55 protein-coding genes (2 of these 55 only partly in view) are annotated in these 55,439 nt (G+C 70.1%); 19 read left to right on the forward strand and 36 right to left on the reverse strand.

Features of this window, described 5'->3' with window-relative positions; translation table 11 throughout:
- Positions 1-94, forward strand: the 3' portion of a protein-coding gene (locus tag AC1RTC_RS05340) for a YbhB/YbcL family Raf kinase inhibitor-like protein (protein WP_493154437.1). Its footprint begins 443 nt before the window's first position; only the last 94 of its 537 coding nucleotides appear in the window; the start codon falls outside the window, past its left edge; it ends in the stop codon at positions 92-94.
- On the opposite strand, the gene AC1RTC_RS05345 is transcribed toward AC1RTC_RS05340, so the two are convergent.
- The 10 genes from AC1RTC_RS05345 to AC1RTC_RS05390 all read right to left on the reverse strand — a co-directional run bounded on the left by AC1RTC_RS05345 (position 91) and on the right by AC1RTC_RS05390 (position 9,828).
- The gene (locus AC1RTC_RS05345) at positions 91-276 is read right to left on the reverse strand and encodes a hypothetical protein (protein WP_493154438.1); all 186 of its coding nucleotides are present in this window, start codon (positions 274-276) and stop codon (positions 91-93) included. The genes AC1RTC_RS05340 and AC1RTC_RS05345 overlap by 4 nt on opposite strands.
- Positions 277-441: 165 nt before the next feature.
- Positions 442-2,736 carry a polyribonucleotide nucleotidyltransferase gene (locus tag AC1RTC_RS05350; protein ID WP_493154439.1) on the reverse strand — a complete coding sequence of 765 codons (2,295 nt, stop codon included), beginning with the start codon at positions 2,734-2,736 and terminating at the stop codon, positions 442-444.
- Positions 2,737-3,029: 293 nt separating this feature from the next.
- Positions 3,030-3,656: a hypothetical protein gene (locus AC1RTC_RS05355; protein WP_493154440.1), complete on the reverse strand. Its 627-nt coding sequence runs from the start codon at positions 3,654-3,656 to the stop codon at positions 3,030-3,032.
- Complete coding sequence (locus AC1RTC_RS05360) at positions 3,653-4,306, reverse strand: hypothetical protein (RefSeq protein ID WP_493154441.1); 654 nt, start codon at positions 4,304-4,306, stop codon at positions 3,653-3,655. Before AC1RTC_RS05360 ends, AC1RTC_RS05355 begins: the two co-directional genes overlap by 4 nt.
- A 39-nt stretch (positions 4,307-4,345) precedes the next feature.
- Positions 4,346-5,200, reverse strand: a complete 855-nt coding sequence (locus AC1RTC_RS05365) for an LLM class flavin-dependent oxidoreductase (RefSeq protein ID WP_493154442.1) — start codon at positions 5,198-5,200, stop codon at positions 4,346-4,348.
- 43 nt (positions 5,201-5,243) lie between these two features.
- The gene (locus AC1RTC_RS05370) at positions 5,244-5,843 is read right to left on the reverse strand and encodes an FMN reductase (protein ID WP_493154443.1); all 600 of its coding nucleotides are present in this window, start codon (positions 5,841-5,843) and stop codon (positions 5,244-5,246) included.
- Entirely contained in the window at positions 5,840-6,952 is a 1,113-nt protein-coding gene (locus AC1RTC_RS05375; RefSeq protein WP_493154444.1) for an LLM class flavin-dependent oxidoreductase, read from the reverse strand. The genes AC1RTC_RS05370 and AC1RTC_RS05375 overlap by 4 nt, the downstream gene beginning before the upstream one ends.
- A 203-nt stretch (positions 6,953-7,155) precedes the next feature.
- On the reverse strand, positions 7,156-8,361 hold the full coding sequence (locus AC1RTC_RS05380) for an alpha/beta fold hydrolase (protein WP_493154445.1): 1,206 nt from the start codon (positions 8,359-8,361) through the stop codon (positions 7,156-7,158).
- Positions 8,358-8,759, reverse strand: a complete 402-nt coding sequence (locus tag AC1RTC_RS05385) for a hypothetical protein (RefSeq protein ID WP_493154446.1) — start codon at positions 8,757-8,759, stop codon at positions 8,358-8,360. Before AC1RTC_RS05385 ends, AC1RTC_RS05380 begins: the two co-directional genes overlap by 4 nt.
- Before the next feature lie 160 nt (positions 8,760-8,919).
- A complete protein-coding gene (locus AC1RTC_RS05390) occupies positions 8,920-9,828 on the reverse strand; it encodes an NADP-dependent oxidoreductase (protein WP_493154447.1) in 909 nt (302 codons plus the stop codon).
- Between the two features lie 26 nt (positions 9,829-9,854).
- Here AC1RTC_RS05390 and AC1RTC_RS05395 point away from each other — a divergent pair, with 26 nt between their 5' ends.
- Complete coding sequence (locus tag AC1RTC_RS05395) at positions 9,855-10,115, forward strand: hypothetical protein (RefSeq protein ID WP_493154448.1); 261 nt, start codon at positions 9,855-9,857, stop codon at positions 10,113-10,115.
- Here AC1RTC_RS05395 and AC1RTC_RS05400 read toward each other — a convergent pair.
- The 4 genes from AC1RTC_RS05400 to AC1RTC_RS05415 form a co-directional block, all read right to left on the reverse strand.
- Positions 10,102-10,497, reverse strand: coding sequence for a PPOX class F420-dependent oxidoreductase (locus AC1RTC_RS05400; protein WP_493154449.1), 396 nt, complete (start codon positions 10,495-10,497; stop codon positions 10,102-10,104). The two genes, AC1RTC_RS05395 and AC1RTC_RS05400, sit on opposite strands and share 14 nt — an antisense overlap.
- Positions 10,498-10,560: 63 nt before the next feature.
- Positions 10,561-13,356 (reverse strand): hypothetical protein, encoded by a 2,796-nt coding sequence (locus tag AC1RTC_RS05405; protein ID WP_493154450.1) that lies wholly within the window; start codon positions 13,354-13,356, stop codon positions 10,561-10,563.
- A gap of 132 nt (positions 13,357-13,488) precedes the next feature.
- Positions 13,489-13,758, reverse strand: coding sequence for a 30S ribosomal protein S15 (gene rpsO / locus AC1RTC_RS05410; protein ID WP_493154451.1), 270 nt, complete (start codon positions 13,756-13,758; stop codon positions 13,489-13,491).
- A gap of 200 nt (positions 13,759-13,958) precedes the next feature.
- The gene (locus AC1RTC_RS05415; protein ID WP_493154452.1) at positions 13,959-14,702 is read right to left on the reverse strand and encodes a nuclease-related domain-containing protein; all 744 of its coding nucleotides are present in this window, start codon (positions 14,700-14,702) and stop codon (positions 13,959-13,961) included.
- A 124-nt stretch (positions 14,703-14,826) separates the two neighbouring features.
- Between AC1RTC_RS05415 and AC1RTC_RS05420 the strand changes: the two genes are divergently transcribed.
- The 5 genes from AC1RTC_RS05420 to AC1RTC_RS05440 all read left to right on the forward strand — a co-directional run bounded on the left by AC1RTC_RS05420 (position 14,827) and on the right by AC1RTC_RS05440 (position 19,668).
- Positions 14,827-15,195: an Rv1352/Rv1906c domain-containing protein gene (locus AC1RTC_RS05420; protein ID WP_493154453.1), complete on the forward strand. Its 369-nt coding sequence runs from the start codon at positions 14,827-14,829 to the stop codon at positions 15,193-15,195.
- A 104-nt stretch (positions 15,196-15,299) separates the two neighbouring features.
- Positions 15,300-15,659 carry a YciI family protein gene (locus AC1RTC_RS05425; RefSeq protein ID WP_493154454.1) on the forward strand — a complete coding sequence of 120 codons (360 nt, stop codon included), beginning with the start codon at positions 15,300-15,302 and terminating at the stop codon, positions 15,657-15,659.
- Between the two features lies 1 nt (position 15,660).
- The gene (locus tag AC1RTC_RS05430; protein ID WP_493154455.1) at positions 15,661-16,872 is read left to right on the forward strand and encodes an RNA polymerase sigma factor; all 1,212 of its coding nucleotides are present in this window, start codon (positions 15,661-15,663) and stop codon (positions 16,870-16,872) included.
- A 113-nt stretch (positions 16,873-16,985) separates the two neighbouring features.
- The gene (locus AC1RTC_RS05435) at positions 16,986-18,368 is read left to right on the forward strand and encodes an HNH endonuclease signature motif containing protein (protein ID WP_493154456.1); all 1,383 of its coding nucleotides are present in this window, start codon (positions 16,986-16,988) and stop codon (positions 18,366-18,368) included.
- Positions 18,369-18,489: 121 nt separating this feature from the next.
- Positions 18,490-19,668 (forward strand): MarP family serine protease, encoded by a 1,179-nt coding sequence (locus AC1RTC_RS05440; RefSeq protein ID WP_493154457.1) that lies wholly within the window; start codon positions 18,490-18,492, stop codon positions 19,666-19,668.
- 6 nt (positions 19,669-19,674) lie between these two features.
- Here the strand turns inward: AC1RTC_RS05440 and AC1RTC_RS05445 are convergent, their stop codons facing one another.
- The 5 genes from AC1RTC_RS05445 to AC1RTC_RS05465 form a co-directional block, all read right to left on the reverse strand.
- Positions 19,675-20,298: a hypothetical protein gene (locus AC1RTC_RS05445; protein WP_493154458.1), complete on the reverse strand. Its 624-nt coding sequence runs from the start codon at positions 20,296-20,298 to the stop codon at positions 19,675-19,677.
- Positions 20,295-20,657, reverse strand: a complete 363-nt coding sequence (locus AC1RTC_RS05450; RefSeq protein ID WP_493154459.1) for a nuclear transport factor 2 family protein — start codon at positions 20,655-20,657, stop codon at positions 20,295-20,297. The genes AC1RTC_RS05445 and AC1RTC_RS05450 overlap by 4 nt, the downstream gene beginning before the upstream one ends.
- On the reverse strand, positions 20,654-20,785 hold the full coding sequence (locus AC1RTC_RS05455; RefSeq protein ID WP_493154460.1) for a hypothetical protein: 132 nt from the start codon (positions 20,783-20,785) through the stop codon (positions 20,654-20,656). Before AC1RTC_RS05455 ends, AC1RTC_RS05450 begins: the two co-directional genes overlap by 4 nt.
- Before the next feature lie 27 nt (positions 20,786-20,812).
- Positions 20,813-21,610: a nuclease-related domain-containing protein gene (locus AC1RTC_RS05460; protein WP_493154461.1), complete on the reverse strand. Its 798-nt coding sequence runs from the start codon at positions 21,608-21,610 to the stop codon at positions 20,813-20,815.
- Positions 21,611-21,794: 184 nt separating this feature from the next.
- Entirely contained in the window at positions 21,795-24,023 is a 2,229-nt protein-coding gene (locus AC1RTC_RS05465) for a HelD family protein (RefSeq protein WP_493154462.1), read from the reverse strand.
- Positions 24,024-24,205: 182 nt separating this feature from the next.
- Between AC1RTC_RS05465 and AC1RTC_RS05470 the strand changes: the two genes are divergently transcribed.
- Both AC1RTC_RS05470 and AC1RTC_RS05475 read left to right on the forward strand, forming a co-directional pair.
- Positions 24,206-25,279: a hypothetical protein gene (locus AC1RTC_RS05470; RefSeq protein WP_493154463.1), complete on the forward strand. Its 1,074-nt coding sequence runs from the start codon at positions 24,206-24,208 to the stop codon at positions 25,277-25,279.
- Position 25,280: 1 nt separating this feature from the next.
- The gene (locus tag AC1RTC_RS05475; protein WP_493154464.1) at positions 25,281-26,597 is read left to right on the forward strand and encodes an MFS transporter; all 1,317 of its coding nucleotides are present in this window, start codon (positions 25,281-25,283) and stop codon (positions 26,595-26,597) included.
- 220 nt (positions 26,598-26,817) lie between these two features.
- On the opposite strand, the gene AC1RTC_RS05480 is transcribed toward AC1RTC_RS05475, so the two are convergent.
- Genes AC1RTC_RS05480 through AC1RTC_RS05490 form a run of 3 tightly spaced genes read right to left on the reverse strand, consistent with a single transcriptional unit; the run spans position 26,818 to position 30,222 of the window.
- Positions 26,818-28,098 (reverse strand): PrsW family intramembrane metalloprotease, encoded by a 1,281-nt coding sequence (locus AC1RTC_RS05480; protein ID WP_493154465.1) that lies wholly within the window; start codon positions 28,096-28,098, stop codon positions 26,818-26,820.
- Between the two features lie 32 nt (positions 28,099-28,130).
- Positions 28,131-28,949, reverse strand: a complete 819-nt coding sequence (locus AC1RTC_RS05485) for a hypothetical protein (RefSeq protein WP_493154466.1) — start codon at positions 28,947-28,949, stop codon at positions 28,131-28,133.
- Positions 28,950-28,953: 4 nt separating this feature from the next.
- A complete protein-coding gene (locus tag AC1RTC_RS05490; protein WP_493154467.1) occupies positions 28,954-30,222 on the reverse strand; it encodes an MFS transporter in 1,269 nt (422 codons plus the stop codon).
- 80 nt (positions 30,223-30,302) lie between these two features.
- Between AC1RTC_RS05490 and AC1RTC_RS05495 the strand changes: the two genes are divergently transcribed.
- A complete protein-coding gene (locus AC1RTC_RS05495; protein ID WP_493154468.1) occupies positions 30,303-31,454 on the forward strand; it encodes a GlxA family transcriptional regulator in 1,152 nt (383 codons plus the stop codon).
- Here the strand turns inward: AC1RTC_RS05495 and AC1RTC_RS05500 are convergent.
- Genes AC1RTC_RS05500 through AC1RTC_RS05520 form a run of 5 tightly spaced genes read right to left on the reverse strand, consistent with a single transcriptional unit; the run spans position 31,451 to position 35,335 of the window.
- Complete coding sequence (locus AC1RTC_RS05500; RefSeq protein ID WP_493154469.1) at positions 31,451-32,281, reverse strand: mycofactocin-coupled SDR family oxidoreductase; 831 nt, start codon at positions 32,279-32,281, stop codon at positions 31,451-31,453. The two genes, AC1RTC_RS05495 and AC1RTC_RS05500, sit on opposite strands and share 4 nt — an antisense overlap.
- Positions 32,265-32,810, reverse strand: a complete 546-nt coding sequence (locus AC1RTC_RS05505) for a carboxymuconolactone decarboxylase family protein (RefSeq protein ID WP_493154470.1) — start codon at positions 32,808-32,810, stop codon at positions 32,265-32,267. The genes AC1RTC_RS05500 and AC1RTC_RS05505 overlap by 17 nt, the downstream gene beginning before the upstream one ends.
- Positions 32,811-32,837: 27 nt before the next feature.
- A complete protein-coding gene (locus AC1RTC_RS05510) occupies positions 32,838-33,449 on the reverse strand; it encodes a hypothetical protein (RefSeq protein ID WP_493154471.1) in 612 nt (203 codons plus the stop codon).
- Between the two features lie 46 nt (positions 33,450-33,495).
- The gene (locus AC1RTC_RS05515; protein WP_493154472.1) at positions 33,496-34,896 is read right to left on the reverse strand and encodes an FAD-binding oxidoreductase; all 1,401 of its coding nucleotides are present in this window, start codon (positions 34,894-34,896) and stop codon (positions 33,496-33,498) included.
- A gap of 40 nt (positions 34,897-34,936) precedes the next feature.
- A complete protein-coding gene (locus AC1RTC_RS05520) occupies positions 34,937-35,335 on the reverse strand; it encodes a TraR/DksA family transcriptional regulator (protein WP_493154473.1) in 399 nt (132 codons plus the stop codon).
- Positions 35,336-35,463: 128 nt separating this feature from the next.
- On the opposite strand from AC1RTC_RS05520, the gene AC1RTC_RS05525 reads away from it, so the two are divergent.
- From AC1RTC_RS05525 to AC1RTC_RS05535, 3 genes are read left to right on the forward strand one after another with little or no spacing between them, the layout of a single operon-like run.
- On the forward strand, positions 35,464-36,942 hold the full coding sequence (locus AC1RTC_RS05525) for an AlkA N-terminal domain-containing protein (protein ID WP_493154474.1): 1,479 nt from the start codon (positions 35,464-35,466) through the stop codon (positions 36,940-36,942).
- Entirely contained in the window at positions 36,939-37,457 is a 519-nt protein-coding gene (locus AC1RTC_RS05530; RefSeq protein ID WP_493154475.1) for a DUF6328 family protein, read from the forward strand. The genes AC1RTC_RS05525 and AC1RTC_RS05530 overlap by 4 nt, the downstream gene beginning before the upstream one ends.
- On the forward strand, positions 37,450-38,442 hold the full coding sequence (locus tag AC1RTC_RS05535; protein WP_493154476.1) for a YihY/virulence factor BrkB family protein: 993 nt from the start codon (positions 37,450-37,452) through the stop codon (positions 38,440-38,442). The genes AC1RTC_RS05530 and AC1RTC_RS05535 overlap by 8 nt, the downstream gene beginning before the upstream one ends.
- A 133-nt stretch (positions 38,443-38,575) precedes the next feature.
- On the opposite strand, the gene ku is transcribed toward AC1RTC_RS05535, so the two are convergent.
- Positions 38,576-39,430: a non-homologous end joining protein Ku gene (ku, locus tag AC1RTC_RS05540; RefSeq protein ID WP_493154477.1), complete on the reverse strand. Its 855-nt coding sequence runs from the start codon at positions 39,428-39,430 to the stop codon at positions 38,576-38,578.
- Positions 39,431-39,524: 94 nt separating this feature from the next.
- On the opposite strand from ku, the gene AC1RTC_RS05545 reads away from it, so the two are divergent.
- Together AC1RTC_RS05545 and AC1RTC_RS05550 are read left to right on the forward strand one after the other, a co-directional pair.
- On the forward strand, positions 39,525-41,993 hold the full coding sequence (locus AC1RTC_RS05545) for an ATP-dependent DNA ligase (RefSeq protein WP_493154478.1): 2,469 nt from the start codon (positions 39,525-39,527) through the stop codon (positions 41,991-41,993).
- Positions 41,994-42,138: 145 nt separating this feature from the next.
- Positions 42,139-42,696: a protoporphyrinogen oxidase gene (locus tag AC1RTC_RS05550; protein ID WP_493154479.1), complete on the forward strand. Its 558-nt coding sequence runs from the start codon at positions 42,139-42,141 to the stop codon at positions 42,694-42,696.
- On the opposite strand, the gene AC1RTC_RS05555 is transcribed toward AC1RTC_RS05550, so the two are convergent.
- From AC1RTC_RS05555 to AC1RTC_RS05565, 3 genes are all read right to left on the reverse strand, one after another.
- A complete protein-coding gene (locus tag AC1RTC_RS05555) occupies positions 42,693-44,093 on the reverse strand; it encodes an aspartate ammonia-lyase (protein WP_493154778.1) in 1,401 nt (466 codons plus the stop codon). The two genes, AC1RTC_RS05550 and AC1RTC_RS05555, sit on opposite strands and share 4 nt — an antisense overlap.
- Positions 44,094-44,294: 201 nt before the next feature.
- Entirely contained in the window at positions 44,295-44,504 is a 210-nt protein-coding gene (locus AC1RTC_RS05560) for a hypothetical protein (protein ID WP_493154480.1), read from the reverse strand.
- Positions 44,501-45,649 (reverse strand): inorganic phosphate transporter, encoded by a 1,149-nt coding sequence (locus AC1RTC_RS05565; RefSeq protein WP_493154481.1) that lies wholly within the window; start codon positions 45,647-45,649, stop codon positions 44,501-44,503. The genes AC1RTC_RS05560 and AC1RTC_RS05565 overlap by 4 nt, the downstream gene beginning before the upstream one ends.
- 68 nt (positions 45,650-45,717) lie before the next feature.
- On the opposite strand from AC1RTC_RS05565, the gene AC1RTC_RS05570 reads away from it, so the two are divergent.
- The gene (locus AC1RTC_RS05570; protein ID WP_493154482.1) at positions 45,718-46,458 is read left to right on the forward strand and encodes a glycosyltransferase family 2 protein; all 741 of its coding nucleotides are present in this window, start codon (positions 45,718-45,720) and stop codon (positions 46,456-46,458) included.
- Positions 46,459-46,461: 3 nt separating this feature from the next.
- On the opposite strand, the gene AC1RTC_RS05575 is transcribed toward AC1RTC_RS05570, so the two are convergent.
- Together AC1RTC_RS05575 and AC1RTC_RS05580 are read right to left on the reverse strand one after the other, a co-directional pair.
- Entirely contained in the window at positions 46,462-47,340 is an 879-nt protein-coding gene (locus AC1RTC_RS05575; RefSeq protein WP_493154483.1) for an alpha/beta fold hydrolase, read from the reverse strand.
- Positions 47,341-47,350: 10 nt separating this feature from the next.
- Positions 47,351-48,295 carry an alpha/beta hydrolase gene (locus AC1RTC_RS05580; protein WP_493154484.1) on the reverse strand — a complete coding sequence of 315 codons (945 nt, stop codon included), beginning with the start codon at positions 48,293-48,295 and terminating at the stop codon, positions 47,351-47,353.
- Positions 48,296-48,422: 127 nt separating this feature from the next.
- Between AC1RTC_RS05580 and AC1RTC_RS05585 the strand changes: the two genes are divergently transcribed.
- Both AC1RTC_RS05585 and AC1RTC_RS05590 read left to right on the forward strand, forming a co-directional pair.
- Positions 48,423-49,778, forward strand: a complete 1,356-nt coding sequence (locus tag AC1RTC_RS05585) for a maltokinase N-terminal cap-like domain-containing protein (protein ID WP_493154485.1) — start codon at positions 48,423-48,425, stop codon at positions 49,776-49,778.
- A gap of 109 nt (positions 49,779-49,887) precedes the next feature.
- Positions 49,888-50,844 (forward strand): phosphodiesterase, encoded by a 957-nt coding sequence (locus AC1RTC_RS05590; RefSeq protein ID WP_493154486.1) that lies wholly within the window; start codon positions 49,888-49,890, stop codon positions 50,842-50,844.
- Here AC1RTC_RS05590 and AC1RTC_RS05595 read toward each other — a convergent pair.
- From AC1RTC_RS05595 to AC1RTC_RS05605, 3 genes are all read right to left on the reverse strand, one after another.
- Positions 50,786-52,381: a stealth family protein gene (locus AC1RTC_RS05595; protein WP_493154487.1), complete on the reverse strand. Its 1,596-nt coding sequence runs from the start codon at positions 52,379-52,381 to the stop codon at positions 50,786-50,788. The genes AC1RTC_RS05590 and AC1RTC_RS05595 overlap by 59 nt on opposite strands.
- Complete coding sequence (locus tag AC1RTC_RS05600) at positions 52,378-54,558, reverse strand: DEAD/DEAH box helicase (protein WP_493154488.1); 2,181 nt, start codon at positions 54,556-54,558, stop codon at positions 52,378-52,380. The genes AC1RTC_RS05595 and AC1RTC_RS05600 overlap by 4 nt, the downstream gene beginning before the upstream one ends.
- Positions 54,559-54,732: 174 nt before the next feature.
- The gene (locus AC1RTC_RS05605) at positions 54,733-55,086 is read right to left on the reverse strand and encodes a DUF6804 family protein (RefSeq protein ID WP_493154489.1); all 354 of its coding nucleotides are present in this window, start codon (positions 55,084-55,086) and stop codon (positions 54,733-54,735) included.
- Positions 55,087-55,181: 95 nt separating this feature from the next.
- Here AC1RTC_RS05605 and AC1RTC_RS05610 point away from each other — a divergent pair, with 95 nt between their 5' ends.
- A protein-coding gene (locus AC1RTC_RS05610) for a hypothetical protein (protein ID WP_493154490.1) crosses the window boundary here: on the forward strand, positions 55,182-55,439 show its beginning. It continues 393 nt past the right edge of the window; the window shows 258 of its 651 coding nt (coding positions 1-258); the start codon lies at positions 55,182-55,184; the stop codon falls past the right edge of the window.

Consider the following 55,439-nt stretch of genomic DNA (forward strand, 5'->3'; position numbering starts at 1 on the left):
GCCCGAGGGCAGCACTCCGGCGCTCCTGGGCTTCATCATGTTCGACCACGTGGTCGCCCGCGCCCAGCTGACGGGGCGCTCGGAGACCCCCTAGGTCTCGTGCCGGCGGTACTGCGGGATGCGGGCCCGAGCGCGGGCGCGGGCCTTGGTCACGGCGACGATGACGATGACCAGTGCGAGCGTGATGGCGAGCGCCACCCAGACGAACCAGGCGCCGTCGATCCAGTCCGAGAGGTCGGCGACAAAGCTGTCGAACGGGGTTGTGATTCGGGCCACCCGCTCACCCTAGAACCGCAAGCGTTTGCCCCAATGCCCCCACTTGGGGGGCAGACAGGTTCGATGCGTGCGCATTGATCTGGGCACGCAAAAGGCCCCTTCCCGAAGGAAGGGGCCTTTCGTCTTACTCAGCGCCTGGCGAGAGGCCTGAGCAGAGGGGTGCTGCTAGCCCTCGGCCGGTGCCTCGGGACCCTCGGACGCGGCAGCGGAGCTGTCGGTGTCCGCGGGGTCCGCGTCATCGGTAACGGGAGCGAGCGACAGCTTTCCGCGGTCGTCGATCTTGGTGATCTCGACCTGGATCTTCTGGCCGACCGAGAGGACGTCCTCGACGTTCTCCACGCGCTTGCCGCCGGCGAGCTTGCGGACCTCGCTCACGTGAAGCAGACCGTCCTTGCCGGGGGTGAGCGAGACGAACGCGCCGAACGTTGCGAGCTTGACGACGGTTCCGAGGAACCGCTCGCCGACCTCGGGGTTGAGCGGGTTCGCGATCGCGTTGACCGCGGCACGGGCAGCCTCGGCCGAGGGGCCGTCGACAGCGCCGATGTACACGGTGCCGTCGTCCTCGATCGAGATGTCGGCGCCGGTGTCATCCTGGATCTGGTTGATCGTCTTGCCCTTCGGGCCGATCAGCTCGCCGATCTTGTCAACGGGGATCTGAACGCTGATGACGCGCGGCGCGGTGGGCGCCATCTCGTCAGGAGCGTCGATCGCGGCGTTGATGACCGCGAGGATCGCCGTGCGAGCCTCCTTGGCCTGCTTGAGCGCGCCGTCGAGGACGGAGGACGGGAGGCCCGCGAGCTTCGTGTCCAGCTGGATGGCCGTGACGAACTCGGAGGTGCCGGCGACCTTGAAGTCCATGTCGCCGAGCGCGTCCTCAGCGCCGAGGATGTCGGTGAGTGCCGCGTAGCGCGTCACACCGTCGACCTCGTCGGAGATGAGGCCCATCGCGATGCCCGCCACCGGGGCGCGCAGCGGCACACCGGCGTTGAGCAGCGACAGGGTCGAGGCGCAGACGGAGCCCATCGACGTCGAGCCGTTGGAGCCGAGAGCCTCGGACACCTGGCGGATCGCGTAGGGGAACTCCTCGCGCGGCGGGAGCACGGGAACGAGGGCGCGCTCGGCGAGGAAGCCGTGCCCGATCTCGCGGCGCTTCGGCGAACCGACGCGACCCGTCTCACCCGTCGAGTAGGGCGGGAAGTTGTAGTGGTGCAGGTAGCGCTTCTTCTTCACCGGAGCGAGAGAGTCGATCTGCTGCTCCATCTTGAGCATGTTCAGGGTGGTGACGCCCAGGATCTGGGTCTCGCCGCGCTGGAAGATCGCGGAGCCGTGAACGCGCGGGATGACCTGCACCTCGGCGTCGAGCGCGCGGATGTCGGTCAGGCCGCGGCCGTCGATGCGGATGCCCTCGGTCAGGACGCGGGTGCGCATGACCTTCTTGGACACGGACTTGTACGCGGCGCTCACCATCGGGGGCACCTCGCCACCGAGCTCGCCGGCGTCCACGCGGCCCTGGATGGCCTCCTTGACGCGCTCCTTGAGCGCGTCGTCCGCGTTCTGGCGCTCGATCTTGTCGGCGATCTGGTAGACGCCCTTGAGGTCGTCGTAGGCGATCTCGGCGACCGCGTTGTAGGCGGCGTCGGAGTACGGCGGGAACAGCGGGAACTCCTGGATCGGCTTCGCAGCCTTCTCCGCGACCTCGAGCTGGGCCTTGATGAGCTGCTTGAGGAACGGCTTGGACGCCTCGAGGCCCTGGGCGACGACGGACTCGTCCGGCTTCGTCGCACCCGCCTTGATGAGCTCCCACGAGCCCTCGGTGGCCTCCGCCTCGACCATCATGATCGCGACATCCTCGTTGCCGTCAGCGTCGGTGACGAGGCGGCCGGCGACGGTGAGGTCGAAGACTGCCTCCTCGAGCTGGCTGAACTTCGGGAACGCGATCCACTGGTCGGGCTGGCCGCCACCGGACATGAGTGCGAGGCGGATGCCCGCGACCGGCCCGTAGAACGGGAGGCCGGAGATCTGCGTGCTGAGCGACGCGGCGTTGATGGCCAGGGCGTCGTAGAACTCGTCCGGAGCGATCGACAGCACCGTGATGACGATCTGGACCTCGTTGCGGAGGCCCTCGACGAACGTCGGGCGCAGCGGCCGGTCGATCAGGCGGCAGACCAGGATGGCCTCCGTCGACGGACGGCCCTCGCGGCGGAAGAACGAGCCGGGGATCTTGCCTGCGGCATAGGAGCGCTCCTCGACGTCCACCGTGAGGGGGAAGAAGTCGAAGCCGTCGCGCGGGTGCTTTCCGGCCGAGGTGGCCGAAAGGATCATGGTTTCTTCATCGAGGTACGCGGCAACGGCACCCTGTGCCTGCTGCGCGAGGCGACCGGTCTCAAAGCGGACCGTGCGCGTGCCGAACTTGCCGTTGTCGAGAACGGCTTCGGCGAATGTGATTTCTGGACCCTCCAAGGGGGGTTTCTCCTTTGTTTATCGTCGCAGCCCCGTGTGGGCGGCGACTCGTCAAGGAGCAGGGAGCGGGCAGGAGGACACGTTGAACGTGCGCTTGCCGAAGTAATGGCACATGCCTGGCCAACAGTAGAAAGTCTCGGCGCTTCTGAATGCTCAGGCTCCGAAATTCACCACCGGTGACCAGCTTCTTGCCAGCCTGCTCCGGTTGTTGCTCCGCGGAATAGCACGGACAACCTCGTACAGGCTACCAGTACGGCGTGTCGGGGGGCTAGGAACGGCTCGCCGGGCCGTTCTCAGCCGGTCGAGGGCCGCAGCAGCGGGCCGATCGGCGACGGCGGGCAGCGCAGGTCGATGCGCTCCCACTCCTCGTTCGATCGCGGGATCGGCGCCATCTCGTAGTACGGGATCCAGTAGCTGCCCTCCGCATAGTCGCCGGTGCGGTTGATGACGGTGAAGCCGAGCAGCTGCAGGCACGGCACGAGCCGGGTCCGGTTGTACCTCCAGATCCAGGCGAGCTCGTCGTCGCTCAGCATCCCGAGCGCGGACGGGTCCGAGAGGTCGTACGGGTACTTCATCGCGCAGACGAATTGGGCGCGACTGACCTCCTCCATGGTGCTGGCACTCCCGTTGACGATGCTCCACGACGTGTCACTGCCGAACACGAGCCCGTCGATATCCGCATCCCTCATGCAGTCGATCGGCTTCGTTCCCGGGTCGTCGACGTCCAGGTACTCGACAGGCTCGATCACGGGCATGGGCTCGTCGGGGAACATGCTGGCCCACCACTGCCGGTTCTGCTCGTCCATGCGCTCCTTCGCCTCGGTGGGGGTGATGGGCGCGGGCAGCTGGGGTGCGGGCGTGCACCCCGCCAGGAGGGCGAGGGATGCCCCGAGCGCGACGGCCACGGCGGCGCGGGTCATCCGGCCACCGGCGGTTGGAACATCGCGAACGGGTCTGCCGGCAATGGCGGGCACTTGCCGTTGATGACCGTCCACTCCGCAGCGGTCGCGTCGAGCCGGGTCGCGCCGCCGTGGGAGTACGGCGTCCAGACCTGGCCCGCCCGCACGGCGCCGACGAAGGCGGGGCGGTCGGGAGCGCCGGAGCTCGGGAAGCCGAGCAGATCGAGGCACGGAGCCACCCGCTCGGTGAGGTAGTCGTAGGCGTAGAGCAACTGCGAGTCGCTCAAGTACCCCTGGGCGCGCGGGTCGACCGGGTACTGGCCGAGGCAGACCATCTGGGCATCCGCGATCTGCCGGTCGGAGACCGTGCCGTCACTGCTCACCATGAAGCCGCCGCTGACCTCGCTGGCGTCGATCCCCGCGGCCACCAGGCAGCTGACCTGGGCCGACGACCAGGTGTCGGGCGTCGTGTACGAGACGCGTTCAAAGGCGGGCATCTCGCGGGCCTCGCCGCGGTTCACGGCGGTCCATGTCTCGGCGAGCTGCTCCGCCACCACCTCGTCGGCCTCGGCGTCGGTCAGGCCCGGCGGGATCGGCGTCGGCGTGGCGCACCCCGCGAGCAGCAGCAGGGATGCCGCCGCCGCTGCCAGGGCACGGAGTCGCGGGGCCATGCCACCATCCTGCGCCCCCGCCGCGCACACCGCCAGCGGTCAGCGCGCCCCGAGTGCCGCCACAACCAGGGCGGTCTGCGCCAGCGGCTCGCCCACCGGGCGGAGCACCACCGAGTCCGCGCCCGCGGCCCAGAGGGCGCGCACCACCTCGGCCGCCTCCCCGGCGCTGCCGGAGGCCATCGTGAACTCCCGGGTCTCGTCGCCGAAGAACTCGCGGGCGACAGTCAGCCTGACGGCGGCAGCCTCCGCCGCGTCGTCGCTGGCAAAGAGGTGGCAGAGCACGGTGACGGAGTAGGCGCTATCACCCGCGAGGGCCCGCGCCTCGGCGATCTGCGCCGGACCGGCGCCCTCCACGAGCACCACGCCATCGGCGATCCGGCCCGCGAGCTCGAGGGAGCGCGGCCCGGTGACGCCCGCGAGCAGGGGCACTGGCGCGCCTGCCGGATGCACGAGCGCGACGCCGTCGGCGCTGCGAGCCCGCCCGTGGTGAACGACCCGCTCCCCGAAGAGGAGCCCGCGGACGATGGTGAAGGTATCCTCCAGGAGCGCGAGCGGCGAGGGCACCGCGGCCCCCACCTGCCGCATCCAGCCCTGCACGCCGTGCCCGATCCCGGCGACCAGGCGGCCCGGATGCAGTCGTGCGAGAGTCGCGAGCTCCATCGCCGCGAGTGCCGGATTGCGCAGCGGCGCGGGCATGATGCCGATGCCCACGCGCACGCGCCGCGTGGTGGCGAGCACCGTCGCGGCGGAGGCGACGCCTCCGCCCCAGCCCAGGTCTTCGACAACCCAGACCTCGTCGACGAGCATCGCCTCGAGCCCCTGCGCGGTCGGCACGAGCTGCTCGGGGGCAGTGTCGCGGTCGATCATCACCCCGAGGCGTCCGGTACCAGTCATGCGGACGAGCTTAGCCACCAGCCTCCGGGGCCCGTCGGCCGCGCTACTGCGCTCCGAAGCCGCCCACTGGGCTGAAGCCCTCGGGCAGTGCGAACGGGTCGCTGACCCGCTGCGAGCGGTCGCTCGCCCGCACCAGGGCCGCGAGCTCGGATGCCGCGCGCTCGATGCGCTCGTGCAGTCCGGCCTCGCTCCCCCAGTCTGACGAGGCCGCGTACACCCCAGTGCTCACCGGGTTGGCGTGCAGGTACGTGAACAGCGGCCGCATCGCGTAGTCGATCGCCAGCGAGTGCCGCTCCGTTCCGCCCGTCGCGCCCAGGAGCACGGGCATCCCGGCCAGCGACTGCGGGTCGAGCACGTCGATGAACGACTTGAAGAGGCCGCTGTAGCTCGTGGTGAAGATCGGCGTCACCGCGATGAGCCCGTCGGCGGTGGTGACGGCCTCGATCGCCGTCTCGAGCTTCGGGCTGGGGAATCCGGTGAGCAGGTTGTTCGTGACATCCTGCGCCACGTCCCTGAGCTCGACCACGGTCACCTCGACATCCTCGCCGACCGCGCGCACGACAGCCTCGGTGAGGCGGTCGGCGAGCAGGCGCGTGGAGGAGGGCTGACTGAGGCCGGCGGAGACCACGGCTAGGCGCTTCATGAGTTGACCCCTTCGAGAGCCTCGGGCACCGCGGCGGCGTCCCTCCGGGCGACGAGCGCCGCGTGGGTGGGGCCGTCGGGCACGTCAGCCGGGCGGTTGACCGCGAACTCCTTGCGGAGCACGGGCACGACCTCCTCGCCGAGGATGTCGAGCTGCTCGAGCACGGTCTTCAGCGGCAGGCCGGCGTGGTCCATGAGGAAGAGCTGGCGCTGGTAGTCGCCGAAGTGGTCGCGCATGCCGGCGTACTTGTCGATGACCTCCTGCGGCGACCCCACGGTGAGCGGGGTCTGCGCGGTGAAGTCCTCCATCGACGGGCCGTGGCCGTAGACCGGGGCGTTGTCGAAGTAGGGGCGGAACTCGTTCACGGCGTCCTGCGACTTGGCGCGCATGAAGGCCTGGCCGCCGAGCCCGACGATCGCCTGCGCGGCGGTGCCGTGGCCGTAGTGCTCGAAGCGCTGGCGGTAGTAGCCGATGAGCTTCATGTAGTGCTCCTTGGGCCAGAAGATGTTGTTCGCGAAGAAGCCGTCGCCGTAGTACGCGGCCTGCTCGGCGATCTCAGGCGACCGGATGCTGCCGTGCCATACGAAGGGCGGCACCCCGTCGAGCGGGCGCGGCGTGGACTGGAACCCCTGCAGCGGCGTGCGGAACTGCCCCTGCCAGTCGACGAAGTCCTCTCGCCACAGGCGGTGCAGCAGCGCGTAGTTCTCAATGGCGAGCGGGATGCCCTCGCGGATGTCCTTGCCGAACCACGGGTAGACCGGCCCGGTGTTGCCGCGGCCCATCATCACGTCGACGCGGCCGTCGGCGAGGTGCTGCAGCATCGCGTAGTCCTCGGCGATCTTCACCGGGTCGTTCGTGGTGATGAGGGTCGTGGAGGTGCTGAGCAGCAGGTTCTCGGTCTGCGCGGCGATGTAGGCGAGCATCGTCGTGGGGCTCGAGGAGACGAACGGCGGGTTGTGGTGCTCGCCGAGCGCGAAGACGTCGAGGCCCACCTCCTCCGCCTTCTTTGCGATGGTCACGAGCGCCTTGATGCGCTCGCCCTCGGTGGGGGTGGTGTCATCCGTCGGATCCGTTGTGACGTCACTGACGGTGAAGATTCCGAACTGCATTGTGTGCTCCACTGTGCTCTCTAACATCCATGCGTTTGCATTGATATCGATCATAACGGACGGGTGGGGGAATCTATTCCCTGACCCCCTAAGAGGTCACAAACCGAATCCCGGCGGCAGCCGAATGTAGTAAGTAGAGGAAACACTCGTGGGGACCGAGAGCCTCCGGCGCCGCCTACCCGCGCCGGAGCTCTCGGACACGGCTACTCCACGCAGTTGGACGGCTTCTGGGCGGCCGCGAAGAACGACAGCACCGACGGGATCGCCGTCAGCGCGACGGTGGCGTGCGTGACACCCGTGAACTCGTCGAACTGCACCCTCTCGCCCGCGGCGCAGAGCGTTTTCACGTAGTCCGCGGTAGCGGTGGGGATCACGAGCCGGTCATCCAGCCCCTGCGCGATGTAGACCGGAACGCCCAGCGGAGACCCGCCGGCGCTGTTCTCCGTCAGGATCGTCTTCCACGGCTCGGTGGTCGCGGGATCGCTCGTGACGAAGCCGCCCACGAGCGGGCCCGTGATGTCGTGGATCGCCTTGGTGTCGGAGAGCAGGCACAGCTGCTGGACCTTCGGTGCCGCCTCCTGGCCCGCCGGGGTGAGGATCGACCACAGGGCCTGCTCGCCGTACGTGCCCTTGTAGGCGGCGACCATCGCCGGGATCGCGAGCGAGGCGATGGTCACGCCCGAGACGTCGATGATGTCGTCGCTCAGCAGCGAGGTGAGAACGGCCGCGGGTGCGGCGACGGCGACGGCCTCGACGTGAAGCTCAGGAGCGTACTCCTCCGCCTGCTGCGCAGCGAAGAGCGCGGCCTGCCCGCCCTGCGAGTGGCCCCACAGGAGGACCCGGTCGCTGAGCGTGACGCCCGGCAGGTTCCGGCCGGCGCGCACGGCGTCGAGCACGTTGTTGCCCTCCGTCACACCGAGCAGGTACGACGACGGGCCGGCGAGCGACATCCCCTCGTAGTCGGTAGCGACGACCGCGTAGCCTGCCGCCAGCAGGTTGGCCATGCCCTCGATCAGCTCGAAGGGGTCGTCCGCGAGCGACGGGCCGCACTTCTGCGCGGAGCCGGTAGTCGGGTGCGCCCAGGAGACGACCGTGCGGCCCTCCTTCGGCGCCGGGAGATCCGGCACGATCACGAGGCCGGAGACGGGGATGTCGGTGCCGGCCAGATCCGTCGAGTGGTAGATCACGCGCCAGGCGCGGGTGCCCGCCGGGGAGCTGTCGATCGTCTTGGCCCGGATCAGGTCGCCCGGCTCACCGGCCGGTAGCGTCTCGGGCAGCGTGTAGAACTGCGCGTCCGTCAGCTCGTCGGAGAACTCGAAGACCGTGCGTCGCTCCGCCTCGAGCACGCAGCCCGAGAGTGCTGTGGCGACGGCGAGCGCAAGAGCGACCCCGGCGAGCGCCCGCCTCACCGCGTGGCACCGATGAGCAGCTCCACTCGGTAGAGACCGCCCTTGCGCACGATCTCCACCGGGATGCGCTGCTTGCGGCCCTGGATGTCCAGCCGGCCGAGCGCCTCGTCCACGACGGACTCCAGCCCGCGGGGAACCCATCCCACCGGCGGGCTCACGCGCGACCCGGTGAAGAGCCGCACCTCGATCTCGGCATCCTGGCCCTCCTGCTGCTGCGAGCGCTTGCCGATCGCAGTCTCCAGGGGGCTGGCCCCGCTCTCCACGATCTCCCGGAGCTCGTTCTGGTAGGGATTGCTGCCCGCCAGGGTGATGCGCACGCGCGCGTTGTTCGGGACGAGGACACCCCGGTACTGGCTGAGCTTGCCCTTCCCGAGGTCGTTGCGGTCGTGAGTTGGCATGAATGGGATGCTACCGGCATGCGCGCCGAGCCCCCCAGCCCCCGCTGGCCCCGCGCCCGGCGCCGCCCGGCCTCGCTGCCGCCCTGAGATCCGGCGATCGTCGCTCAGTTGCACGCCTGAACAGCAGATTGCCGGATGTCACGACGGCGGGGCACCGCGACTAGTCGAGCGCGAGCACGATCTTGCCGGGGCCGTGGGAGCCAAGCAGCCTGGCGTAGGCCTCCCCGACCGCCTCGAGCGCGAACACCGACTCGATCGGGAACTGCACCTCGCCGCTCGCGATCAGCTCGGCGACCTCGTCGAGCCCCGCGCGGTCGAAGTGCCGCCCGCCCACGGCGGTCGTGCCGTACTCCGCGGCGGCCGTGTAGTCCGCGATCGAGTTCACGCGGGCGGCGGGGGCACCGGCGGCGAGCGCAGCGTCGACGGATGCGCGGCCGTGGTTGTCGAGGGCGGCCGTGATGCGGGCATCCCTCAGCGCTTCGACGAGTCCGTCGCCGTAGGACACCGGCACGACGCCGAGCGAGCGCAGGTAGTCGTGGTTGGCGGGGCTCGCGGATCCGATCACGGTGGCACCGGAGCGCAGCGCGAGCTGGGCGGCGAGCGCGCCAACACCTCCCGCGGCGGCGCTGACGAAGACCGTGTCATCCGGGCCCAGCTTCAGGCTCGCGACGCTGTTGTAGGCCGTGCGCCCGGCGATGCTCAGGGAGCCGGCGACCTCGTAGGGCATCTCGGCGGGCTTGCGGGCGAGCTGGTCGGCGGCGATGATGACGAAGTCGGCCTGGGCGCGCGACGGCACCTGCCCGTACACGGCGTCGCCGAGCTGGTAGTCGGTTACGCCGTCCCCGAGCTCGTCGATGTCGCCCGCGAAGTCGTGCCCGTTGCCGCTCGGGAGCGCCGGCTTCGTCCCCGCCGCCGTCGGCAGCCCGCGGAACAGCTTCGTATCGAGCGGGTTGAGCCCCGCCGCGCGCACGCGCACGCGCACCTCCCCCGGCCCCGGGTGCGGTGCATCCGCCTCCACGACCTCGAGAACGTCCGGACCACCGAGGGAGCTGAACTGTACGCGTCGCATGGTTCCAGTATGTCTAGTCTGTTCCCGTGCCCAACCTCATCGCCGCGATAGCCCTCGCTCTGGCCGGCCTCGCGGCGATCGTCGGCGGCGCCGTCACGTGGCGCACGGCGAAGAAGCTGGTGGTGGATGCCCGGCAGACCCTCCTCGCCATGTTCGGCGACTCGTTCCCGGGGCTCTTCGCCGAGGAGCCCGATCCCCGCGGCGCGCGCATCGCGGCGGCGGGGTTCGTCGTCGTGGGAGTGGTGCTGCTCGCGGTCGCCGCGGTGCAGGGGTTCAGCACTCGGTGATCCGCAGCTTGTACCGAGCGGCCTGCCCGTGCTTGGCGAGGCGCTCGATCCACAGGAAGACCCGGTACTCGAGTTTGTACTTCGCGAGGAACGTCTCGCCCATCTGCTCGACGACGCCGGCGTCCTCGACAATCGCCGCGTTGCCGCAAAGGACGGGCGCATCGGGATGCACCTTGCCCATGCGATTCGACGGGCGCAGTTCCACTCGCGGGTCGTTCCGGAGCCGCTTGACCTTCCCCGTGCCCGATGGCGTCGTCACGATGAGAGCGTCACGCTCCCGCGCGATCCACACCGGGGTCGAGACCCGCACGCCGCTCTTGCGGAAGGTGGTCAGCGCGACAAAGCGCTCGTCTCCGAGCTGGAGGAATGCGGGTGAGGTCATGGTTCGACACTAGGTGTCGGCGGATGCTGATCCCTGCCCCTTGACGGGACGGGAGTCGGGCCGTTACTCGTCGTGAAGTACGAACTTTCCGACGAGGGATCTGACCCTCGCAGAACGATCGCGCAGCTCTTCGGCTCCTCGGGCGATCCCAGGCATACCGCGCATGTCGTCTGGACTCGTCTGTAGCTTCGCGACGAGGGACGTGAAACCGTCCGCGAAGCTCGCGTTGTCCAACAACCCTGCAAAGCCCGTAAGGGTCAGCAGTTCGGTGGCGCTAGAACTTGAGGGACGCACGCTCTCGATCAGGCTGTCGAGAAGATCAGTCGTGGAGACTTCAAGGTCATTGAGATCGCGTGCTTTCCTCGCACGCGAAACCAGACCCGCCAGCCGGTCGAGCGACCCGCTGTCCGATACCGGGATGAAAACTAGGTCCTCGGCCTCAGCGCGAGCGTCGAGCTCTCTCGCAAAGCTGCGCAGAGCTCCCGACTCATCAGCCAGACGCCGCACAATCGGGAGGATCGAAGACAGCCCTTCATTCGTGGCGCCGATCGACGCCAGCTCCAACTGGAGAAAGTTCCGAGTCTCAGCATCAGACTGAATGTCGCTGATCGTAGCGGCAAGCAGATCCATCGCCGAAGCTGTCGCGTTCCGCCGCCCGGCGAGTGCGTGAAGCACCAGTTCTCGCTGATCGCCCGGATGGGACGTTGCCACCTCGTCGGCCAGCATGTCGACGGCGAGGGCGGAGGAGGGAAGCGCAATGTGCATCAAAGGACTAAGCGTGTTCATCGAGGAAAGAATGCGCATGATCCGGTCGCGATTCGAATGAGTGAGCGTGAATGCGCTGCCCGCTGCGAGCAACCAGACATTGCGCCAGTACGTCGAGGAGGCAGTTTCCGCAAGCACCGCTCTCCCCAGTTTCGACTTGATGTGTCCGGACGTGAGCGCCTGCGCAGCCATGTACTCCTGCAGACTCTTGACCTCGAACTCCCAGTGGCCTTCTTCCGAGGCCACGAGGAGGACCAGCCTGTCAACCGTGGCTGCCACTAGAGACTTGACCCGCTCCTGAAGGTTCTCCCGAGCGCCCGCGGCGACAAGTGAACCGCGTACCAGACTCTTCAACTCGTCATCCGACAGCAGGACTCGCCCATCCGTCGACTTCTCCCCCCGAATCTGCATGAGGAGCCCGGCGCGCTGGTGTACTTCTTCGATAAGCACGCGCTCTCGCTGGAGGAACTGGCCCACCGCTCCGGGCTTTGACTCCTCTCGACCGTACATGGCGTTGAAGTACGCGTTGAAGAGGCCGAACCTGGAGAGAGGCAAGCGCTCCTTTTTCTCCAGCAAGATGGTGAGGATGGAGACCTGCAATGGCGTTGAGAACAGTTTTCTCGTGCCCTCCGTGACCATGGCGCCCTCAAGCCGCTCTTTCACACGCGCGAGGGTTCTAGGAGCTTCGCCGAACCGAAGCTCCAGCAGTTTCGTCGCATAGGCCCTGGCATCCGGTCCGCTGAGCTTTCCGAGAACCCAGTGGCTGTACCGCGCGGGGTCCAGATCCGTACGATCTCCCTGAGGTCTGGTTGTGACTAGGATCGCTAGATCGGCATTGATCTCGTTCGCGTGATCCTCAAAACGTGCGATCTGGCGAAGTATGGCCGGGCGCAGATCTACCGGTGTTTCGTCCATACCGTCGAGGATCATCAGAATCGGCCAGTGCTGCATCCATCTCGACAAAGCACCGGGAGCGAGCGGCACCTCCGAGTACAGGTTGACCTGCTGCTCAATATAGTTGCTCAGCGAAAGTGGCTCGGTCTCAACCCCCGCCGCGATCGTCTTTGCATACTCCCCAAGTACCACCCTTAGCGGCCAGCGACGAACTCGGGGTTCCGGGAGGTCGTTCGCGGCAATCGCATCGGACGTCTCCTGAAGAACAGGAAGGATCCTCTCGTGGACGAAAACTTCCGAGGAGTTCAGAATGGCCCGCCGGTAGAGCTGCGCGAGAAACCGCGAGGTGGTGGTCTTACCTTGTCCAGGGCCGCCCACGAGAGCTATTCGCGTCGGTGGAAGGCGGCTGGGATCCCGAGGGCGAGTCATTCGGTCCAGCTGGGCGACAAGTGAAGCAACGACTCGGTCGTGACTAGTGACGCCTTGAGTCTTGTAGACGACGTCGACGAAGATGTCGCCAAGTCGAGGCTCCCGGTCCTCGATATCTCCGAGCTCGGAACTCGACATCTGGCGATCTTCGCCCAACTCGCTGGCGAGTGTGGCTCCAAGTATCTGGGCCTCAGTCTGATCCTCGCGTTCAAGCCCCCGCATCACCTGCGCGAGCACGTCTCCCGTCAGGATCGCGGGAAGATAGGTCGTTCGAACACCGTGATGCACGTCGAGAAGGGCGCAGATGCGGGCATAGTGCCAAACATCACCCTCCACGGCGAAGTCGTACTCACTCGCCGCCTCGAGTAGTTCGGCAAACTTGTCTATCCCGCCCTGATCACGGACTGCCGAAAGGGAAGCGTTGGTCGCGAACAGCATGAAGCCTGGCTTCTCCACGGCGCCCGGGGTGCTCGCGCCAGAAATCTCCCGCCAACGACGAAGTTCCGGCTTGAGAGTCGCCTTGAATCGCTTCCACCCCTCCGCAGCTTGCGAGGCTGGCACGTCAACGAACTTGGCCTGGACGATCGCCGTCGTGGTGACTGCTTGCCCTTGTCGACTCACAAAATCGAACCCTTGGATCGTCGCGTCGCGGCCACCGTCGGGGCCGCGCCCGAAGATCTGCACCACTTTTCCCGGATACTCAGCGACAACGAGCGCCTGCACGAGCTGCTCGAACAAGAGCGGTCCCAGGCGGTGAAGGTCGTAGTCCACGGGTCGGGCTCCTCAGGGATCGTTCCAAAAGGCTAGTTGATATTGGCTAGCAGAAACATCGACTCCGGGTACAAAAAACGGGCCGCCACCCGAAGGTGACGGCCCGTCGTCAAGTTCGACGCGATCTCGCGACTAGCGGCGCAGTCCGAGACGCTCGATCAGCGAGCGGTAGCGCTCGATGTCGATGTCCTGGAGGTAGCCCAGGAGGCGGCGGCGCTGTCCAACGAGCAGCAGCAGGCCACGACGTGAGTGGTGGTCGTGCTTGTGCTCCTTGAGGTGCTCCGTCAGATCCTTGATGCGGTGAGTAAGCATCGCAACCTGGACCTCGGGGGATCCCGTGTCACCTGGGTGGGTAGCGTACTCGTCGATGATCGCCTTCTTGACACTGGCTTCAAGAGCCATAAGGTGATCCCCTTTCTCCTCGTTGCGCGGTGCCCATGGGCAGGATGCCTGAGCTCTCTTTATCCGCGGCCGTTAGACGGCAACCTTGGGAGTTTAGCAGAGGACAGCCCGAGGCTCACGCCAGCGTCGACGGGTCGAGGAGTTGGACGATCACCGACAGCGGGGCGTACCGGCCAACTGGCGGGGCGGCGCGAGATCGGTCACGCGACCATTGTGCCGGCAAAGATGAGGGATGCCGCAACCAGCGCTGCACTCACAACCCACACCACCCGCCGCCGCCAGGCCGCATCCACCTCGCTCTTCAACCGCAGGAACCGCGCCTCGTGCCGCAGCGTCTCGTCCACGACATCCGCGCTCCGCATCCCCTCGGCGGAGGCTGAGGCAACGAGATCGGCCACAGCGTTGGGGGCGAGCCGCCCCTTTCGCCGCCCGAGGTACGCCGCGAGCTGCGACGACGCGAGTACCTCGACGCCGTCCGCGCGCTGCTTGATCGTGAGCACGGCGGGGTCGACAACGGCGACAACCGGGGTCACGACGATGCCGAGCAGGTGGGTCAGTCGCCGGGCCTCGTGGCGGGCATCCCGAATGTGGTTCGTCCTGTGCCCGTTGACCAGCAGGCGGTCGTCGCCCACCCAGACGCGCTGGCGGGAGTGGTTCTTGGTCGTGATCGTGAAGGCGCCGGCGGGGCCGATCACGAGGGCGTCGGGCCCGTCGGAGTAGAGCACAGTCCACGCGGGGTCGAGCGAGGTGAGCACCTTGGCGACGTGGATCTCCCCCAGCGCTCCGCGGTACCAGGCGCGCGCGTCCGATCGGATCGGGTTCGCCCCGAACAGCCACGCGGGCCACGACGGGCGACGGGCGCTGGCCTGGATGCGCAGGCACTCCGCCACGACGGCATAGGCGGGCCCGCGCACGCGGCGCGCCCCGGTCAGTACGTCTGTCATGGCTCCCCCGAATCCACGGCCAGTCAAGCGGGTGGGCAGGATGCCGCGGCAGTCCCCAATCCGGGGCAGAAGCAGGCCATAACCCTCCTGTTGCGAGCCGAAGCCGCGCAATAGCATCACGCACATGAAGACCCTCCACAGCGCCACCGCCCTCGCAGCAGCAGCACTGCTCGCCCTCACCCTGGCCGGCTGCTCCACCACGGCCGGTACCGACACCGGCACGACCGAGGGCGATGCCCCCACTGACGAGAGCTCGGCCAGCGGCGAGTTGATCACCCTCTCCGGCTCCGGCGACTACACGGTCGGCGTCACGGCACCGATCGGCGGCTATGAGTTGAAAGACGTCGACAGCCAGCCCGACGGCTGCACCTGGGCGCTCGAGGACGCCGACGGCAACGTCCAGTTCGAGAACCAGGGCCCCACGGTCTTCATCACCGACGTGAACGCCTACTTCCAGACATCCGGATGCCCGGACTGGGTGCAGTTCGAGTAGTTTCTGGGAAACTTGCCAGCGCCCCTGTCGATTCGGCGGGGGCGCTGCGTCATGGTTCCGAGAGGCGGGAGACTCCCGTTCCTCCGACGTAAGGAACAGACCCCATGGAATACATGCTCTTCATCGGTGAGACCGAGACCCGCGAGATCCTCCTGCCCGGCGCGCCCGGCTTCGACGAGTACATGGCGAGCTGGACCGCCTACAACCAGATGCTCATCGACGGCGGCCACTGGATCGGCGGCGGGCGCCTGCAGCCCACCGACACGGCGACGACGATCCGCCGGGTGGCCGGCAAGGACACCGTGGTTGACGGCCCCTTCGCCGAGACGAAGGAGCAGCTGGGCGGCTACTACGTGATCAGCGCTGCCGACCTCGACGAGGCGCTCGCCCTCGCCGCGGAGATGCCCTTCACCGACTCGGTCGTGGAGGTGCGCCCGATCGCGTTCCGCCCAGACGCGCGCTAGCTTGTCACGGTTCGACGAGGAGATCACCCGCCTCGCGCGCGAGGAGGGCGGGCACGTCCTCGCCCTCCTCGCGCACCGCTTCGGCGACCTCGACCTGGCAGACGAGTCGGTTCAGGATGCCCTGCTCGCCGCCGCGTCGTGGGAGGCCGTGCCCGCCAACCCGGCGGGCTGGCTGTACACGGTCGCGCGCAACCGCGCCGTCGATCGCCTGCGCCGCGCAGCTGCTGAGCAGCGCAGGCTCCACGCCGCCTCCTACCTGATCACGCTGCCCGACGGAGAGGAGCCCGACATGATCGTCGAGCACTCTGATGTCGGCGACGAGCACCTTCGGCTCGTGCTCCTGTGCTGCCACCCCGCACTCGACCGCGATGCTCAGGTCGCCCTCACTCTCCGGCTCGTGGGAGGCCTCACCACGCCCGAGATCGCAGCGGCGTACCTGGTGCCGGAGGCGACCCTCGCGCAGCGGATCGTGCGGGCGAAGCGCAAGATCAGGGACGCCGGCATCCCGCTCTCCATACCCGCCTCTCTCGACGAGCGGGTCGGGGCGGTGCTGACGGTGCTCTACCTCATCTACAACGAGGGCTACCTGTCGCGGTCGTCGGCCGGCGCGCGGGTCGACCTCGTGGACGAGTCGATCCGGCTGACGTCGGCGCTGGCATCCCTGCTGCCTTCGAACGCCGAGGTGCTGGGGCTTCTCGCGCTGGAGCTCTACGGCCGTGCGCGCGCGGACTCGCGGTTCGCGGGCGACGAGCTCGTGCTGCTCGAGGACCAGGACCGCACGGCGTGGGATTCCGCGGGCATCCTGCAGGCCAACCGCGTGCTCGCCGCCGCCCTCGACCTCGAGGTGCCGGGCGCGTTCCAGCTGCAGGCCTGGATCGCCTCGCACCACGCGAACGCGCGCACCGCCGCCGACACCGACTGGCCCGCGATCGCCTCCGCCTATGCACAGCTCCTCGAGCTGGCGCCCTCCCCTGTCGTCGCCCTCAATCGCGCGGTGGCCGTGGCGATGGCCGACGGCGCGCCCGCGGGCCTCGCGCTGCTCGACACCGTCGGCGGGCTCGACGACTACCACCTCTACTGGTCGGCCCGCGGCGAGCTGCTGCTGAGAGCAGGTGAGCGGGATGCCGCGGCGCACGCCTTCCGCCGGGCCCGCGCCCTCGCCGCCAACCCCGCGGAGCAGCGGCACCTCGACCGGCGGATCGCGTCGGTCTGAGGTCGGGCGGCGCCCGCTCCCGCCCCTCCTCCACAGGCCGCGCCGTTGCCCGTTCTCCACAGATTTGCCCCTTGACCTGCATTTTGCATACTCATACTGGTATTGTGATCTGTATGACTTCTTCCGCGATCGACTCCCTGCAGCAGGCGCTAGCGCTGCTGGCCGAGGTCGCGGCAATCTCTACTTTCTCCCTTTCCGACGAAGAGCTCTGCGCGCTCACGAGCAGCATCGAGACCGCCGGTCGACTCGTCGATGCGACCCGGCTCGCCAGCGCCGCGGAGATCGACGCGCGCTCCCGCTTCGAGCTCGGCAGCGCGGGCCTCTCCTATCGTTTGGGCCACCGCCGTGGCGTGCATCTCGTGGAGCAGCTGACCCGCACGTCGCAGGTCGAGGCTGCGCGCCGCATCCGCACCGGCTCTGCACTCCGGGCCCGTATGGGGCTCGGGGGCGAGGTGCTCCCCGCCGCGTTCCCCCGGGTCGCAGCCGCGGTCAGCCGGGGCACTGTCGGCGTGGATGCCGCGGCCGTCGTCACCCGGTGTCTCGGGCAGGCCGCCCGCAACGGGGCCGACCCCGTGCACCTGGAAGCGGCAGAGCGCGAGCTGGTCGCCGAGGCCGTCCGCGTCCCGGCCGACCAGGTCGCCGTCATGGCGCGGGTCTGGCGCGAAGCGCTCGACCCCGACGGCGCGCTTCCCCGTGACGAGAAGCTCCGGCAGCAGCGCAAGTTCGTGCTCGGTGCCGAGCGCGACGGCATCGTGCCCTTCCACGGACTGGCGTCTCCGGTCGAGGCGGCCGAACTCAAGGCCTACTTCTCAGAGTCGATGGCGCCTGATGCGACGCCCCGATTCGTGTGCGAGGAAGACCTCGCCCTCGGCACCGAGTCGGCCGTGGACCGCGACGGTGACGTCCGCACTCTCTTCCGCGACCCGCGCACGCGCGAGCAGCGCCAGTTCGATGTCGTCATGGGCCTGCTGCGCGCCGGTGCGCGGTCACACGGGCAGGGCAGCACGGCGAACGTCCTCGCCGTTATCAAGCTCGACGATCTCGAAGGCACCACCGGCGTCGGCTGGCTCGACAACGTGGCCGAGCCGGTGAGCGCGTCCACCGTCCACGAGCTGGTGTGCGACTCGGGCTTCCAGCGCCTCCTCCTCGGGCCGCACGGGGAGGTCCTCGCGCTCGGTCGGAAAGAGCGCTACTTCACCTCTGCGCAACGGCTCGCACTCGCCGGCCGGGACGGCGGGTGCGTCTGGCCCCGCTGCACGGCACCGCCGAGTTGGTGCCATGCGCACCACGTAGAAGAGTGGACGGACGGCGGGCCCACCGATATCGAGAACGGGGTGCTGCTGTGCTCGGCGCACCATCACATGCTGCACGCCTCCGAGTTCCAGATGAAGATGCTCGACGGCCGCCCGCACCTGCTCGCGCCCGCGTGGATCGACCCGACGCAGGAGTGGCAGCTGCTCGGCCGCCCGCGACTGGCCTGGGCGCGCGCCGCCTAGCGCTCCCGCCTAGCGCTCCCGCCCAGAGCACCCGGCCAGAGCTCCCGCCTCGCCCTCCCGCCTAGTCGAAGGTCCCGCTCCCCGCGCGCCCCTCGCAGGCGCTCCATGGGAGGATGGGCACGTGACCGAGTCGCTCATCTTGGACGTCCTGCTGGTCCTCATGCTCGTCGGCTACATCGCCTACGGCTTCCGCAACGGGCTCTCCCGGAGCGTCTTCACGATCGCGGGCATCATCGCCGGAATCATCGCCGCGTTCTTCCTCGCGCCCCTCGTCGCTCCCCTCGTCCCGATCCCGTTCCTGCGGCTCGGTGTCACGGTCGTCGTCGCGATCGGATTCGTCGCCCTCGGGCACGCGCTGGGCAGCCTGATCGGGCGCTGGCTCCGCCGCGGCATCCTGCACAGCCCACTGAGTGGACTGGACCGCGTTCTCGGCGCCCTGGTCACGGGCATCGTTGCCGCCCTCGTCGCCTCGATGGTCTCCTTCAGCGTGGCGCAGCTGGGCGTTCCGGTGCTCTCGCGGGCGATCTCCGGCTCCACATTCCTGCGCATCGTCAACACCCTCACTCCCGATCCGGTCGAGTCGTTCCTGGCCCAGGTGCGCGGCGCGGTCGTGGACAAGGGCATCCCGCTCTTCACCGGCGCACTCGAGGGAAACCCGACGATCCCGCAGATCGACACCGGCAGCGGCGCCCTCAACACCGCCGCGCAGTCGGTCGTGCGCATCACCGGCAATGCCTACGCCTGCGGCGTCTCGCAGTCCGGCTCCGGGTTCGTCGTGTACGACGATCGGGTCGTCACCAACGCCCACGTCGTCGCGGGGGTCACGGAGCCGGTCGTCGAGACCCTCAGCGGCCAGTCCCTCGCGGGCACGATCGTCTACTTCGACCCGGTCGACGACCTGGCCGTGATCGCGGTGCCCGGTCTCGACGCCCCGGCGCTCCCCCTCGGCGCGACGCTGCCCGCCAACACGGATGCCGCCATCGAGGGCTACCCGTACGGCGGCCCCTTCACGTCCGGCGCGGCGAACGTCATCTCGGTCACGAGCCCGGCGGTGCCCGACATCTACGGGGAGACCCGCAACCAGCGCGAGGTCTACACGCTCGCCGCCGACGTGCGGGAGGGCAACTCGGGCGGTCCGCTGCTGACGCTCGACGGCTCGGTCGCGGGTGTGGTCTTCGCCCGCAGTGGCGACCACGACACCGTCGGCTACGCCATGACCATGACCGAGCTGGAGCCGGTCACCAATCAGGCTGCGGGGCTCACCGAGCCCGTGTCATCCGGCGCCTGCATCGCGGAGTAGCGAGCGCTACCGCTCGAACCTCAACTGGTCCGCACCGGGGCAGCGGTCGGGGTCGGCCCCGGCCGCCGTCGCGAACGCAGACCACCGCCAGTCGTTGCCGATGCGCCTGATCGAGTCGCGCGGGAACACCACAGTGAACGTGCCGCCGTCGGCCTGCACGTGGTCGGTGTCGAGGTCGTCGGTGTCAGAGCGGTCGAAGTCCTGCACGAACACCCGGTCGACCTTGCCGTCTTCGAGGGCGACTCCGAGGAGGTAGGCCTTGTTACCGCTGCGCTCGATGTTGAGGCCGAATCCGGCCTCAACATCCGGCACGTCCGCCAAGCGGAACTGCGCGACCAGGTCGCCGTCGTGGAGCTCGAGCTGCACGGAGTCGAGGTCGACGGTCGAATCGCCGAGCGCGTCGACGCACTCGTTCTTCCGCGGGTCGGGCCGCGGCTCCGGCACCTCGGACGGCGCCGGCGCAGGCGGGACCGCACCCGTGGGCGTGGCGGCCGGTGGCGTGCTCGTCGGACCGGCCCCGGGCTGCGCGGCCGGGAGTGAGCGCAGCGCGAGCGCGATGAGCAGGCCCACCGCAACCGCCAGCGCGAGCCCGCCGACGCCGAGAAGGGCGTAGCGGGTGCGGGCCGTCACCTACCGATCCACCAGTCCGTGAACTCCCGCGCGCGGCCGTCGTCGGCGAGCCGGATCACCCACAGGTTGTCGTAGGTGCCGCTCTTGTCGCCGAGCGAGTACGCGGTCACGCACTGGACGACGGCGACATCGCCCTCGAGGGCGACCGGGTGCCACTCGAACGTCCACGTTCCGGGAGCGTCCTGGTTCTCGAGCCAGGCCGCGACGATGGCGGGATGCCCGACCGCGGGCTCCTCGTGCGGGCGGCCGCGGTACTCGGCGTCCTCTGTGAAGGCCGCCCGGATGTCGTCCGCGAGGTTGGACTCCCACGCGGTGAGGTACCGCTGGACCCATGCTGCTACGTCGGTGGCGGTGGTCATGCGAGCTCCTTCTCCAAGAACGACAGCGCCAACGGGCAGGCGTCGGCCGCGGCATCCCGATCGTAGTGTCGTTGAAGAAGCCGTGCTTGGCGGGCGCCGACTCCGTCGATGTCGATCATCTGTCCCATGCGCTTCACGATACGCCGCGGGAATGACTAGGAGCTGACGACCACCGTGACCAGAGCGGCGATCACCGAGCACACCGAGGCGTAGACGACGATTGTCGCCGCCGCGGCCCACAGGATGCGCCGCACGAACGAGTCGTTCACGCTGGTGCGGATCGTCCCGAAGTCGCGGTGCAGCGCCTGGGGGTCGAGCTCGGGGGTGACGGGCGTCGGCCAGGTGCCCTCCAGGTCGGCGAGGTCGGAGATCTCTGCGACCTCCTCGCCGGTGAGCGTTCGGGGTGAGTCTGCGAGCACGCGCTCCAGGTCGCGCGACGCCAGCACTCGCACGCCGGACGCGGGTGCCTTGATGACGAGCCGGAGCGGGTCGACCACCACGAGAAGGGGACGGACGCGGACGGGCTTGCCCGCCGCGGCGGAGAGGAGCCGGGACACCTCGGCGGCACCGGCGGCGGCCCGTGCGAGGTCGTCGCGCCGCTCGCCGCCCACCGTGATGGTGTCGTCGTCGATGGCGACCTCGTTGCGGCCGTAGTTCGCCGCGCGGACGGTGAAGACCCCGGCGCGTCCGATCAGCAGGTGGTCGACGACGACGCCGTCGAGCGGGAGGTCGTGCAGCACGTCCCACGTGGGCCCGAGGTTCTCGAGCACATCGCCGACGAGCAGCTCGCCGAGCGCGCCGCGGTAGTGCGCGCGCGCCTCGAGCGTGAGGGGGCTGACCCCGAAGATCTTGGCAAGACGGCTGAGCTCGGGCGCTGACGCCTGGGCGCGGACGACAGCGGCCATGGCCGACTGCCCCGCAACTCGCTCGCGGAGGATGCGGTTGTTGTGCATCCCTCCCCCTCTTCGCTCTAGGGGACCCTTGCCTGACTGAGACGGAAAGAACGTTGGGCCGGAGGCTCCCCCGCCTCCGGCCCTACTCGTTTCACTTCCGAACATTCCCTCCCCCGAAGGCTTGTTCGTAGTTACAGTGTGCGCGACTGAGACAACCTCGCACAGCCCCCACTACTAGGCATCCCTATGCGGGGGACTCAAGCCCCACTGGAAGGTTTCCGGTCGTGACCAGGTGCAGGCGCTGGGTGGGCCTCGTCATCGCCACGTAGAGGGCGGCGGCGCCGCGCGCGATCTCGTCCACGATGCGCTGCGGCTCGACCACCACTACCGCGTCGAACTCGAGCCCCTTCGACTCCTGCGGGGTGAGCACGGCCACCGCGCGGTTGAGGCCGGCGGCTCCCCGCCCGACATCCTGCCCGAGGGATGCCGACAGCGCCGGCCACACGTCGTCGACGAGCGACTCGCTCACAATCACCGCGACCGTGCCGTCCCCGATGGCGCGATCGGCCGCGACCGTGGCCGCGACGGCGGCGGAGAGGTCGTCGGTCCGCACCACGTCAACCGGCCACTCGCTCTCGCGCACCGCCCGCGACCGGGTGATGTTCACGCCGTGCGCGACGGCCATGGCCTCCGCGACCTCGGAGATCTGCGCGGGAGTGCGGTAGTTGACCGTGAGCTCCTCCAGGCGCCAGTCGGTGACGTGCGGCTCGAGGGCGGCGGCCCAGCTCGAGGCGCCGGCCGCGGCGGAGGCCTGCGCGATGTCGCCGACGATCGTGAACGACTTGAGCGGGTTGCGCCGCATGAGCAGGCGCCACTGCATGGGAGACAGCTCCTGCGCCTCGTCGACGACCACGTGGCCGTAGGCCCAGGTGCGGTCGGCCGCGGCCAGCTCCGCCGTCGTGCCCCGCTCGACGGAAGCCTCGAAACCCTCGGCGAGGGTGCGGGCATCCACCAGGCCTTCGACCTGCATGTTCTCGATGGCGGCCTTGGCGTTCTCGAGGTCGCGCTTGCGCTGCTGCTTGAGCTCGCGCCTGTCTCCCTCGGCCCCCGCGTCGACCTCGCCGAGCAGCTCGGCGGCCTCGTCGAGGAGGGCCACGTCCGACACCGTGAACGGCTCGTCCCGCGCGCGCAGGAGCAGGGCGCGCTGCTCGGGCGTCCAGCGCGGGGTGAGCGAGGCCAGCCACTGCGGGCGCGCGTAGAGGTCCTGCAAGAGCTTCTGCGGGGTGAGCGGCAGCCACGCGGTGTTGAGGGCGACCTTCACGTCGTGCGAGGTGCGCAGGTCCTCCCGGAGCCAGGCCTGGTCGCTCTCCTCGATCGTGTTGCCGTGGTCGCGCAGCTGGTCGGCGAGCAGCCGCGCCAGGGCGGCGAGCGCCGCCTTGTTGAAGGCGACCCTGGCGAGGTTGTGCGGCTTCTTGCCGTCCCAGGCGCGCTGCATCGCCGAGTGGATCAGCTGGGGCGGGACGGTGAGCAGTTCGCCGTTCACGTCGACGACCTGCGGCTCGCGCGGCACCACCTGGCGCGAGCGCACGGCCCGCGCGATCAGCTGCGCCATCTCGAGGGAGCCCTTCAGCGCCGCCACGTCCGCGGCATCCTCGCGCGCGACATCCACGCCGGGGAACAGCTGCCCGACGCTCGCGAGCACCACCCCGGTCTCGCCGAGCGACGGCAGCACGGCCTCGATGTACTGCAGGAAGCTGCGGGACGGACCAACGATCAGCACTCCGGATGCCGCGAGCCGCTCCCGGTGCGAATACAGCAGGTACGCCGCTCGATGCAGGGCAACAGCCGTCTTGCCGGTGCCCGGCCCGCCCTGCACGACGAGAGTGCCGCGCAGCTCGCTGCGGATGATCCTGTCCTGCTCGGCCTGGATCGTCGCGACGATGTCGCCCATCCGCCCCGTGCGCTGCGAGCTGAGGGTCGCCATGAGCGCGGCCTCGCCCTGGAGGGACTCGACATCCTCGGTGAGGAGCGCCTCGTCGAAGATCTCGTCGTCGATCCGCACGATGTTCCGGCCCTGGCTCTGCAGGTGCCGGCGCGCGCGGGCGCCGAGGGGGGTCGCCGCGGTGGCCTGGTAGAAGGCGCGGGCCTGCGGAACCCGCCAGTCGAGCAGCAGCGGCTGCTGGTCCTCGTCGCGCAGGCCGATGCGGCCGATGTAGCGGTAGACACTGTCCGTGTCGTCGGTGCCGAGTTCGAGCCGTCCGAACGCCAGTCGCTCGTCGATCTGCCTGAGCTGGGCGATCCGGTCCTCGTAGATGCGGGCGAACGAGTCGCGCTCCGACCGGTTCTGGTGGGTGCCGCCGGGGTTCGACCTGCGCACCGACTCGAGCTGGCGCTGGGCCTCGTCCCGCAGCTCGTCGAGGCGCGAGTACAGGGCTCCCACGTAGTCGCGCTCGCGCTCGAGTTCGCTCGCCATGCGGGTGCTGCCTCTCCCTGAACCTCACGAAAACAGGACTGTCTATTCTACGTGGATGCGGGTGGGGGTCTTGCGCCACCGGACCGCCGGTGGGAGTCTGGGGGCAGTACAACTCATCGCCCAGAAGAGCCGGAGGCAGTGCCCCGCCACTGGGCGATGAGTCTGTCTGGCAAGCTGGGTGGGTGACTACCGACTATTCCGCCCTCACGGCGCCGGTCACCAAGGCGGAGGTCGCGGCGTTCCGCCAGTCCGCCCGTACCCGCCCGCAGTACTCGAACGGCTCTGCCGTGGTCACTGCGATCATCGCCCTCGTGGTACTCGCGATCTTCGCGTTCGTCGTGCTCGGGTTCGTCGGCGGCATCGTCACCTCTCTTTCCTCGGGCTACGGCGGCGTCTCCCCCCTGGGGCTCGTCTTCCCCGGCGTGTTCATCGTCTTCTTCGTCGTGATCGCGATCCTCATCGGGCGCTCGCTCCTCGGCAGCGGGCGCTGGGAGCGCTGGATGCGGCTGGACCGCTTCGCCTCCGCCAACGGGCTCGTGTTCTCCCCCACCGGGGTCGACCCCCAGTACCCCGGCGCGATCTTCCAGCAGGGGCGCAGCCGCACCGCCGTCGACCACCTGCAGTCGGCATCCGGCCGCTTCCTCGACTACGGCAACTACCGCTACATCACGGGCAGCGGGAAGAACCAGACGACGCACAACTGGGGCTTCCTCGCGCTGCAGCTCGATCGCGCGCTGCCCAACATGGTGCTCGACTCGAAGGCGAACAACGGCCTGTTCGGCGGGAGCAACCTGCCGGCGACGTTCAGCAAGGACCAGATCCTCCATCTCGAGGGCGACTTCGACAACTACTTCACGCTCTACTGCCCGAAGGAGTACGAGCGCGACGCGCTCTACGTGTTCACGCCCGACCTGATGGCGCGGCTGATCGACGCGGTGTCCGCCCAGGCGGGCTCCCCGTTCGATGTCGAGATCGTCGACAAGTGGATGTTCGTGTACTCGTCATCGACGTTCGACCTCCGCCAGCCCGCCGTGCACGAGCGGCTGCTGGGCATCGTCGACTCGGTCGGCGCGAAGACCCTCACCCAGACTGACCGCTACTCCGACGAGCGCGTCGGCAACCCCGCGGCCAACATCGTCGCTCCGCAGGGGCAGCGGCTCAAGCGCGGGGTCTCGGTCGGCGCGATCATCCTCGTCGCCGTGTTCGCGGTGTTCTGGGCCTGGCCGTTCGTTGCCGGCCTGATCTTCGGCAACTGACGTGGGCGAGGATGCTCCGCGGCGCCGCAGCGCCCTGATCGACCTTGCGCCACTGCGCGAGAGCCCGGCCTTCGCGCGGCTGTGGATCGGCACCGCCGTCTCCGCGATCGGCGCGCAGCTCACGCTCGTGGCGATCGGGCTGCAGGTCTACGACATCACGAGGTCGACGTTCGCGGTGGCGCTCGTCTCCGGCTTCGCCCTCGTGCCCATGATCGTGTTCGGCATCTACGCGGGGCTTCTCAACGACTACTTCAACCGGCGCACCGTGCTCATCTGGTCGTCGACGATCTCGTGGCTGTGCAGCGTCGCCCTCGCGGTGCTGGCCTGGCTGCACATCGACATCGTGTGGCCGCTCTACGTGCTCGCGGTCATCGGCGCGGTGACGGCGAGCACCTCGGCCACCACGCGGTTCGCGATCATCCCGCGTCTGCTCCCGGCGCGCCTGCTGCCCGCGGGATCCGCGCTCGGCGGCATCAGCTTCGGCGTCGCGCTCACGGTGGGACCGGCCCTCGCCGGCGTCCTTGTCGCGGTCGGCGGTTTCGGGCTGACCTACACCGTGGATGTCGCGCTCTTCCTCGTGGGGTTCCTCGGCATCGTGACGCTGCCCGGCCTTCGGCCCGAGGGGCAGACCACGCGGCCGGGCTGGGCGTCGCTCAAGGGCGGCTGGGACTTCCTGCGCACCGCGCCGAACATCCGCACCTCGTTCCTCGTGGACGTCATCGCGATGACCTTCGGACGACCGCAGGTGCTGTTCCCGGCGGTCGGCGCGCTCGTGATCGGCGGCGGCTCGATCACGGTGGGCGTGCTCGTCGCGGCCGGCGCGATCGGCGTGGTGCTGTCGAGCCTGTTCTCCGGGCGCCTCACCGGCTACCGCTGGCACGGTGTCGCGATCGGCTGGGCGATCGCGGTCTACGGCCTGTTCGTGGCAGGCATGGGCGCCGTGCTCGGGTTCATGTCGACCGGCTGGTTCGGCGGTGTCGGGGAGGACATCTCGCGCGCCAACATCCCCGCCCTGATCCTCGCCGCCCTGATGTCGGCGGGCATGGGCGCCTCGGACAACGTCAGCACCATCTTCCGGATGACCATGATGCAGTCCGCCGCCCCGGACGACATGCGCGGCCGCATCCAGGGCGTCTTCACCGTCGTCGTGACGGGCGGACCGAGGCTCGGCGAGCTGTTCATCGGCGGCCTCGCCGGCCTCACCACCCTGTGGTTCCCGCCCCTGCTGGGCGGCGTGGCTATCATCGTGCTGATCGCGGTGGTGCTGCGGATCCAGCGCAGCTTCCGCCGGTACGACGCGCTCGACCCGCAGCGCTAGCCGCGCGGGGCCGCCCCGCCGCGACCACCACGCCACCACGCCACCCCGCGCCGTGCCGCCCCGCCACCCCGCCGCCCCGCCACCACACCGCCACCGCCTGGCCGCCAGCCGCGCGGCCCTAATGACACGATGCGGAGGTTTCGGCGGGCGCATCGTGTCGAAACCTCCGCATGGGCGGCGGGGGTGCGGCGGGGCCGCGGCGGGGCGCGGCGGCGCGTCCCTACGCCGGAGTGGGGGGCGTCGCCGGGGAGCCGAGCGCCGAGCCCGCCCCGACGAGGTTCTTCCGCGACTCCACGATGGCGCCGAGCAGGGCGGCCTCGTCGGCCTGTGCCCCGATACCGCCGCGGCCGGTGATGATGCGCTGACGGGCGAACGCGAGGCGCGTCGCATCCTGGATGTAGAGCTTCATGGCCTTCCGCTTGCCGGACTGCGCTGCCCAGGCCAGCGCCTGGCGACGGCCGTGCGGCGTCGAGAGCGCGGGGATCTCGTCCTGCGAGAACCAGCCGACAGCGGCGTACTCGGTGAGCCGGTCGTGGGTGAGCTTGGACTCCTGCCGGCGCAGGAAGAGGACGAGCAGCACCCCGAACACGAAGAGCGGGAACTGCACGATCGCGTAGTAGCCGTAGAAGTCGCTCACGAAGAACAGCGCGCCGTTCCACAGGGCGTGCAGGAACATGGCCGGGATGAGCCCGACGAGGAACAGCCCGATCGCGGCCAGCGGGCTGCGGTAGCGCGCCGCGAACCCGAGCGCGATGCCCGTCGCCGACGTGAACATGATGTGGGCGAACGGCGACATGATGCCGCGGATGAGGAAGATCTCGCCGACACTGCCGTCCGCGACGGTGCCGACGTCCAGCAGCTGGCCTCCGAAGTAGAGGATGTTCTCCGTGAACGCGAACCCGCCGGCGATCCACGCCGCGTAGACAATGCCGTCGACGGGGCCGTCGAAGTACTTGCGGGCCGCGAAGAAGATCACGAGCAGGCCGAGGCCCTTCGCGCTCTCCTCGACAAGGGGCGCCTGGATGACCGCGCCGATGAACTGGTACGTGAAGTCGTCGCCCTGCGAGAGCGCGGTGATGAGCGGGTCGACGCCCGCGCCCACGACGAGCGCGATGATGACCGCGACGGCCGCGCCCCACAGGAACGCGAACACGACGGCGAGGCGGGGCTCAGGCTCCCACCGGTCGATCCAGCGGACGCCGAAGAACACGATAGCCAGGGGCACGAGGGCCATGACGCCGCCGAGCGCGAACGCGTCCGGTCCCAGCCCGATGAGCAGGTATCCGACCACGAGGAGGGCGAGTACGGCGAGGATCACGACTCCGACGATCCCGAGCACCACAGCCGTGCTGCGCCGGCGGAGCGGCGTGGTGAGGCCGGGCTGCACGGTGGCCGCGGCGTGCGCCGCGACATCCTCGGGCGCCGCCGTCGGCTGGGGCTTCGGTGCTTGGGCGGAGGCCGTGAGGTCGGGCGTGGCCGACGTGGGGTCTGTCGAAGTCATGCTTCAGACACTATCGGCAGGAGCAGCCGTGTCTACCCTTGCTGCTCGCGCAGGATCTGCAGCGCCCGCGACACGCGCTCGCCCAGGCCGGCGACCGGCTTCTTGGAGATCTTCTCCGCCTCAGTGAGCAGGTGAACCACTTCTGCGCGGTACTCAACCTGCGTGTCCCGCACCGCATTGAGCAGGACGAGGGATGCCCGCGCCCCCGCAATGGCGAGCACCGTAGTGAGGACCAGGGATCCGATGGCCACCGCGAGCGTCCAGCCACGGCCGGGGTTCTCGGCCGCCGAGATGCTCACGAGCACGAGCAGCAGCACGCCCGCGAGCGGCGGCAGCACGCGCTGCGGCCGGTAGAACACCCACCGGGCGACAGCCAGGGTTGAGGCGTCAGGGGCGGGCGGCGTGCGGTCACGGTCGGCGTCGATCGCGGACAGCCGCGAGCGCATCTCGTCGAGCCGCTCCTGCGGCACGCGGGTGCCGGCGACATCGACGAGCTCGTCGCGCAGCGCGCGGTAGCTGTCCGCGGCGGGCCGGGTGGCGGCCACGGTCACGGCGAGCCACACGGCGACGAGGACCACGAGCGCGCCGATCGCGACGATCGCGGCGGGCAGCGGATCCCGCTCCTCGAAGAGGAGGCGCGAGGCCCAGTCGAGTCCGAGGAACAGCCCGACGACCGCCAGCGCGGCGAACGGCACCACCCACGCGACCGGGTGCAGGCGCACCACGGTCCGGTTGCCGCGGGCGAGGAGCCGCGCGTCGAAGTGCGCCGTTCCGAGGTCGGCGAGTTGGAAGGAGAGGGCTACGAGCCACACGCCCAGAGCCGCGGCGGGGAGCATCCAGGAGTCGTCCACACGCTCAGACTAACTGCACCTGCTTGCGGCGGGTGATGGTCGCGCTCACCACGGCAGCGACGAGGCACAGCCCGGCCGCGCCGAACCAGGCCGCCGTGTACTGGCCGGTCTGGTCGCGCACGACGCCGGCCACGGTCGCGGCGATCGCGGCGCCGAACTGGTGCGAGGCGAAGACCCAGCCGAAGACGATGGGGCCGTCCTTGCCGAAGACCTCCCGGCACAGTGCCACGGTCGGCGGCACCGTCGCTACCCAGTCGAGCCCGTAGATGACCACGAAGATGATGATCGGCGGCTGCACGGTCGCCGAGAGCAGGAACGGCAGTACGAGCAGGCCGAGCCCGCGGAACGCGTAGTACCCGGCGAGCAGGATGCGCGGGTTCACCCGGTCCGTGAGCCAGCCGGACGCGATAGTGCCGACGATGTCGAACACGCCCACGACGGCCAGGAGCCCGGCGGCCGTGGTCTCCGGCATCCCGTGGTCGTGCGCGCTCGGGATGAAGTGCGTGCCGATCAGCCCGTTCGTCGTCGCGCCGCAGATCGCGAAGCCCGCCACGAGCGCCCAGAACGTGCGCACCTTGGTGGCGCGGCGCAGGGTGCCGAGTGCGATCTTCACCGCGTTGCCGCGGACGGGTGGTTCGTAGACGTAGGTGTCCGGCGCGCCATAGGGGGTCATCCCGATGTCGACGGGCTTGTTGCGCAGGAAGATCAGCACGAGCGGTACGACGAGCAGCGCTCCCCCGGCGACCAGCAGGGACGCCTGGCGCCAGCCCTGCGCCTCCACGAGCTGCGCGATGAACGGCAGGAATGCGAGCTGACCGGTGGCGCTGCCCGCGGTCAGGATGCCGACGACCAGTCCCCGGCTCTTGATGAACCACTGGTCGGCGACCGTCGCCGCGAACACGAGCGCCATCGACCCGGTGCCGAGCCCGATGAGCACGCCCCAGGTGAGCACGAGCATCCACGGGGCCGTCGCGAAGATGCTCAGACCCGCGCCCGCGCAGACCAGGAGCAGTGCGACCGACGTGACCCTGCGAAGGCCGAAACGGGCCATGAGGGCTGCGGCGAAGGGCGCCATGAGGCCGTAGAGGAGCAGGTTGACCGTGACGGCGATGGAGAGCTCGGTGCGGGTCCAGCCGAACTCGTCCTCGAGCGGGAGCATGAGCACGCCCGGCGCGGCCCGGAAGCCGGCGGCGCCGACCAGGGCGAGGAACGCGACGATGGCGACGATCCAGGCCGGGTGGAGGCGCCGGGTGCGGACGGGCGTTGTGGTCATGGTTCGAGTATGGTGGCTGGAAGAGTGGCCGGGAGTGCGGATAACGCAACAATCCCGCCAAAAACCGGGAGAAGGCTGCCATGCCCCACGAGGTCGTCGCCATTGCCCTGCCGGGCGCGCACGCCATGGACCTCGGGATGCCCGCGCAGGTGTTCGAGGGACTGACCGACGAGCACGGCGCCGAGCGCTACCGGGTGCGCGTGTGCTCCCCCGGCGGTGCGCCGATCGAGACGTCCGCGGGGTTCACCGCGGTGCTCGGGCACGGGCTCTCGATCGTCGCGGAGGCGGACACCGTCATCGTGCTGCCGGGATCGGGCGCACGGGCATCGCGCGCGGACTCGCTCGACCCGGAGCTGAACGAGGTGCTGCACGCCGCCCGGGATCGCGGCGCCCGGATCGTTTCGATATGCACGGGCGCGTTCGCCCTCGCCGCCACCGGGCTTCTGGACGGGCGGCGGGCGACGACCTACTGGCGGCGCAGCGACGAGTTCCGGGCGGCCTTCCCGCGGGTTCGGCTCGAGCCCGACGTGCTGTACGTCGACGACGGAGTGCTCACCTCGGCCGGGGTCGCGGCGGGGCTCGACCTGTGCCTGCACCTCATCTCCGTGGACTTCGGGGTCGCGCTCGGCAACGAAGCTGCGCGTCGGCTCGTGATGGCGCCGCGCCGCGCGGGCGGCCAGGCGCAGTTCATCGAGCGCTGGCGCCCTGCGGACGACGGCGATCGCCTCTCGGCCGTGCTCGCGTGGGCGAGCGAGCACCTCGCAGACCCGCTCAGCGTCGACTCCCTCGCCCGCCGCGCCGCGATGAGCGAGCGCACCTTCACGCGGCGCTTCCGGGAGCAGACCGGCACCAGCCCGACGGCGTGGATCACCTCCGAGCGGCTCGCCCGCGCTCGCGAGCTGCTCGAGGGCACGGACCTCTACGTCGACGAGATCGCGCGCCTCAGCGGTCTCGGCAGCGGCACCAAACCTGCGCTCGCAGTTCCAGCGCCGCTTCGGGCAGTCCCCCACGGAGTACCGCCGCGTGTTCCGCCCTGCCTCAGCCTGAGCGGGAGCCTTCCGACGAGTCTGCGAAAACCGCTCCAGATGTCGAGATGGAGAGCAGCTTTTGACGATTCGAGGGTGGAGGAGAGGGAGGAGAGGGAGGAGAGGGTGGAGAGGGTGGAGGAGAGGGAGGAGAGGGTGGAGGGCAGGGTGGAGGGCAGGGTGGAGAGGGTGGAGGGCAGCGTCTAGCGAGTGAGGAGGCCGGCGTCGACGACGTGCTGGCTGCCGGTCACGTAGCGCGCCCGGTCGGAGGCGAGGTAGAGCACGAGCTCCGCGACATCCCGGGTCTCGATCCACGGGACGCCCGGCTGCAGGTTGCCCGCGCTGCGCTCCGCGATCTCGGCCGCGGTGGCGCCCTCGAGCTCGGCGAGCCCGTCGTTCATCGGGGTGTCCACTCCCGTGGGGTGGATGCTCACGACCCGGATGCCGTGCGGCGCGAGCTCGATCGCCCACGCCTTCGTGAGACCGGTGAGCCCGTGCTTCGACGCGACGTAGTGCGAGAGCCGGTTGCCGCCGCGCAGGCCCATGACCGACGAGTTGTTGATGATGACCCCGCTGCCCTGCGCCTTCATGACCGGGATGACACTGCGCGCGACCAGGAACGGACCGGTGAGGTTCACGCCGATCATCGTGCTCCACTCAAGCTCGGTCATCTCGTCGGCCGCGGCGTAGGCGACGATGCCGGCGTTGTTGAACAGCACGTCGATGCGGCCGAGCTGCGCGACGGTCTCGTCGACCGCGGACTGGATCGCCGCGGCATCCCGGACATCGCCGGTGAAGACGAGAGCACGGCGGCCGAGCGCCTCGACCTCGGTGCGGAGGGAGTCGAGCTCGGCGGTGGAGCCCTGCGCGTAGGCCGGGTACTCGATCTTGGCCGCGACGTCGAAGCCCACGATGTCGGCGCCCTCGGCGGCGAGCGCGAGGGCTACCGCCCGGCCCTGGCCGTGGGCGGCGCCGGTGACGAAGGCACAGCGCCCCTCAAAAGCCCGCCCCGGAAGGTCAGGAGGTGCGCTCATCGCCCGGCTTGCGGTAGTCGTACAGCACCTCGTCGAGCGGCACGCGCCCCACGGTGTTGAACAGGTTCGTCGCGACCATCTGCCCGGCGAACGCGAGCAGCAGCACGCGCAGCTGCGGGCTGAACGCCTTCTCGAGGCGGGCGTAGAACTCGGGCTCGATACCGCCGGGGTTGCTCGCGATGAGCCTGCCCCAGTCGATGAGCAGCTGCTCGGCCTCGGTGACCTGGGGGTTGTCGGGGTCCTCGCCGTTGTCGATGAGGATGCGCCGGAAGAACACCGAGCACACCAGGCAGTCGTTCTCGTCGGAGATCGCGTACGAGAACAGCGACACCGCCCGCTCGCCGATGAAGGGCACGAGCTCGTCGCGCAGCGTGTACCACTCCATGTAGGCGGTGAAGCTCGGCACGTGGCTGAGCAGGGTCGCCTTCATGTTGGTGATCCGCCCGCCGTGCAGCTCCACCTGCCGGTCGCTGGCCGCCTTGCCCTCGGGACCCAGGTCGTCGTACTGCGTGATGGGCAAGAAGGTCATGCGACCTAGGGTACCGGCAGGCCCGGGTCAGGCCGCGAGTGTTACCTCTGCGGGATGCAGCAGCACGGGCGATCGCGAGCCGCGGCGGGCCTCGTCCGGGGTGCTGAACTGGATCGAGTCGAACGCACCGGCGCGGATCGCGGCGAACACGTCGGCCGCGGCCTGCTGAGCGGTGCCGTGGGCGGACTTCCAGGCCCGGGCCGCGCGGATGTCCTCGGCGGTCACGGTGACCTGGGCGTAGTCGTCGACGAGCTCCCCGCCGAGGTACTGCACCCAGGCGCGGATGAACGGGGCGAGCGCGGAGGTGTCGCGCACGGCGACGCGGTCGCCCCGGCCGACGGTGTGCACCTGCTTGGTGACAGCACGCGCGAGGAGGGCGCACGGGAACAGGCCGGCCGCGGCATCCAGGCTCACGTCCGCGGGCACGCCGATGAGGTCGCGCTCGGCGACGATCAGTCGGCCGGACGCGGGCCTCGGAGCTCCGAAGGCGACACGGTCGCCGCGGGCGAAGCCGATGCTGTCGCGAGCGACGGCGTCCACGGTTCCGGCGAGCTGGGTGCCGAGCGCGCTCAGGGCGACAGCGGCGACCTGGACGCGTACTTCGCCCTCGGCGGGGCGGGGGGCGGTACTGCGAGTCATAAAAGACAGAACGATCAGTCTGCCCTCGTTATTCCCCTCGGCCGCGCTAGAACACCTTGCCGGGGTTGAGGATGCCCTGCGGGTCGAATACTGCTTTGATCTGCTCCTGCAGGGCGAGCTGGTCGTCGCCGAGCTCATCGCGCAGCCAGCGCCGCTTGAGGATGCCGATGCCGTGCTCGCCCGTGAGAGTGCCGCCGAGGCGGAGCGCGGCGAGGAACAGCTCGTCGGCCGCCGACCAGATCTCGTCCGGGACGTCGCTGCTCTGACCCAGGATGAAGTTCGGGTGCAGGTTGCCGTCGCCGGCGTGGGCCACCGTCGGGATGGTGATGCCGTACTTGGCCTCGATCTCCCCGATCGCGCCGAACATCGCGGGCAGGGCGCTGCGGGGCACGCACACGTCCTCGATGAGCACGGTGCCCTGCGCGGCCATGGCCGGGTGGAACGCGCGCCGGATGCCGAACAGCCGCTCCCCCTCGGCGCGGTCGAGCGACAGCTCCACGGTGCCGCCGAGGGAGCGGATGACGGCGACGATGCCGTCCGCCTCGGTCTGGGCGGCGGGGCCGTCGGCCTGGATGATGAGCTGGGAGCCGCCGGGGTGGTCGATGCCGAGGTGCGCTGCGATGCCCGCCATGGCGCTCTCGCCGATGAGCTCCATGATGGCCGGGTGGAGGCCGGACGAGGTGATGACGGCGGCGGCGCGCGCCGCGTCATCCACGGTCCCGAAATTGGCGCTGATGATGGCGACCGGCCCCGTGACCAGGCGGCGCGCCTTCACCGTCGCCTCCACGATCACGCCGAGCGTGCCCTCGGAGCCGACCATGAGGGCGGTGAGGTCGAGGCCGGTGACGCCCTTCACCGTGCGGTGTCCGAGCTCGAGCAGCCGCCCGTCCGCCAGCACGACCTTGAGCCCGAGGACCGCGTCGCGCGTCACGCCGTACTTGGCGCACAGCAGCCCGCCCGCGTTGGTCGCGATGTTGCCGCCGACCGTCGAGATCGCGCGGCTCGCCGGGTCCGGGGCGAACCACAGCCCGTGCGGCGCGAGCTGCTCGTTGAGCGCGGCGTTGATGATGCCGGGCTGCACGACGGCGAGCTCGTCGTCGACGGACACCTCGAGCAGCCGGTCCATGGCGAGGGTGGAGAGCACGATCTGGCCGGCCTCCGCGATCGCGCCGCCGGCGAGGCCGGTGCCCGCGCCCCGGGTGACGACCGGCGTGCCGGTCTGGGAGGCGATGCGCAGCACGGCCTGGACGTCGTCGACGGTCCGCGCCGACACCACGGCGAGCGGCGCGCTGCCCGACACGTGCCCGGATCTGTCGGAGCGGGCAGTGTCGAGGGCGGTCGCGTCGGTCGAGACGGCCTCTCCCAGTGCGCTCCTCAGCAGCGCGACGACACCGCTGTCGTCGTCGCCGTGGTGCGCGGACGCGTGGCTGGGGCTGGTGACGCTCATCCTGTGATTCTATGCAGCGACCGGGTCGCCACGGCCGGTTCTACGCGGCGCAGGAGATGCAGTGCTGCGTCGAGGGGCGCGCCTCGAGGCGGCCCTTCGCGATCGCGCCGCCGCACGAGCTGCACGTGCCGTAGCTGCCCTGGTCCAGTCGGGCGAGCGCCTCGGAGATCTCGCGGGCGTGCTGCGTGGTCTGCTTGAGCATGGCGCGGGACTGCGCGCCCTCGAAGGCGGTGTTCGACCCCTCGGGGTCGTCGATCTCGTCGTTGGACGAGCCGCGGCGCGACTCGATGCCGTCGGCGATCTCGTGGCTCAGCTGGGCCTCGAGGTCGTGGGCCTCCTTCAGATCGGCGATGAGGCGGGTGCGGATGCGCGTGCTCTGCGCGGCCGTGAGGGGGCGGTCGTGGGCGGTGGTCGTTGAGGGCTTCAGTTCTGCGGTCACGCGCCAAGTATCGGGGTGGACGGTGAACAACAGGTAGACCTTGCGTTCCGCCCCCTCGATGGGATACAGCTGCGGGCCGTGTCCGATTCCCGCTAGAGAACGTCGGTGGCGCGTGGGACTCTGGGGTCATGGACGCCGCCTTCGCCGAGAAGTACCGTGCGCTGTCGTCTCGCGACTCGCGGTTCGACGGCCAGTTCATCGCCGGTGTGCACTCGACGGGCATCTACTGCCGCCCCAGCTGCCCGGCGATGACCCCGCGCGAGAAGAACGTGAGCTTCTACCGCACGGCGGCGGCCGCCCACGAGGCGGGGCTTCGCGCGTGCAAGCGGTGCCAGCCCGATGCGGTGCCGGGCTCCCCCGACTGGAACTTGAGCGACGACCTCGCCTCGCGCGCGATGCGGCTGATCACCGACGGCGTCGTCGAGCGCGAGGGCGTGCCGGGGCTCGCGTCACGCCTCGGCTACACCCCGCGCCACCTCACGCGCGTGCTCGTGTCGGAGCTGGGAGCCGGCCCGCTCTCGCTCGCCCGCGCCCACCGCGCGCAGAGCGCCCGCACCCTGCTCGCCTCCACGGAGCTGCCGATCTCCGAGGTCGCGTTCGCGGCGGGCTTCTCCAGCATCCGGCAGTTCAACGACACGATCCTCGCCGTGTACGAGACGACGCCGAGCGACCTGCGCAGGCTCGCCCGGCGCGGCGGCCGCGCGCTCGCGGCGGAGGCGCCGTCGACCGGCGCCACGTCCTCGTTGGCACTGCGCCTGCCCGCCCGCGCGCCGTTCGACGGCGCCGGCCTCATGCGGTTCTTCGCCGATCACACGGTGGCCGGGCTCGAGTCCGGCGACGAGACGCACTTCGAGCGCGCGATGCGGCTCCCGGGGGGCATCGCCCGCGTGCGCCTGGAGCTGGACGGGACCGGCGTGCGCTGCTCGGCTCGCCTCGAGAGCATCGCGGACGTGTCCACCCTCGTCGCGCGCGTCAGACGGCTGTTCGACCTCGACGCCGACTCCGTGGCGATCGACACCGCGCTGGCCCGCGACGAGGTGCTCGGGCCGCTCGTGGGCGTGCGGCCGGGCATCCGGCTGCCGGGTGCTGTCGACGCGGAGGAGGCGCTGTTCCGCACGCTCGTCGGCCAGCAGATCTCGGTGGCGGCCGCGCGCACGGTGCTCGGCACGCTGACGAGGACGCTCGGGACGGACGGGCTGTTCCCGACCGCCGCGCAGTTCGTCGAGGGCGGCCGCGAGGTGCTGCGGGGCCCGGCGAGCCGGATCGAGACGATCATGGGCGCGGCGGAGGCGCTGGCATCCGGCGATCTGGTGCTGGACGTCGGGATGCCCGCCGACGAGTTCACGGCGAGGCTGGTCGCACTGCCGGGGATCGGCCCGTGGACCGCGGGCTACCTCGCCATGCGCGTGCTCGGCAACCCGGACGTGCTGCTCGGCACCGACCTCGTGATGCTGCAGAGCGCCGCCGCCCTCGGCCTCCCCGGGACCACGAAGGGGCTCGCCGACCACGCCCGCCGCTGGGCCCCGTGGCGCAGCTATGCCGGACTCCACCTGTGGCGCGCAAGGCCTGTGGCCCCGCGAGCAGCAGACCGTACGATCGGAGCATGAGCAGCCCGACCCCGCACGCCGACGTCGACCCGCACGACGGCCGCGACGAGACCGAGAGCGAGCGCAACGACCGGAACTGGACGGAGATCCTGCAGGAGCTGCGGGTGATCCAGACCGGCACGCAGATCCTCACCGGCTTCCTGCTCACGCTCGCCTTCCAGCAGAGGTTCACTGACCTCGACGACTACCAGACGGACACCTACCTCGGCCTGGTGATCGTGGCCGCGCTCGCCACCGCCCTCGCGCTCTCGCCGGTCGCCCTGCACCGCGCGCTGTTCCGGCGCCGGGCCAAGGGCACGATCGTGAAGATCGCGAACTTCATGCTCAAGGCGACGCTCGCGGCGGTCGGTCTCACGCTCACCGGCACGGCGATGCTCATCTTCGATGTGGTGGTGGGCCGCGAGGCGGGCGTCATCGCGGGCGTCGCGGCACTGGCGGTCGTCGTCCTCGCGTGGATCGCACTGCCGGCCGTGGTGCGGGCGAGGGCCGTGTCGTCCAAGGAGCCGCGTGTCTGACCCCGCCGCCCAGCCGACGGCTCGGGCGTTCCAGCGCGGCGACTGGCGGTACGCCGCGAGGCGCGCGTGGCACGGGTTCGTGCGCCACCGGGGCATCGACTCCGCCGCCGCGCTCACGTTCTTCTCCTCGCTGGCGCTGTTCCCGATGGCGCTCACGGTCGTCTCCGCCTACTCGATCGGCAACGGCCGCGAGAATGCCGCCGCGAACCTCCTCGAGATCGTGGGCGAGGTCGTGCAGCCGGAGACCGTGGCGACGATCAAGGAGCCGCTCACGCAGCTGTTCACGGTCACCAACCCGGGAATCGCGCTCGCGCTCGGCCTCGTTCTCGCTCTGTGGTCGCTCTCGAGCTACGCGACCGGGTTCGGCCGCGCCGTCAACACCGTGTACGAAGTGCAGGAGGGCCGGCAGATCTGGAAGTTCCGCGGTCTGATGCTTGTGCTCGCAGTGTTCCTGCTGGCGATCTTCGCCGCCATCGCCGTGCTGCTGCTGACCACGGAGCGCGTGGCGTCGGCGGTCGGCCTCGCCGAGCCCTGGCTCGCTGTCTGGGTCGTCGGCCGGTGGCCGGCCGTCGCCGTCCTGTTCACGCTGCTGATCGCGGTCCTCTACTACGCGACGCCCAACGTGCGGCACGGCCGCCTGCGCTGGGTGAGCTTCGGCGCGCTGTTCGCGATCGTCGCCTGGGGCCTCGCCACCGCGGCGTTCACGCTCTACGTGTCGACGGTCGGCACCTACGACCGGATCTACGGATGGCTCGGCGGCGGCGTCGCGCTGCTGCTGTGGCTCTACATCACCAACCTTGTGCTCGTGCTCGGCGCGGAGGTGGACGCGGAGCTCGTCCGGCTGCGACAGTTGCGCGCGGGCATCCGGGCCGAAGAGGTGGTGCAGCTGCCGATGCGCGACACCAACCGCAACCTCATGCTCGCGCGGCAGCGCTCTCAGGACGAGGCGGAGGGCCGAGTGATCCGGGAGAATTCGGAGGGCTGAGCGGGCTGAGCGGGACGCGCTGCTGCCAGCCCCCACCCATGCGGACTATTCGGACCCGTGCGCGCGCCGCGGAAAGAGCACGGTGCCGAAACCTCCGCGCGGGCTCGGGGATGCCGGCGCAACCCCGGCACGCTCAGCCGGCCTTGGCCTTCTTGGCAGGTGCCTTCTTCGTGGGCGCCTTCTTGGCCGGAGCCTTCGCCGCCCGGTTCTTCTCGACGCTGCGACGCAGGGCCTCCATGAGGTCGAGCACCTCGCCGCCGCCGTCGGACTCCTCCGCCGCCTCGCCGAACGTCTCGGCGGTGTCGACAGCGTCGCCCTTCTCGAGCTTGGCCTCGATGAGCTCCTTGAGCTGGTCCTGGTAGTCGTCAGTGAAGCGGGCAGGGTCGAAGTCGGCCTCGAAGCTCTTCACGAGCGCCTGCGACATCTCGAGCTCTTTGTCGGTGATCGTGACCTTCTCGTCGAGGGAGGCGAACTTGGCCTCGCGCACCTCGTCGTCCCACAGGAGCGCCTGGAGCATGAGCACGTCGCCGCGCACGCGCAGAGCGCCGAGGCGGGTCTTCTGGCGCAGCGCGAACTGCACGATCGCCGTGCGGTCGGTCTGCTCGAGCGTCTGGCGCAGCAGCGCGTAGGCCTTGACCGACTTGGAGTCGGGCTCCAGGTAGTAGCTCTTCTCGAACATGATGGAGTCGACCTGGTCGCTCGGCACGAACTCCACGACGTCGATCTCACGGCTCTTCTCGGCCGGCAGCATCGCGATGTCCTCGTCGGTGAGGATGACGGTCTTGTCTCCGTCGTCGAAGGCCTTGGCGATGTCGGCGTACTCCACGACCTCGCCGTCGAGCTCGCACGTGCGCTTGTAGCGGATGCGGCCGCCGTCCTTCGCATGCACCTGGTGCAGCGAGACGTCGTGGTCCTCCGTGGCGCTGTAGACCTTCACGGGCACGTTGACCAGCCCGAATGTGATGGCGCCCTTCCAGATGGATCGCATGAGCCTGCCCTTCGATGTGAACTCCGTACACATTCTCGTGCAGGCTGGTGTCAAGCGCTAGCCATGGCGGGGCGCGCGCGGAGAGGATAAGGGCATGGCAGAAGACCAGGTGGTGACGATCGACGGGCACCGCCTCAAGCTGACCAACCTCGACAAGGTGCTCTACCCCGAGACCGGCACGACCAAGGCCGATGTCCTCGACTACTACGCGCGCGTCGCGAGCGCCCTCATCCCGCACGCGCGCAACCGGCCGGCGACCCGGAAGCGCTGGGTGCACGGCGTCGGCACCGACGACGACCCGGGCGAGATGTTCTTCCAGAAGAACCTCGACGAGCGCTCCACCCCGCAGTGGGTCGCGCGCCGCGAGCTGCAGCACTCCGACCACGTCAACACCTACCCGCTCGTCAACGATCTCGCGACCCTCACCTGGCTCGGGCAGATCGCCGCGCTCGAGATCCACGTGCCGCAGTGGCAGTTCGGCCGCACGGGCGCGCGCAATAACCCCGACCGCCTCGTGCTCGACCTCGACCCCGGGCCCGGCGCCGGACTGCAGGAGTGCGCGGAGGTCGCGCGGTGGGCCCGCGCGATCCTGAAGGACATGGGGCTCGACCCGATGCCCGTCACGAGCGGCAGCAAGGGCATCCACCTCTACGCGGCCCTCGAGGGGAAGCAGACCAGCGACCAGGTGTCGGAGGTCGCGCACGAGCTCGCCCGCGCGCTGGAGGCCGATCATCCCGACCTCGTCGTCAGCGACATGAAGAAGGCCCTGCGCGAGGGCCGCGTGCTCGTCGACTGGAGTCAGAACAACGGCAACAAGACCACTATCACGCCGTACTCGCTGCGCGGGCGGTCGCACCCGATGGTCGCGGCGCCGCGCACCTGGAAGGAGCTCGACTCCCCCGACCTGGCGCAGGTCGGGTATGAGGAGATGATCAGACGAGTGGCGAAGCGGGGCGACATCCTGGCCGAGCTCACCGCCGGCCACCTGTCGTCGCTCGAGCCGACGCCCGAGCGGATGGCCGGCTTCCAGCACGCGGACGGCGCAGACGACCGCCTTGCGAAGTACCGCAGCATGCGCGACGGGTCGATCACTCCGGAGCCGGTGCCGAGCGGAGTCGCGCCGCCGACCGCCGGGCAGACCTTCGTGATCCAGGAGCACCACGCGAGCCGGCTGCACTACGACTTCCGCCTCGAGCACGACGGCGTGCTGGTGAGCTGGGCGCTGCCCAAGGGCGTGCCGACCGACATCGCGAAGAACCACCTGGCCGTGCAGACCGAGGACCACCCCCTCGAGTACGGCACGTTCGAGGGGACGATCCCCGCGGGCCAGTACGGCGCGGGCGAGGTGACCATCTGGGACCAGGGGACCTACGAGCTGGAGAAGTGGCGCGACGGCAAGGAGGTCATCGCGACCCTGCACGGCGAGAAGCACGGCTCGCACCGCTACGCGCTCATCCAGACCGGTGGGCGGGACGGCGCGGAGAACACGTGGCTGATCCATCTGATGAAGCCGGTAGACGAGCAGCCGACCCGGCACACGAAGGCCGACTCGAGGCGGAAGGTCATCGGCGGGAGCAAGGAGAAGAGGGACCGGGATGCCCCGAGCCCGATGCTCGCGACACTCGGCACGGAGGGCGATCTGGGACTGAACTCGCCCGAGGCTGCGCAGGAGTGGGCGTTCGAGATGAAGTGGGACGGCATCCGCGCGATAGCCCAGGTCTCTCGCGGGCAGGTGCGCCTCACGAGCCGCAACGGCGTGGACGTGACCTCCCGCTACCCCGAGCTGGCCGCCCTCGCCGACGCGGTCGACGGCGACGCGGTGATCGACGGCGAGATCGTCGCCCTCACGCGGGCCGGCCGCCCGGACTTCGGACTGCTGCAGCGCCGGATGGGCCTCACCAAGCTCGCCGAGGTCGAGGCCGCCGCCAAAAAGGTCCCGGTGCACTTCATGGCGTTCGACGTGCTCGAGGTGGCGGGAAAGAGCCTCGCCGCGTCGAGCTGGACCGAGCGCCGCGAGGCCCTGGAGCAGACCGTCCGCTCCGTGGGCGCCGTGCAGGTGCCGCCGGTGTTCGAGGGCGACGTGCGCGCCGCGATGGCGATGAGCCGCAAGCTCGGGCTCGAGGGCGTCATGGCCAAGCGGCGCACGAGCACCTACAGCGCGGGCAAGCGGGTTCGGTCGTGGATCAAGCTAAAGCACCACCTCACGCAGGAGGTCGTGATCGGAGCGTGGAGGCCCGGCGCTGGCAACCGGGCGCACCGCGTGGGGTCGCTGCTCATGGGGATCCCGGACGGCGGCGGACTGCGCTTCGTCGGCAGGGTCGGCACGGGATTCACCGATCGAGACCTCGACGCGATGGCATCCCGGTTCCGGCGCCTCGAGCGCAAGACGAGCCCGTTCACGGAGCTCCCCGCGACGGAGGCGAAGGACGCCCACTACATCTCCCCCGTGCTCGTGGGCGAGGTCGAGTTCGCGGAGTGGACGCCGACGGGCAAGCTCCGCCAGCCGAGCTGGCGCGGCTGGCGCCCGGACAAGGACCCGTCGGAGGTCGTGCCGGAGAGCTAGGCCCACTTGCGGAGGATGACGCGCCGCGCGGCCGGGACGGGGTGCTGGCCTCCCCGCGTGTCATCCTCCGCAAGCATTGCGTAGTGACTGCCGCACGCAGCGCAAGCCCCTGCCCGCGGTGGGCGGGCGCGCCTAGGCTGAACCCATGAAGCCCAGAATCCTCGTCCTCGCCGTCGGTGTCGCCATCGGATACGTCCTCGGAACCCGCGACGGCCGCGCCCGCTACGACCAGATGAAGGCCAAGGTCACCGAGCTGTGGGAGGACCCTCGCGTGGTCCGCGCCCGCAAGGATGTCGAGGCCTACGCCCGGCAGCAGGCGCCGATCATCCGCGAGCGGGCGGAGGCGGCAGCGAAGGCGGCCCCGGGCGTCGCCAAGGATGTCGCCGGCAAGGTCGCCACGGTCGCGACCGACGTCGCGGGCCAGGTGTCCGAGACCGCAAGGGACGTGGCCGGCCAGGTCGCCACCGTCGCCTCCGACGTCTCCGCGAAGGCCACTGCAACGGCGAAGGACGTCTCCGCGAGGGCCGCGGCAACCGCCAAGGACGTGCGCGCCCGCGCCGGCGAGGTCGCGAGCGACCTCCGCGAGCGCGGTGAGGCTGCCGTCGACGGCGCCGTGGAGGCCGCAGGCAAGGCCCGGGATGCCGCCCTCGACACCGTGCCCGACCCGGACGCGGACGGCGAAGGCGGCCCCCAGAAGCGCTAGCTCTGCGGCGGGATGACCGGGAGCGTGAGCGGCCCGGTCATCGCGACCATCCCGCTCAGGCGCTCCGGCGACAGCACCTGGGCGACCTTCTCGGCCGTCATGAGCCCGGCGTCCACCACCAGGTCGGCGATCGAGGCCTTCGTGGTGAGCGCCGTGTGCGCGAGCGTGGCTGCTGCCGCGTAGCCGATGTACGGCGTGAGAGCCGTCACGACGCCCACGCTCGTCTCGACCTGCATCGCCAGGCGCTCCGTGTTGGCCGTGATGCCGTCCACGCAGTTGACCCTCAGGGTGTAGCAGGCGTTGGTCATCCAGGCGAGGCTCTGCAGGATCGAGTGCGCTATCACCGGCTCGAACGCGTTGAGCTGCAACTGCCCGCCCTCCGCGGCCGCGGTGACCGTGGCATCCGCCCCGATGACGCTGAAGGCGACCTGGTTCACGACCTCGGGGATCACGGGGTTCACCTTGCCCGGCATGATCGACGAGCCGGCCTGGCGCGCGGGGAGGTTGATCTCGCCGAATCCGGCCTGCGGACCACTCGACAGCAGGCGCAGGTCGTTGCAGATCTTGGAGAGCTTCACGGCGGCGCGCTTGAGGATGCCGCTCACCGTCATGAAGATGCCGGCGTCGCTCGTGGCCTCGATGAGGTCCGGCGCGGTCTCCATCTCGATGCCCGTGACCTCCACGAGGTGCTTGCGCACCGCCTCCGCGTAGCGCGGGTCGGCGGTGATGCCGGTGCCGATCGCGGTGGCGCCCATGTTGATCTCGTTGAGCCACGGGATCGACTCGCTCAGGCGGTCGTAGTCCTCGGCGAGGGTGTGGGCGAAGCCGCCGAACTCCTGGCCGAGGGTCATCGGCACGGCGTCCTGCAGCTGGGTGCGGCCGATCTTGAGGATGTTCGAGAATTCGCGGCCCTTCGCCGCGAAGGCGGCCGTCAGAAGCTTGTGCTCCGCGAGGAGGCGCTGCACCCCGAACACCATGGCGAGTTTGATGGCCGTCGGGTAGACGTCGTTCGTGGACTGGCTCCGGTTGACGTCGTCGATCGGGCTCAGGTGCGCGTAGTCGCCCTTGGGGTAGCCCATGAGCTCGAGGCCCCGGTTCGCGATCACCTCGTTGGCGTTCATGTTCGTCGAGGTGCCCGCCCCGCCCTGGATGACCCCCACCCGGAACTCGGCGTGCAGGTCGCCCGCGACGATCTCCTCGCAGACCTGGTCGATGATCCGGGCCTTCTCGGGGTCGAGCACCCCGATCTCGGCGTTCGCCCTGGCGCACGCCTGCTTCACGCGGGCGAGGGCGCGGACCAGGTCCGGGTAGTTGTAGATCGCGCGGCGCGTGATCGGGAAGTTCTCCAGAGCGCGCGCGGTGTGAATGCCCCAGTAGGCGTCCACGGGGATGGGCATCGAGCCGAGCGAGTCTGTCTCCTCCCGTGTCTCGGCGGTGAGGTCGAGGGCAGTCTCGTAGGCCCTGCGAGGCGAGTTCTCGTCACCGGCAATGGTTTGCGCGGTATCGGTACTCAGGGTGTGGGTCGACGCTTGTGGCGTGGTTTCCATGTCGTATCTCCTTTGATGTGACGCGACAAGCCTAGGTCAGGCTGCCCGCCTTTAGCCGAAGGCGTGAAGGGCGGGAACGATGAGGTAGATCCCGAAGGCGACGACGAGCCCGCAGAGGACGAACAGGGCGACGGATGCCGGGCGGCGCCATGACTCGGTGCCGTCGCCCACCCGCAGCGCGAGGGAGAACAGGGTCACGAGGACGCAGGCGGCCACGAGGGCGACCCCGACAACCAGCGGGAACGTCGACCAGTCGATCACCGGGCACCCGCCTTCTTGCGCTTCTTCGGCCGCACGAACACGCCCGGTTCGGGAGCGTGGAAGTGGCGGTGGTCGACCTTGGTGCGGCGCGACCGCAGGAAGATCGTGAGGATGGCGCCGATCGCCAGGAGCACGTCGATGATGACGCCCCACAGCCCGAACCCGGCGATGAACGCGGCAGCCGCGCCCACGATGCCCGCGGCGGGGATGGTGATGAGCCAGCCGAGGGCGATGCGGCCGGCCGTGCGCCAGCGCACCGAGGCGCCCTTGCGGCCCACGCCGGTGCCGATGACGGAGCCGGAGGCGACCTGGGTCGTGGACAGCGCGAAGCCCAGGTGGGTCGAGGCGAGGATCGTGGCCGTGGTGGCGGCCTCGGCGGCGAAGCCCTGCGCGGGCTCGACGTCGGTGATGTCGCGGCCCAGCGTCTTGATGATCCGCCAGCCGCCCGAGTAGGTGCCGATCGCGATCGCGAGCGCGCAGGCCGCGATCACCCACAGCTCGGGCCCGGTGCCGGAGGGCTGCATGCCCGCGGCGATCAGCGTGAGAGTGATGACGCCCATGGTCTTCTGCGCGTCATTGGTCCCGTGCGCCAGCGAGACGAGCGATGAGGTGAAGATCTGGCCGCGCTTGAAGCCGTCGCGCTCCCGCTTCCTCGTGACGCCGTAGGCGATCTTGGTCGCGACGAACGACACGAGACCCGCAGTGAAAGGCGCGAGCACGGCGGGGATGAGGATCTTCGAGACGAGCACCGCGCCGTCGATCGCTCCGAACCCCACGCCCACGGCGACGGCGCCGATGAGGCCGCCGAACAGCGCGTGGCTGGAGGAGGACGGCAGGCCGAGGAGCCAGGTCACGAGGTTCCACACGATCGCCCCGATGAGGCCTGCCAGGATCAGCACCGGCGTGATCTGCACACCGCCGTCGCCCTCGCGGATGAGCCCGCCGCTGATCGTCTTGGCCACCTCCGTGGAGAGGAACGCGCCGACGAGGTTGAGGACCGCCGCGATCGCCACGGCGACCTTGGGCTTGAGAGCACCGGTCGCGATGGGCGTGGCCATGGCGTTCGCGGTGTCGTGGAACCCGTTCGTGAAGTCGAAGAAGAGAGCCAGCGCGATCACCAGCACGACAACGAGCGAGATGTCCACCGCTGAGAGTCTTGCACCTCGACGGCCTTCGCCGCCACCGCCCGCGGGATGGCTAGGCTGTAGCCCTCATGGCCACCATCTCCGTCGTTGTCCCGGCGCTCAACGACTCCCCCATGCTCGCGCGCTGCCTCCTTGCGCTCGCCGCCCAGACGCGGCAGCCCGACGAGGTGGTGGTCGTCGACAACGGCAGCACGGACGACACGGCGGCGGTCGCCCGCGCGGCCGGCGCGCGCGTGGTCGCCGAGCCGCTGAGGGGCATCTTCCCCGCCACCTCCGCCGGCTTCGACGCCGCCCTCGGCGAGATCATCGCGCGGCTCGACGCCGACTCGCTCCCGCCGTCCGACTGGGTGGCCCGGCTCGAGGCCGCGTTCGAGGCGGACCCGCGGCTCGCGTTCCTCAGCGGGCCAGGAGACTTCTACGGGTCCACGCGGCTGGTGCACTGGCTCGCGGAGACGCTGTACATCGGGGGCTACGTGTGGTTCGTGGGGCTGCTGCTCGGGCATCCCCCGCTCTTCGGCTCGAACCTCGCGATGCGGGCCGCCGACTGGAAGCGCATCCGCGGTACGGTCCACCGGGAGCTGCGCACCATCCACGACGACCTGGATCTCGCCATCCACGTCCTCCCCGACCAGCGGGTGCGGTTCGACAAGACCCTTCGGGTGGGCGTCTCGGCGCGGCCGTTCGCGAGCTTCGCGGGCTTCCAGCGCCGCATCGACTGGGCGTTCGGCACACTCGGCCTCAACTGGCGCGAGCGCTCCCTGCTCGACCGCCGGCGCGAGCAGGTGCGCTACGACCGGGCGAACCGCTAGCGGTCAGCTGCGGTACAGCGCCACCATGTCGCGCACGAGCTGGTGCGGCGCCGTCTCGCACGGGCTGTGGCCGGTGCGGTAGACCGCGATGCGCGCGCCGATCGCCTCGGCGAGCGCCGCGTGCAGCGAGAGCGGCCACAGGTCGTGCTCTCCGACCGCGACGAGCTTCGGGATGCCCGCCGCCGCAAGCTCCGCGCGCACATCCGGTGCGCGCTTCATGAGCGAAATGATGTCGGCCACGCTCGACCGGCGCGTGAGCGCGAAGCGGTGCCGCACGAATTCGAGGCGCTTCGGCGGCACGTGCGTGAAGTTGTTCCGCACACCCCAGATCATCAGGGCAGCCCCGATGCGGCCGGTGGTGAGGCCGGTGAGCTTGCCGAGGCGCTTCACCCCGCGGAACCCCTGCCCCGGCTGGGGCGGCGCGCTGAGGAGGGTGAGGCTCAGGAACAGGTCGGGCCGCGCCACGAACGCGAGCTGCGCGACAGTGCCGGCGAACGAGTACCCGAGAACGTGCGCGGGCTCCTCGCCCAGCACGAAGAGCAGGTCGCGCACGAACAGCCTGTGGTCGTAGTGCTCCCCCTGGGGCGGCCCCGCCGTCGCCGACTCGTACTGACCCGCCATGTCGTAGCTCTCCACGCGGTAGCCCTCCGCGACGAGCAGCGGCAGCATGAGCACGAAGTCCTCCTTCGACCCCGTGACGCCCGGCACGAGAACGACCCGGGGATGCCCCGGCTCGCCCATCACCAGGGTGGCGAGGCGTCCGCTCGGCGCGTCGATCCACCCGCGCTCGGCGCCCTCGGGCGGAACTGTCCAGTCGATGTCCGGAATCGCCTCGTCCAGGGCGACCGCGAGTGAGGCTTCGTCGGGGCTGGGGGCTGTCACCCGGAAGATATTACGCCTGGACCGGCACCAGTTTTCGCGATGTGACCCTGCCCACGAACTGCTGCAGGCGCCGGTACACCTCGGCCGACGCGGGATGCCGGCTGTCCTGCTGCCAGGTGTGCAGCGCCTCGTCGTCGACGAGGGTCTCCACGCCCACCCCGTGCTCGCGCAGCGCGGCGATGAAGTTGAGGTTGGCGCGGTACAGGTAGTCGCGGCGCGAGGTGGTCACGAGCACCGGCGGGTAGGTGCGGTCGATCCACTCGATCGGCGAGAGGAAGCGCGCTGCGTGCTCCAGGTGCTGCCCGCGGCCGCGCCCCGGCAGGAGCATCCGCACGAAGCCCAGACCCAGGACGAACCCCTTCTCGAAGATCACCGAGAAGTCGGAGACGCTGCAGTGCTGGACGAGGCCCCGGATGCTCCGCGCCGGCACGGCGGGGGCGAGGGAGTAGTGCTCCGCGAGCTCCGGCCTGCTCATCGCGGCCGCGAGCAGGGCGGAGATCTGCCCGCCCGCCGAGTCCCCGCCGAGGACGATGCTGTGCTCGTCGCCGCCGATCTCCCGGGCGTGCTCGCGCACCCACGCGAGCGCCTGGTTGGCATCCCGGAGCATGTGCTCCATCTGGAACCGCGGGGCGCGGCGGTAGTTGACGTTCACGACCACCATGCCGTGGGCTTGGCTCGCGCAGTAGCGGGTGAGGGGCGCCTTGTCGCCCGAGGTCCAGCCGCCGCCGTGGAAGTACACGTACACGGGCAGGGGGCCGGGAGCGTCGACCGGGCGCAGCACGTCGAGCCGGTGCTCGCGCATCCCGTCGCCGACGTAGTCGATGTCGAAGGTGTAGTCGATCGTGCCGATGGGGTCCGCGCTGAACCGGCGGAGCTCCCCCGGCGCGAGGTGCGCCATGAGAGCGCGCCACGCCCAGACGGGAACCCGCGAGAGCGGAAGGGTCGGCAGCGGCATGCGGCCACGATAGGCCGCGACCCCTAGCGTTGCCTGAGCGCACGGTGCCTGTTGCATGAAGGCGCCGTTTGCGCAATGCCGCGCCCGGGGCTTGACCGTGGAGGCCGCCGCGTGGCTACTCTGGAGAATGACCGCACCGCAGGCGTCCCTCGGCTTTCTCGCGCCGTGGATGACCCGGCAGCGCTGGTTCGCCAACAAGGGGGCCGAGCCTGTCCTCGAGGAGATCGGCTCGTGGACCTATGCGAGTGCCGAGCCCGGGGTGCAGGTCGTGACCCACCTCCTGCTCGACCACACGGTGGGCAAGCCCGCGCTGTACCAGGTGCCGCTCACCTACCGGGAGCAGCCGCTGCCGCAGTCGACGGCGCTTGTCGGCAGGCTGGACGGCGCGTATGTCTACGACGGCCCCCACGACCCCGCGTTCACCACCGCGCTGATCCGCTTCATCGCGGACGGCGCCGAGACGACCGGCGACCGCACCTGGGCGATCGGGCAGCACACCGCCGGAACGGTGGCCGACGGCCTCGCCTCGCGGGTGCTGACCGGTGAGCAGTCCAACACCTCGATCATCTACGAGGCGGCGGGCGCGACCCCGCTCATCGTGAAGCTGTTCCGCGCCCTCCACGACGGTGAGAACCCCGACGTCGTGCTGCAGACCGCGCTCGCGCTCGCGGGGTCGGACGCGGTGCCGCACCCGGTAGGCCACATCGTCGCAGAGTGGAACGACCGCGGGGAGGCGAGCGGACGGGCGAAGGGCCACCTCGCGTTCGCGCAGGAGTTCCTGCCCGGCGTCGAGGACGCCTGGCGCGTCGCGCTCGCCGCGGCCGAGGCCGGCACCGACTTCTCCCGCGAGGCGCGCGAGCTCGGGATCGCGACCGCGGGCGTCCATGCCACGCTGGCCGCGAGCATGCCCACGGCAACGGCCTCCCCCGCCGAGATCCAGGCGGTGGTCGGCCTCATGCACGGCCGCCTGGCCGCTGCGGTCGCCGAGGTCCCCGCGCTCGCGGAGTACGGCCCGGCCCTGCGCGAGGTCTTCGCCCACGCGGCGACGGCGGCGTGGCCGGCCCAGCAGCGCATCCACGGCGACCTGCACCTCGGCCAGGTGCTCAAGGTGTCCGGCCGCGGCTGGGTGCTGGTCGACTTCGAAGGCGAGCCGCTGCGCCCGATGCGCGAGCGCAACCGGCTGGACAGCCCGCTGCGCGACGTGGCCGGGATGCTCCGCTCCTTCGACTACGTGGCCGGATCGCTCGCGGTCTCCGGCATCGCGGGCGGCCCCGAGTGGGCGGCTACCGCCCGTGCGGCGTTCTCCGAGGGGTACAGCGAGGCCTCCGGCTGCGACCTGCGGGAGAACCGCGCCGTGGTCGACGCGTTCGAGGTCGACAAGGCGCTCTACGAGACCGTCTACGAGGCGCGAAACCGCCCGAGCTGGCTCGAGATCCCGGTGGCGGCCCTGCGGCGGCTCTCGGCGCGCCTGAACGTGGGATGAACAGCAGCTGGCGAAAACCGGGAATCGCCGGAGACTTCCCGGGGTAACCGGCCGATTGCTGGTCCACTTCACTACAGTTGGTGCGTTTGCATCGACTCATCCAACCCGAATGGCAGCCCTCGTGGAACTCGAGACTCGCACTTCCGAATACGCCCGGCCGGACCACTTCCTCCTGCACCTGAGCGACACCCACCTGCTCGCGGGCGGCAGCAGGCTGTACGGCACCGTGGACGCCGAGACTCACCTGCGGGAGCTGCTCGCGGAGCTCGAGGGCTCCCGCGGCCGCCCGGAGGCGATCATCGTCACGGGCGACCTCGCGGACCGCGGCGAGCCCGACGCCTACGACCGACTGCGCCGCCTGGTGGAGCCCGTGGCCGCGAGGCTCGGCGCCCGGGTGATCTGGGTGATGGGCAACCACGACGACCGCGGAGCGTTCCGCAGCCAGCTCCTCGCCGAGCAGGCGAGCACGCGCCCCGTCGACCGGGTCTACGACATCAACGGGCTGCGCATCATCACCCTCGACTCCACCGTGCCCGGCCACCACTACGGCGAGGTCACCGGCGAGCAGCTCGACTGGCTCGCCGAGGAGCTGTCGACCAGGGCTCCGCACGGCACGATCCTCGCCATGCACCACCCGCCCCTGCCGAGCGTGCTCGACCTCGCCGTCGCCGTCGAGCTGCGCGACCAGTCCGGGCTCGCCGAGGTGCTCCTCGGCTCTGACGTGCGCAGCATCATCGCGGGCCACCTGCACTACAGCTCGACCGGCACCTTCGCGGGCATCCCCGTGTCCGTCGCGTCGGCGACCTGCTACACGCAGGACCTCAACGTGCCGGTCGGAGGCACGCGCGGCCGCGACGGCGCACGGGCGTTCAACCTGGTGCACGTGTACGGCACCACCGTGCTGCACTCCGTGGTGCCCGTGGGGCAGTACGGCGTGCTCGACTACGTCGACGCGGAGGAGACCGCCCGCAGGCTCGCCGCCTCGGGAATCCGCATCGCGGACCGCGTCAACTCGCCGGTAGCGCCCGAGCCGCCGATGACGATGCCACTGCCTGTTCAGAGGTGAGCTTCGCAGGCGAACCAGGCCCGGTCTCCCAGGGTGCTGCGACGCTGAAGTAGCGCTCGAGGAACGCGCGCACGGTCTTGGTGCGGCGCGCCACCGAGATCTCCGGCTGGCTGCCGTCGTTGAGGCAGAAGAAGTCGTAGTCGCGCCGTTTGAGCAGGCGGTCCATCTCGGCGGGCGCCGTCGCGAGGGTCGTCTCGATGTAGCGCACGGATGCCTGGGTCTGCACGACAGCGCGCCCGGTCATGAGCGCGTAGTAGTGGTAGAGCGAGTTCGTGACCGACACGTCTGTCGCGGACCGGAACGCGCTGCGAGCCGTGCGGGCGAAGTCCTCGGGGAACTCGGCCTCCAGTGCGGCCAGGACACTGCGGCGCAGCGGCGTCGCGGCGTGCTCCAAGTGCCGGGTGGTCACGCGGCCGAAGCGCTCGCGCAGCAGCGCACGGTTGACGCGGGCGGCGTTCTCGAAACCGCTGCGCGCCGAGTCCGGCTCGCCCAGCCCGATGCGGGTCTGCGCCTCGATGAACTTCGTGATGCCGCCCGGCGAGAAGAACATCTCCGGCCGCACCGGGCGCCCGAAGAACATGTCGTCGTTCGAGTAGAGGAAGTGCTCGCTCAACCCCTCGATCTTGTGCAGCTGGCTCTCCACGGCGTGCGAGTTGTGCGTGGGCAGGGCCTCCGGGTCGCTGAAGAACTCCTCGCTGCGCACTATGGTGACGGCCGGGTGGTCGGCGAGCCACGCCGGCGCCGGCGAATCGGTCACGATGAAGATCCGGCGGATCCACGGGGCGTACAGGTACACGCTGCGCAGCGCGTACTTGAGCTCGTCGATCTGGCGGTAGCGCGCCTCGGAGTCGTCGCCCTCCCCCACCACGTACGCCTCCATGCGCTGGGCGCGGGCGCGCTGGAACTCGGAGGACGTGCCGTCCACCCACGAGAACACGATGTCGATGTCGAATGTCACGTCGCTCGCGAGCACGTCGAACATGCCGCCGAGGGTGCGCCAGGTGCGGCCGTGGAGCTCGACGGCCGCGTCGATCGCCTCCGCGCGCGGCAGCACGCGCCGCATGAGGGCGTTCTCGGCCGGGGCCGTGATGGTCTCGGCGCCGAAGTCCCAGAACTCGAGGCGCACCGCGCCGTCCGGTCCGTAGCGCAGCTTGCCGGCGCGGCTCGCACGGGGGCGGTACAGCTTGAGCACGCGGCCGCCGGGAAGGGCGCCGTCCGCGATGAGCACCTCGGTCGCGGAGCCCGCGCGGGCGTAGAACGGCTCGACCGCGAATTCGGCCGCGAGGGCGGCGGCGGTGTCGCGGGCGCGCGCCCGGTCCACGGCGATGACCGGGCGGTCGTCGTCGCGGCGCACGAGCAGGTGCTCCACGCCGTGCGCGTCGAGGGCGTCGTGGATCGCGACGAGGTCGGCGGCCGTGGCATCCCGTGGCGACAGCGCGTCGTTCACGAGGGTGAAGCGGCCCTTCCGCAGGGTCACGTCGGTGCGGGCGTTCAGGCGCGGATGAGCCCGGCCCAGGATCGTCAGGTCGGGAGTCACGCGCTCTCGCCGCGCGAACCGCTCGCGCTGCGCTGGCTGATGGCGTCCCGCAGGAGGCTCGACAGGGCCTCGAGCTGGATGTTCGACTCCGCGGCCACCTCGACATCGGAGCCGTCGAGCGCGCGGGCGGCGAGGCCGGCCTTGCTGTCGATGAGCTCGGCGATGCGCGCGTCGATGGTGTGCGCGGCGATGATGCGCCAGGCAGTGACGGGCAGCTCCTGGCCGATGCGGTGCACGCGGTCGATGGCCTGCGTCTGCTCGGCGCTCGTCCAGCTGAGCTCGGCGAGCACGACGTTCGACGCGGCCTGCAGGTTGAGGCCGACGCCGGCCGCGGTGAGCGACGCGACGACGATCGAGACCTCGGGGTCCTCGGCGAAGGAGTCGATCGCGAGCTGGCGGGCCTTCGTGCTCTGGTCGCCGCGGATCGAGACGGACTTGAGCCCGGCCTTCGCGAAGTGCTCCTCCGCGACGTCCATCACATCGATGTGCTTGGCGAAGAAGACGACCTTCCCGACGGAGCGGGCGAGCTGGGCCGTGTAGTCGGCAGCGAGAGTCGCCTTGGCCTGGCCGATGCGGCGCACCATGGTGAAGACGTTCTCGCCGGTCGTGGCGCCCTTCGACTCCTCGAGCTCGGCGTGCGCGACGACGCGGATGATCTCGTCGTCGGTCGCGTCGGGCTTGATCTCGCGGACGCGGTTGAACCGGTCGACGAGCCGCGCGGTGAGCGCGGCCTCGGCGGCGCGGATCGAGCGGCCCAGGTCGTCGTCGAGCTCGACGGGGATGTCGGCGACGCGGCGGGCAGGGATGTCTGCCGCGACGTCCACCTTCTTGCGGCGCACGATGCCCATGTCGACGACCGCGCGACGGGCCTCGGCGAAGAAGCCGAAGTCGGCGGGAGTGAGGCCGGTGTCCTCGAGCTTCTCCATGAGCTGGGGCAGCGGCTTCTTGTCGTCGATCCAGCCCAGGAACTGCCAGATCGCACGGAAGTCCTCGATGGAGTTGATCAGCGGGGTGCCGGTCAGGGCCATCATGAGCGCCCGCGGCGAGGTGGCGCGGATGCTCTTCGAGAGCGCGAGCACGTGCTTCGAGCGCTCGGACTTGAGGTTCTTGATGAAGTGCGCCTCGTCGACGACCATGCCCTTGAACCCGAAGCGCCCGAGCCAGCCGACGTGCCGGTCGAGGATCTCGTAGTTCACGATCACGACGTCGCTGAACGCGTCGACGTCCTTGCCGTCGCCGTGCACGACTGTCGCGGTGCGGCCCGGCGTCCACAGCTCGACCTCCCGCGCCCAGTTCGTCTTGACGACGTTGGGCACGACGACGAGCAGCGGGTAGGAGTTCGAGGCCTCGGCCGCGAGCAGGGACTGCGCGGTCTTGCCGAGCCCGGGCTCGTCGGCCAGCAGGAAGGTGCGGTGGCCCTTGCGGACCTCCTCGACGAAGCGCGCCTGGTGGCGCATCATCTCGAGGTTGCCGCGCGTGCGCAGCGTGGTGGCCTCCGGGAGGTCCATCGTCGCGGCGCCGCCGCCGGCGCCGTACTCGAACGAGCGGAACAGCGGCTCGATGAGCTCCCAGTTGGCAAGGCGGTTGACCTTGGCGGGCACCGCCTGCATGCCGCTGAAGTCGGGCGCGAGGAACGGGTTCGACATCTGCATCTGGCGCACGGATGCCGGCACCACCTGCTTCTCGACCTGCTTGTCCACGGGCTTGGGCTCGGTGGTTATGATGAGCTCGTCGGGGCTGAGCTCGACGCCCGCGGCGATCAGCAGGTCGCGGCGGAGGGCCTTGGCGGCCGCGGTCACGGGCGCGTCATCGGCGAGCATCGCGATGAGGCTCGTGTCGCGCGCGGCGGTCTTCGCGAGGATGCCCGCGAGCCCGTCCAGCCGCTTCTGCTCGTTGGCCCGCTCGGAGTCGGTGAGGGACTTGTCGGCCTTGACCCGGGCGCGCTCCTCGCGCAGCAGGAGGGCTGCGACCTGGAAGCGCGCACGGTTGGACGGCTTGAGCGGCCCCTTCTGCACGGCGGTCTCGACCTCGCGCGCGGCGCGGGCCAGGACGGGGATGACTCCGACGTCGTCGCCTGGCCGCACGCGGCGGCGCTGCTGCGACGAGCCGCTGCCGCCGCTGTTGCCCGATCGCTGGCGACGGCGCTGGCCGGACTCGGTCTGTCCCGAAGGTGTCAAGGATGCTCTCACTTGCTGTTGCTGCGGATGCGGGGAAGCCTTCCGGCGAGTACCGGGAAGACAGACCAACAGAGAGCGCATGTATCTGCGCCGTCCCAGACCCAGTCGCGATGCAACTGGTGGGCTCTGCGGGTGTTACCCACAGTGTACGCGCAAACCGCCGACAACGCGGCGTCAGCGCCGCGTTGCGGAGTCTTTCTCAGTCACCTTGATGAGAATGCCCGACGCGATGAACACGAGCGCGGCGACGTACTGAAGCCCGAGCCAGAGGTCGGGCATCCCGAGGTCGATCGGGAATACCGGATTCCACAGCACGGCGATCGGCGCGAGGCCGATGATCCACCACCACTGCCGCGCCTGCCAGGCGAACACGGCCACGATGAGGGCGAATATCGACACGACGTAGCGGATGACGATGAAGCCGTCGCTCTCGATGAGCGCGACCCCGACGAGCAGGGCTACGACGGCGAGCAGGGCGGGAATGAGCGCCGTGCGCCGGGAGCGGGTGGGATAACGGGCGCTGCTCACCGGGACAGTCTACGGAGGCCCCCGGCCTACCGCGCGCGCCCGGCCCCGGCTACGCTGTGCCTCGACCGTGGCACTTTCCGCGAAAGGGTTTCGCTATGGGCTTCTTCGACGACATCGCGCAGGGATTCCGCAAGCTGACGGGAGGGGTCGACGAGGAGCTCCTCGCCACCGGCACCCTCGCGCGCGGCGAACTGCTCGGCATGACCCCCTCTGGCACGACCATCCAGGTGATGAACGGCCTGGTCGAGCGCAACTGCACATTCGTGGTGCGCGTGCTCATGGACCGCACGCCGCCGTGGGATGTGCAGATCACCCAGCGCGTGCAGGAGGTGCTGATCCCGCAGCTGAGCCGG

The sequence above is a fragment of the Rhodoglobus sp. GW821-FHT12B09 genome, from assembly GCF_058809925.1.

Excerpts from the sequence above, each read along its gene's own strand:
- AC1RTC_RS05355 (WP_493154440.1), bottom strand. The coding sequence starts at position 3,656 with ATGACCCGCGCCGCCGTGGCCGTCGCGCTCGGGGCATCCCTCGCCCTC.
- AC1RTC_RS05360 (WP_493154441.1), bottom strand. The coding sequence starts at position 4,306 with ATGGCCCCGCGACTCCGTGCCCTGGCAGCGGCGGCGGCATCCCTGCTG.
- AC1RTC_RS05365 (WP_493154442.1), bottom strand. The coding sequence starts at position 5,200 with ATGACTGGTACCGGACGCCTCGGGGTGATGATCGACCGCGACACTGCC.
- AC1RTC_RS05370 (WP_493154443.1), bottom strand. The coding sequence starts at position 5,843 with ATGAAGCGCCTAGCCGTGGTCTCCGCCGGCCTCAGTCAGCCCTCCTCC.
- AC1RTC_RS05375 (WP_493154444.1), bottom strand. The coding sequence starts at position 6,952 with ATGCAGTTCGGAATCTTCACCGTCAGTGACGTCACAACGGATCCGACG.
- AC1RTC_RS05385 (WP_493154446.1), bottom strand. The coding sequence starts at position 8,759 with ATGCCAACTCACGACCGCAACGACCTCGGGAAGGGCAAGCTCAGCCAG.
- AC1RTC_RS05390 (WP_493154447.1), bottom strand. The coding sequence starts at position 9,828 with ATGCGACGCGTACAGTTCAGCTCCCTCGGTGGTCCGGACGTTCTCGAG.
- AC1RTC_RS05400 (WP_493154449.1), bottom strand. The coding sequence starts at position 10,497 with ATGACCTCACCCGCATTCCTCCAGCTCGGAGACGAGCGCTTTGTCGCG.
- rpsO (WP_493154451.1), bottom strand. The coding sequence starts at position 13,758 with ATGGCTCTTGAAGCCAGTGTCAAGAAGGCGATCATCGACGAGTACGCT.
- AC1RTC_RS05415 (WP_493154452.1), bottom strand. The coding sequence starts at position 14,702 with ATGACAGACGTACTGACCGGGGCGCGCCGCGTGCGCGGGCCCGCCTAT.
- AC1RTC_RS05420 (WP_493154453.1), top strand. The coding sequence starts at position 14,827 with ATGAAGACCCTCCACAGCGCCACCGCCCTCGCAGCAGCAGCACTGCTC.
- AC1RTC_RS05425 (WP_493154454.1), top strand. The coding sequence starts at position 15,300 with ATGGAATACATGCTCTTCATCGGTGAGACCGAGACCCGCGAGATCCTC.
- AC1RTC_RS05435 (WP_493154456.1), top strand. The coding sequence starts at position 16,986 with ATGACTTCTTCCGCGATCGACTCCCTGCAGCAGGCGCTAGCGCTGCTG.
- AC1RTC_RS05450 (WP_493154459.1), bottom strand. The coding sequence starts at position 20,657 with ATGACCACCGCCACCGACGTAGCAGCATGGGTCCAGCGGTACCTCACC.
- AC1RTC_RS05455 (WP_493154460.1), bottom strand. The coding sequence starts at position 20,785 with ATGGGACAGATGATCGACATCGACGGAGTCGGCGCCCGCCAAGCACGG.
- AC1RTC_RS05460 (WP_493154461.1), bottom strand. The coding sequence starts at position 21,610 with ATGCACAACAACCGCATCCTCCGCGAGCGAGTTGCGGGGCAGTCGGCC.
- AC1RTC_RS05465 (WP_493154462.1), bottom strand. The coding sequence starts at position 24,023 with ATGGCGAGCGAACTCGAGCGCGAGCGCGACTACGTGGGAGCCCTGTAC.
- AC1RTC_RS05480 (WP_493154465.1), bottom strand. The coding sequence starts at position 28,098 with ATGACTTCGACAGACCCCACGTCGGCCACGCCCGACCTCACGGCCTCC.
- AC1RTC_RS05490 (WP_493154467.1), bottom strand. The coding sequence starts at position 30,222 with ATGACCACAACGCCCGTCCGCACCCGGCGCCTCCACCCGGCCTGGATC.
- AC1RTC_RS05495 (WP_493154468.1), top strand. The coding sequence starts at position 30,303 with ATGCCCCACGAGGTCGTCGCCATTGCCCTGCCGGGCGCGCACGCCATG.
- AC1RTC_RS05500 (WP_493154469.1), bottom strand. The coding sequence starts at position 32,281 with ATGAGCGCACCTCCTGACCTTCCGGGGCGGGCTTTTGAGGGGCGCTGT.
- AC1RTC_RS05505 (WP_493154470.1), bottom strand. The coding sequence starts at position 32,810 with ATGACCTTCTTGCCCATCACGCAGTACGACGACCTGGGTCCCGAGGGC.
- AC1RTC_RS05510 (WP_493154471.1), bottom strand. The coding sequence starts at position 33,449 with ATGACTCGCAGTACCGCCCCCCGCCCCGCCGAGGGCGAAGTACGCGTC.
- AC1RTC_RS05515 (WP_493154472.1), bottom strand. The coding sequence starts at position 34,896 with ATGAGCGTCACCAGCCCCAGCCACGCGTCCGCGCACCACGGCGACGAC.
- AC1RTC_RS05525 (WP_493154474.1), top strand. The coding sequence starts at position 35,464 with ATGGACGCCGCCTTCGCCGAGAAGTACCGTGCGCTGTCGTCTCGCGAC.
- AC1RTC_RS05530 (WP_493154475.1), top strand. The coding sequence starts at position 36,939 with ATGAGCAGCCCGACCCCGCACGCCGACGTCGACCCGCACGACGGCCGC.
- ku (WP_493154477.1), bottom strand. The coding sequence starts at position 39,430 with ATGCGATCCATCTGGAAGGGCGCCATCACATTCGGGCTGGTCAACGTG.
- AC1RTC_RS05545 (WP_493154478.1), top strand. The coding sequence starts at position 39,525 with ATGGCAGAAGACCAGGTGGTGACGATCGACGGGCACCGCCTCAAGCTG.
- AC1RTC_RS05550 (WP_493154479.1), top strand. The coding sequence starts at position 42,139 with ATGAAGCCCAGAATCCTCGTCCTCGCCGTCGGTGTCGCCATCGGATAC.
- AC1RTC_RS05555 (WP_493154778.1), bottom strand. The coding sequence starts at position 44,093 with ATGCCCATCCCCGTGGACGCCTACTGGGGCATTCACACCGCGCGCGCT.
- AC1RTC_RS05570 (WP_493154482.1), top strand. The coding sequence starts at position 45,718 with ATGGCCACCATCTCCGTCGTTGTCCCGGCGCTCAACGACTCCCCCATG.
- AC1RTC_RS05580 (WP_493154484.1), bottom strand. The coding sequence starts at position 48,295 with ATGCCGCTGCCGACCCTTCCGCTCTCGCGGGTTCCCGTCTGGGCGTGG.
- AC1RTC_RS05585 (WP_493154485.1), top strand. The coding sequence starts at position 48,423 with ATGACCGCACCGCAGGCGTCCCTCGGCTTTCTCGCGCCGTGGATGACC.
- AC1RTC_RS05590 (WP_493154486.1), top strand. The coding sequence starts at position 49,888 with ATGGCAGCCCTCGTGGAACTCGAGACTCGCACTTCCGAATACGCCCGG.